Raw genomic sequence first — 57,671 nt, forward strand, 5'->3', positions numbered from 1 at the left:
ACATTTTCTGATATATTTCAACTAAATAAGAGTCAAAATTACGGAAATTCAAGTTATTTTTGACTTTATTAGTGCGTTAAGCGTAACAAACTTTTATTTCATAATACTTATATAATAAATCTAACAGATTAAAAAGTATTAAAACTATGGAAAATCTTAATTACACTTGTCCTAAATGCAAAAACCACACATATAAAATTGGGCAAATGAGAGCTACTGGTGGTACATTATCTAAAATATTTGATGTTCAAAATCAAAAATTCACCTCAGTAACTTGCGAGCGTTGCTCTTACACCGAATTTTATAAAACCAAAACAAGTGGTTTAAGTAATGTTTTTGATTTTTTTACAAATTAATGGGAATAATAAAAGTTGAAAATATTAGGGTTTATGCCTACCATGGCTGTTTAAAAGAAGAAACTAAAATTGGTAGCGATTATAGTGTTGATATTGAAGTAAAAGCCAATTTAAAAACCTCATCTGGTTCAGATAAATTAAGCGATACCGTTGATTACGTTTTTCTAAACAAAGTAATTAAAGAAGAAATGGCTGTGGCTTCTCGTTTACTAGAAACCGTTGCAAAAAGAATATTAAATCGCGTTTTTAGTGAAGATAATATGGTTGAAAAAGCTACTGTTTGGGTTAGCAAATTAAACCCTCCAATTGGTGGCGACGTTGATCGAGTTACAATAAAAATGACCGAAAAGCGTAAAAAGTAAGTTTATGTAAAGAAAAGTCTCAATTTTTTTTACATTTGCAGCAGATTTTCAATGCAAGTTAAGGTACAATTTTAAAAGGTTTCTAATTAGCCTTGAATTTCTATAATATTTAAGGCGTCATGGCCGAGTGGCTAGGCAGAGGTCTGCAAAACCTTCTACAGCGGTTCGAATCCGCTTGACGCCTCAAAAAAAAAGAGATACTTTAAAAAGTATCTCTTTTTTTTATTTATTGTTATCGTAAAAATTTAGTTGTGATTTGGTTTGGTAGTCTTGCCTTATAAAAATACTCCAAACACCTTGAAGTTTTACTATTTTAAAGGGCTAATTTTTTCTAACCTATCTTTAATGAGTTCCTTTTCTTTTGGGAAAAACCCTTGAACTAAAAGCAACACACCAAAGCCTAAAATAACTAAGGCTATTATTTTCTTTGTTTTAAAAATAAGCCGTGGAGTTAATTTATTTTTTAGCTTTTTAGCTATGGCTATTTTAATTAAATCGACCAAAAAATAGACAATTAATATTGTAGAAAGAAAAACAACAACACCATCTTCAGATTCTGTTAAAGAGTTTGCTAGTACTATAAAAGCAACCCAACCAAGCAAGACTCCTATATTTATGAAATTCAATAAAAACCCTTTTAAAAATAGTTTTCCGTAGCCTTTTTTAATTTCAATTTTATGATATTCTCTTACAATCTCTCTAAAAGATTTTGAGGTTTTTACAAATGAAATAATGCCATATGTAACTAATAAAACACCTCCAAAAATTAAAAAATTAGGATCATCCTTAATTTTCTCTAACAACTTGTTTGTACTGAAAAAAGCTACCAAAATAAAGAAGATATCGGCTAGCATAACGCCACTATCAAAAATTAAAGCGCTTTTAACGCCTTTAGTAGCACTTGTTTCTAACAGCACAAAAAATACTGGACCAATAGTGAAGGCTAGTATAATACCAAAAGGAATGGCTGTTAAAATATCATCAAACATAAAAATAAGAAGCTTTACACAAAGAAAAGAAATATTTTGTTGGTATTAAACCCCTTAAAAAAAGAAAACCCGCGATTGTAGTCACGAGTTTTTTTAAATACTTTATAATAATTTTAATCTTCCATACGCTTTACTCTACCTCCTAAAACTTTACTTTCGTTTACAGTTTCTGGATTACCATAAATAAACACATCACCACCTGCTCTAATTTTAATATCTACTAAGCTAGAAGCCCTTACATAAGCCTCACCAGCTGCTTTAACTGCTACTTCTGTTTTTTCTGTTTTTAGAGATTCGCCTTTGTAAATCCCGCCTGTTAACAAAGATATGTTTTGACTTTTAGAAGTTCCTGAGGTTTTAACAGAACCACCCGTTACCGCTTTAACATTTGTGTATGTAACATTAAGTGGAACATCAATAATTCCGCCTTCTTGTGCTTTTAAATCGATTTCAAATTGTTTGATTATATCTTCCGAGTGTACTTTAGCCCCTTCGTTAACATCAATAACATCAACAGACTTATAATGAAGCTTAATTTTAATATTATTTCCGTCAAAGATTTCCTCTAAACTCATCTTTATTTTTAGAGTTCCATTTTTGTTATTTACAATAACATCATTTGCGTTTATTCCTGTTATGGTAACCTTATTTTTATCGGATTTTACAAGTTCTACATTTATTAAATCGTAAACTTTTAAAGTAGTAAACTCACCTATTTCTTTTTCTATTGTGTTTTGTGCAAATAGAGTTGTTGTGATAAAAAGTGCAAATATTTTCGCTAGTGTTTTCATAAATAATTTGTGTTTTTTGATTTGATATTAATTGATATAACGCAAAACTATCAATAATTATTCCTTTCTAAATTTACTTTATGAAAAATTTATATATGTTAAACTACTTTTACTGCTGTTCCTGTAATTGAAACAAAGAAATAAGACGTTGAAGAAGCCTCAATATCTATCGATATTCCAACCACAGCATTAGCTTTTAGTTTAATAGCATTTTCTTTTAAACTTTGAAAAGCTTCTTCTTTTGCTTGGTTTACAAAATCTTGATATAGTTTTTTATTCTTTTCGGTTTTAAAAGAAAAAGATGTTTTAATGTTTATAGATACACCTGTAACAATACCTAAATAATCTTGTATTACGTGTCCTTCTATTGTATTCGTTGTAGTTAAAATCATGTGTTTAATTTAAAATGTTAGTTGTAAAATACACTAAATTGTTACACGTATTAAAAAAAAAGACAAAATATCCCTTAGCTTGACTTTTTTAAAGAATTAAATTATCTTCGTTAGGATTCCTTGTAAGTCATTAAAAATAAAAACATTATGGATAATTATAAACGAAGAGGTTTTATCAAATTAAGTGCTTTAGGTTTTGCTAGTATTGCATTACAGCTTAACTCTGCAACCTCATATGCGCAAATGGCTAATGCTAACCTTGGGAAATGGCATAAGAATACAAATATCAATTGGGATGCTTTTTTAGAACGACTTACACAATTAGCAAAGGGCCAACACCAATTACCTTGGAACCAAAAAGTTTATACAGAACAGGTAAAACAATTACTTCTTCAATGTAATTTTCCAGAATTTGAAAACATTAAAAAAGAAATTGAAGCTTATGAAAATAAAAATCCTAATTGGTTTGAAGCAGTAAGTTTACATAATGAAGTAGATTTTCAGGTATCACTATTCCAATTCGAAAAGGGTGAATATATTCCACACCATGATCACCCAGAAATGACAGGAGTGATTAATGTTGTTTCAGGTAGCGCTCTGGCTAAAAATTACAATGTAGAAGAGCAATTATCTACTAATAGAAAAGTTATAAAAGATGGAAGAAGTGAGGTTATGCAAAAATGTGTTATTAAAAAAATTGGAGATGAAATAATTCAAAAAGGTGATGTAAGTATACTAACAGCTCACCAGGGAAATATACATTCTATCATGCCTAATGAATACACACAACTAGTTGACGTGTTTACACCAGCTTATAAACGAGATACAAAATCTATTTGGTACACAGTAAACGAAGATGGATTTTATAATGGACAGGAAAATTTATTTGAAGCGGAATACGTAAATGAGGAATTTTCAGAAATAAAAACCATAAATCTCAGTAGAGAAAAATTAAATAAGTACAAAGGAGTATATAAGATTTCTAATAACAGCTTTATGAAAGTGTTTATAGAAAATGAACAGTTAATGTTAGAGCGAACTAAAGCTTTAGATACTCCTGGAATGAAAATGAAATTATTACCTTATGAGGAAAACAAGTATTGGATAGAGGGCCAAAATATAAGATGTACTTTTAACATCAACAGCAAAAATGAGCTAGAAAGCATGACTATTCACATTTCTGAAACCAATATTACTGCCAATAAAATAGAATAATTAGTTTTCTGCTTTTCCGACTAAATTAAAATCAAGATGTTTTTTTACTAGGTCTGTATTTTTAACTTTTACAATAACTTCATCACCAAGTTGATATATCAAACCGTTACTTCTACCAACCATAGCATATAAATCATGATCGAAAGCATAATGGTCGTCTTTCATATCGCGAACGCTTACCATACCTTCACACTTGTTGGAAATTATTTCTACATAAATTCCCCAATCAGTAACACCAGAAATTACACCAACAAATTCCTGATCTTTATGGTCCTCCATAAAACGAATTTGCATGTATTTTATAGAATCACGTTCAGCCTTAGTAGCTAGATTTTCCATGTTGCTAGAATGGTTACATTTTTCTTCATAAAGGTCTTCATTAGCTGATTTTCCGCCATCTAAATAATGTTGTAACAAACGGTGAGCCATAACATCTGGATATCGACGAATAGGTGAAGTGAAATGACTGTAATAATCAAAAGCTAAACCATAATGCCCAATATTATGAGTGGTATATTCAGCTTTACTCATACTTCTAATGGTAAGTGTATCGACTAAATTTTGCTCTTTTTTGCCATTTACTTCCTTAAGTAAATTGTTTAAAGAAGCTGTAGTGCTCTTTCTATCTTTAAAATTAAGTTTGTACCCAAAACGACCTACTACATTTTGCAATGCGGCTAGTTTACTATCATCTGGCTCGTCATGTACACGATATACGAAGGTTTTCTTCGGACTTTGTTTTCCAACAAATTCAGATACCTTTCTATTGGCTAACAACATAAACTCTTCAATAAGTTTATTAGCATCTTTACTAGTTTTAAAGAATACACCTGCTGGATTATTATCTTCATCTAAATTGAATTTTACCTCAACTTTATCAAAAGAAATAGCGCCGTCGCGCATACGTCTGCCTCTCATAATTTTAGCGAGTTCATCCATTTTTAAAATAGCATCTGCTAATTTCTGATCAGTTTGATAGGTTTTTCCTGTTAAAGATACTTGTGCAGGAATTGTATTTGTTTTTGATTCTATAACGGCTTGTGCTTCTTCATAGGCATAACGCGCATCGCTATAGGTTACTGTTCTTCCAAACCATTGGTTTTTAATTTCTGCTTTATCATTGATTTTGAATACGGCAGAAAATGTATATTTTTCCTCATGCGGACGTAAAGAACAAGCGTTATTTGATAATACTTCAGGAAGCATGGGTACAACACGATCTACTAAATAAACTGATGTTGCACGTTCGTAAGCTTCATCATCTAAAACAGTACCTTCCTGTAAATAATGCGATACATCTGCTATATGAATTCCTATTTCGTACAAGCCATTATCTAACACTTCAAAAGATAAGGCATCATCAAAATCTTTTGCATCTTTTGGGTCTATGGTAAAGGTTAAATCTTTACGCATATCGCGTCTATTAGCTATTTCTTTTTCTGTAATTGAAGTATCTAACTCATTTGCAAAAGCTTCAACTTCGTGAGGAAATTCGTGTGGTAAACCGTATTCTGCTAAAATCGCATGAATTTCTGTATTATGTTCTCCTGGTTTACCGAGTACTTGAATAACTTTACCGTATGGTGAATCGGCTTTTTCTGGCCAATCTTCAAGAGACACAAGTACTTTATCTCCATCTTCAGCTTTGTTTATTTTATTAATAGGTACAAAAATATCTTTGTACATTTTATTACTATCTGGTACTACAAAAGCATAATTATTATTCTTTTGTATTTGAATAACACCTACATAGTCAGACTTTGCACGTTTTATAACAGCAGTAATTTCTCCTTCTATTTTACCACGTTTTCTGCGTTTGTATGCATAGAATTCTACTTCATCGCCGTTTAAAGCTTTATTAATGTTGTTAGATGCAATAAATACATCATCTTCAAAATCATCACATATTATATAACCGTTTCCTTTTGCCGCTAAATCTAGTATACCTGTATGGTATTCGGTATTTAATATAGCTTTAAACTTGCCCCGATCTACTTCTTGTATCTCTTGCTTTACAGCCAGTTTTGCTAAGGTTTTTATAATTTGATTGCGGCTACTAGCATCATTAACGCCTATTTTTGCCGCTATTTGTTTGTAGTTAAAACTCTGATTTCTGTCTTTTTTTATTATACTTAAGATTGTATTTGTTAAGTTGGAAATCCCTTTTTTTCTGGATTTTCCTTTTCTTTTTTTACTCATTTAATTATTGTAATCATTTTTATCCTAAAAGTGTTAGGAATTCATTCTTATAAACTTAATATAAAGCGAAGTGAAGATATTAAGTTTTGTGCAAAGCTACGATTAAATTATTAAATCATATTTTGTTTGTGTTAAATTGAAGTTATTCACATTATATATTATATAATTAATTTTCTTTTAAAATTTAAAAAAATAAATGATGGTTATTATAGCTTGTGAATAGCGGTATAACTTTTTTAAGCTTTATTTTGATATATATTTTATTGAATATTGTTGATAGGTAATTAACAACTTTTAAAAGGCTAACGTATTTAATTTGAACCTATTTATTATTTCTATTAACAATTGTTTGTAACCCTTATTAACAGCTATTTTTAATAAGTATTTCTTAAAATAGAACTTACAACTATACCTTTTAGTGCTTATAACTTAACCAAAAATTTACATTAACTTATTTGCATGTTAATTAAATGTTATGGATTGAAAAAATAATTGAATTCTCCTAATTTTTGTTTTAGAAAACAATAAACAGTTATTAACAAGTAATTAATATAACCATCCACAACTTCTTTATTTATTACCTTTGTTAAATATTAAAATACAAAAATAATTATGACTATTTCTATAGGTAACGATCACGCAGGAACAGATTATAAATTTGCTATAAAACAATTATTAGAAGATAAGGGTTATACTGTTAATAACTATGGAACTGATTCAAATGATAGTGTAGATTATCCAGATTTTGTTCACCCAGTAGCTAAAGATATAGCAGATAATAAAGTAGATTTTGGTATTTTAATTTGTGGCAGTGCAAATGGTGTAGCTATGACGGCTAATAAACACCAAAATGTTCGAGCTGGTATTTGTTGGACTAAAGAAATAACAGAATTAACAAGACAACATAATAATGCTAATATATGTTGTATTCCTGCACGATTTACAGCAGTACAACAAGCTATACAAATAGTAGAAACGTTTTTAAATACAAATTTTGAAGGTGGACGTCATCAAAACCGTGTTGATAAAATACCTTTATCTTGTTAAAATAAATGGGGCACCATCATGTTAATAATAATACCCATGACCATAACGACTTAAAAGGTCGTAATCTTATTATATCTATTTTATTAAATATTTTAATAACAGCTGCTCAAGTTGTTGGTGGATTAATATCTGGTAGTTTAGCGCTTTTAAGTGATGCATTACATAATTTTAGTGATGTTATTTCGCTTGTAATAAGTTACATAGCTAATAATTTAACCAAAAAAAAAGCATCTTTTCAAAAAACATTTGGTTACAAACGAGCTGAAATTTTAGCTGCTTTTATTAATGCAGCTACTTTAATGATAATTGCCGTTTTATTAATTATTGAAGCTGTAGAGCGTTTTCAAAATCCGCAGAAAATAGAATCTAATTTAGTAATATGGCTTTCATTTATAGCTATTTTAGGTAATGGTTTTAGTGTATTGTTACTTAAAAAAGACTCTGAAGCCAATATGAATATGAAAAGTGCTTATCTACATTTATTAACAGATATGATGGCAAGTGTGGCGGTTTTATTTGGTGGTTTATTGATGAAATATTATGAGTTTTATTGGGTAGATAGTGTTTTAACATTTGCAATAGCTTTATATTTAATTTGGATGGGTTTTGATTTACTTAAAAACTCAACTAAAGTATTGATGCTTTTTACACCAGACGAAATTCCTGTTAAAAAGATTGTAGAAGAAATTAATAGGTTTAAATCTATTAAAAATGTACATCACGTTCATGTATGGCAATTAAATGAAGATGAAATTCATTTAGAAGCCCACATAGATTTTAATAAAGATATTACCTTATCTCAGTTTAATACTATTTTACAAGACATTGAAGAATTAGTATTTATTAAATACGATATTAATCATGTAAATATTCAACCAGAATTTGGAAAAGATGATGCTAAAGATGTAATTGTACAAGATTAAATTATGTTAGAAATTAAAGTTAAATATTTTGAAGAACTCACTAATAATGAGTTATACAGCCTACTACAATTACGTAGCGAAATATTTGTAGTAGAGCAGGATTGTGTATATCAAGATCTTGATGGTAAAGATGAAAAAGCTATACATGTTTTAGGTTTGAAAAATGAAAAAATAGTGGCTTATACACGTGTTTTTAAACCTGGTGATTATTTTAAAGAAGCTAGCATTGGTAGGGTAGTAGTAGCTAAAAATGAAAGACAACATAAATATGGTTATGTTATTATGGAAGCTTCAATTGAAGTTATTAAAAACTTATTTAATGAAACATTAATAAAAATTTCTGCACAAGTATATCTTAAAAAATTCTATACTAATTTGGGTTTTAAAAAAGTAGGTGAAGATTATTTAGAAGATGGTATACCACACACCGCTATGATAAAAGAATAATTTATCTTTTTAAAGCAAAATGACCCGTTACAACTTCTCCTGACGAAAAATTTATTAAATACCAATAATCATCTGTTTGCATTAATTGGCCATTAAACATACCATTCCAACCCTCAGAATCTGGGGATAATGATTTTAAAAGCTTCCCATATTTATCAAAAATAGAAATATTTACCATGTTACTATTACTTTCAAAAACTTTCCAATAATCATTTGTGCCATCATTGTTTGGGGTAAAGTATTTAGGTATATAATAATCACGGTCTGTTATTAATATGGTAAAACTAGATTCGTTGCTACCACAAGTAGTTTGGTTATAAATATATATGGTTTGTGAGGTTGAAATAACATCTCCTGAATTTAAGGTAGTTCCGTTTCCAGCAGATTCGGTAAAATAACTTCCATTATTAATAACTGGTAGAGTAAAAGTTACACCTACAAAATTATTTAAAGAATCTACAGGTATAAAATTACTACAATCATCAATGCTATCAACATAATTAGAAAATGAAGCAGGTAGCCAAACATCGCGATTTCCATTTATATTATCGACAACAACACAGTTTAAATTTGTATTAAATTCAAAATTTAAAGATGTAATATTATTGTTATTTCCGTTGCTTAAATCTAAACTACAAAGGTTATTACTACTGCAGTCAAGATTCCTTAAACTTGAATTTTGAGAGAGGTCTAAATCTGTTAATTGATTACCGTAGCAAAAAATAGAACTTAATAAAGAGTTTGAATTCAGGTTTAGGTTTATTAATTGATTTTCTTCACAAGACAAATTAGACAAGTTTAAATTGTTGCTTAAATCTAAAGTAGAAAGTAAATTGTTACCACATTCAAATCTACTCAACCCAATATTATCCGAAACATCTATATCTAAAATTAAATTATCGTTACAAACTAAAACATTTAATGCCACATTGTTAGTTGTATTTAAATCTGTCAAATTATTATTATTACAAACTAGGGATATTAATTTCAAATTACGCGATACATCAATGCTATTTAAGTCATTTTCAAAACACCAAAGTATAAGTAAATCTGAAAGCGTTGATACATTTAATGTTGCTATTTGATTGTTTTGAACAAATAACTGTGTTAGGCTTGTATTTGAAGAAATATTTACGGTTGTTAAAAGATTATCAGAACAATCTAAAATACTTAAAGCCGTAAAATCTTCAATACCAGTTAAATCAGAAATATCTAATGATGGTATAATTAATTCATTTACAGAAGAAATATTTGCTGTAGGAACAAAATCATCTAAAGGCCCGCCGTCAAAGCCTAAGTCTATTAAAGCTTGCTCAAAATTGTCATCAGGAATAAAAGTGTTTTGTGATACTCCAATACAAGGCATTAAAACTAACCAAAAATGATATAAGAGAACTTTAAAACGCAATTATAATAATTTTAAAAGCTAACTAAGCTTAGTTATTACTAGCTACTACATATGTTATTAAAATTTCAACACGTCGGTCAAACTTAGGGTCACCACCTAGTGGAAATTTTCTTCGCATTCCTAAATGACGCATTCTTTTTTTGTTAACGCCTTTTTTTGCAAAATAATCATATACATATTTTGCTCTGGCTTCAGATAAATTACGTTTTTTTGTTTTTCTATCTACTGCATCTCTGCTAAATTGAGTACAACACACATGACCTTGAATAGTAAAATATATATCATCACGCTCAACAAGAATTTTTGCAATAGATTCAAGGGTTTTTCTTGATGAAGGTGTTACCGTACTGTAACCTGTTTTAAATAAAATATTGTCGAATATAATTTTATCTCCAGCTTTAAGGCTGCCTTTTAATTTTTCCTCTACCGTTTTCTTTTCAGCTTTTACAATAGCTTCTACCTTTTTTTCTTCTTTAGTTTTAGGTGGTTTTGGGTTTACTATAATTTCAACTTTTCTATTCAAACCTCTTATTTTTAAAAGGTTTTTTTCGTTAACAATTTTTAGTAAAATTTCACCTTTTCCGTCAACATTGGTAATTAAATCTTCACTTATTTCGTTGTTAGCAAAAATAGCTTTTATAGCGTTTGCTCTTTGCTGAGACAGTTTCAAGTTATAAGAGTCTGCGCCTACATCATCACAGAACCCATAAATAGAAATGGACTCGATATCAACATCTGTAATTGTAGAAATAAACAACAGTAGTCTATTTTCTTCGGTTGACGGAACTATGTATTTATCTGTATCAAAATAAACCTCGTGTGTTAACTTGTTTTGAGAAAAAACAACACCCAAGTTTAACAGAAAAAATATAGATAAAATGAGTTTATTCATAGTTCGGGGTATGTAGAATAAGTTTATAAATATACTATTTTTAATAAATTAGAATAAAAATGATCGTTTTTTGGGTTTAATTACATTTATAACAGGTTGAAAAACTTATAGTTACCTTAAATAATCAAAATAAACCGATGAATCGCTTAGTATTTCTGTGGCTTTTTTTATTCTAGAATCATGAATTTTATAATAGTCGTACAGCCCTTCTCTATAGGCATATTGTTTAACAATTTCCTCTGTTAACAATTCTAATATATAGTCTTTATTTTCATCAATAACATTAGATTTTGAACTTTTTAAATTTAAAATTAAAGTATTAAAATCGTTTTCAATATTGTCATTTAATTCTTCTTTTTGTGATGTTTCAAAAGCTTTATAAAGTGCTTTTTCTGTTTCGGTTTCAAACGAAAAATTATTACTGTTCAGGTACTTTTTAAAGTCTTTAAAATCAGAATCGGTTAACTTAAAATCATTTATATCCTCTATATTATGAGCGTAATAATAGTTTGTTGCAAAGTTAAAAACATGGTCATTATTAGCAATAGAATTTGCTATTGCAGACTTTTTATAAGGCCCTAAAATAACGTCTGGAAAAACACCACCACCATCAAAAACCTTACGCCCGTTTTTAGTTTTAAACTCGTTATAATTTTCCTGTTTTACACGAACAGCCTCACCTTTATCATTTCTATTCCAATAATCTAATGCCTGAATGCATCTACCAGAAGGTGTATAATACCTAGAAATTGTAATTTTTACCTGTGTTCCGTAAGTAAGTTGTTTGGGGCGCTGCACCAATCCTTTTCCAAAACTTCTAGAACCCACAACAACAGCGCGGTCTAAATCTTGTAAAGCGCCAGAAACAATTTCGCTCGCAGAAGCGCTATTACCATCAATTAAAACAACTAATGGGATTTCTGTATCTATAGCGTCGCTTTGGGTGTAATAGGTTTTATTATATTTTTTTACTTTAGATTTTGTGGTAACCACAAGTTGTCCCTTAGGCACAAATAGATTAACAATTTTAATAGCCTCGTTAAGTAAACCGCCGGGGTTGCCGCGTAAATCTAAAATAATACGTTCGGCACCTTGGGCTTTTAAATCACGCAATGCATAATTAGTTTCAGCGTGTGCTTTTTCATTAAATTGGCTTAAAACTATATAGCCTGTTTTATCATTAACTAGAGAAAAATGTGGAACAGCATTAATTTCTACTTCGGCACGTTTTATAGTGGCCGTTTGCGTTTTTCCTTGGCGTTTAAATGTAACTTCTAAAGATGAATCTGGAGCGCCTTTAAGCAAGTCGCCTGCGTTATCTTTATAGGTTTCTACAGCTATATCTCCTACTTTTATTATTTGGTCGCCCGCTTTTAAGCCTGCTTTATCTGCAGGGTAATCTTTGTAAGGCTCTATAATAACCAGTTTGTCTTTAAATGTTTTTACCCTAGCTCCAATACCAGTGTAATCACCTGTGTTATTTATACGAGCAGCTTCCACATCTTGTTCGTTCATAAAGTTGGTGTAAGGATCTAAATCTGCCAACATACTTTTTATGGCGGTATCCATTAAATCACCCGGGTTTGTTTCATCAACATAATTCATGTTGAGTTCTTTAAACAAGGTTGTAAAAATTTCAATTTGTTTCGCTATTTCGAAGAAATCATTTTTAAATGCCGTTCCAGAAAAAAAGATAGCAAAAGCAAATATTGGTATTAGAATTCTTCTTTTAAGTGTATTCTTCATTTTTAGGGATTATTTTAAATATCAGAAACCTTTTTTAAAAATTTTTCGAATAAGAGATTCATTTTTGTTTCAACTTGGGCTAATGTAGGTTTGTCTTTGCCAATGTACAAAATCATAAACGCATATTGTGTTGTAATGTTGTTAAAATAAGAGGTTTTATTAAGTCTATAAGATTCTCTTAATAAACGTTTTATACGGTTTCTATCAACAGCATTTTTAAAGTTACGTTTACTAACAGAAACACCTGTTTTAGCAACCATATTTTCATCAAAAATAGTAGGTAAATATACTAAGCGCAATGGAAAAGCAGTTACAGACTGGCCTTCATTAAACAGTTGGTCTATGAGTTTTTTACTTTTTAATTTTTCTTTTTTGTTGTAGCTGAACTTCAAGGAACTTTATTTAAAGAAATCAAAGGTAGTAAAATAATAAATCTGGTATTGCTTTAAGTTGGTTTTCGGCCTAATGTAATTCAATTTACATTAAATGAAAAGGATGTGTTTTTAACCAAAACAACTCTAAAATTCAACATGATAAAAATCATATTAAAAGCAAGTAAAACGCAGTAAATTAACCATTTAAATCTTTATTAAAATTTAAGGCTATGGGCGATTTAAAGGTTACAAAATTAAAAACCAAAAAGGACAGAGCTAACTACATTAACCATTTGCTTAACGATATTAAGGCACTTGATTTAATGATTGAGAAAGGAATGATAGAAGAGGAGCCATTACGCATTGGTGCAGAGCAGGAGTTTTGCTTAGTCAATAAACAGTTTTTTCCTGAAAGCAAATCTTTAGAAATTCTTGAAGATATTAACGACAACCATTTTACTACCGAAATAGGTAATCATAATTTAGAAATAAACTTAGATGCTTTAAAACTGGGTAAAGATTGTTTTTCAAAATTACACAAGCAATTAGATGATTTGTTAGAAAAAGCTAAAAATGCAACGGCAAAAAAGGATTGCAAAATTATATTAACGGGAATTTTACCTTCACTTTCTGTTGATTATGTAGATGAAGAAAACATGACAGATGTGGAGCGATACTCGGTTTTAAACGATGCCATAAAGCAAAGTAGAAGCCAAAGTTTTGATATTCATATAAAAGGTGTAGATGAAATTAATTTACGTCACGATTCGGTTATGCTAGAGGGTTGCAACACAAGTTTTCAAATGCATTTGCAACTAAACCCCAATACGTTTGTTGATGATTATAATTGGGCTCAAGCCATTGCTGGTCCTATTTTGAGTGTGTGTACAAATTCGCCATTATTATTTGGAAAAGAGCTTTGGAGTGAAACTCGAATTGCATTGTTCACACAAAGTGTTGACACCAGAGCCAACTCCTTTTTATTAAATGAAAAACAATCACGAGTTAGTTTTGGAAGTAAATGGCAAACAGGCTCTATAGCAGATATTTTTAAGGATAATATCTCACGATTCCGAAGCTTTTTAACAACAGATTTTATACACAACAGTACAGATTTACTTGAAAATAACAAAACCCCTAAACTTAGGGCTTTACAGTTACATAATGGTACTGTTTACCCTTGGAACAGGGTTTGTTATGGTGTTTTAGAAGACAAACCTAATCTAAGAATTGAGAACAGATACATTCCTTCAGGGCCTACAACAAAAGATGAAATTGCAAACATGGTATTCTGGGTTGGGGTTATGAAAGGAAAGCCTAAAGGCTACAATAATATACACGAGAAATGGGACTTTGAAGATGTAAAAACAAACTTTTTTAACGCTGCACGATACGGAATGGCAACACAGTTTTATTGGGATGGAGGTTATATTTCTAGCCACGACCTCATTTTAAACGAATTATTGCCTATGGCTTTCAAAGGGTTATATCGCGTTGGTGTTTCACCAAAAGACGCAGAATATTATTTAAAAATTATTAGAAATAGAGTACAAAGTCATAATGGGTCCGAGTGGATGGTTAGAAACTACAGACGTCTTTTAAAAAATCATAAACGTTACGAAGCTATGCAGTTGCTAACAGCCAAACTTTACGAAAAACAAGAAAAAGGCTATCCTGTTTCTACTTGGGGAAAGTTACACCATATAGACCAATCGCCGTTTAAAGACAATCGTATTGTAAAACATATTATGCAATCTGATATATTTTCAGTTTCAAAAAAGGATAGTGTCGAGTTAGTTGTAAATATTATGAAATGGAAAAACATTCATCACATGCCTGTTATTGATAAAGACAGAGAGTTAGTGGGTTTAATTACTTGGACTGACATTACTGGGTATTTAGACCAACCAAAACAACAAAATGACAGTGTTAGCAAATTAATGAAAACTGATATAGTTACCATAGATGAATATACTACGATAGAAAAAGCCAAGGAAGTAATGAGTTTAAATAAAATTGGAAGTTTACCAGTTTTAAAAAACAATAAATTAATCGGCTTAGTTACTTTAAATGATTTTGAATAAATGATAGATGTTTACAGTAATGCGCGAGATGAAAAAATAAAAGTTAACAGGGTACTTTCTAAAATTAACGGAAAGAATCCCGGGCCCACAGTTGTTTTTTTTGGAGGGATTCATGGCAATGAAAACTCAGGTGTTTTAGCTATAAAAGATGCTTTAAAAGACTTAAAAGAAAGTCAAGTTTTTGGAACAATTTATGGTATATCTGGCAATTTAAAAGCTTTAGAGTTGAAACAAAGATTTGTTGATGAAGATTTAAATAGACTTTGGAGTAAGCCAAGAATTGCATCTATAAAAAAGAAAACAATTTTAAACACTGAGGAAGCAGAGCTTTTAGAGTTGTTAAAAATTTTAGAAACTATTTTAAAAACAAACAAACCACCGTTTTACTTTGTAGACCTGCATACAACATCAAGTAAAACATTACCATTTATTACCATTAATGACGCCTTAATAAACCGAAAGTTTTCAAAGCAATTTCCTGTACCTATCGTTTTAGGAATTGAAGAATATTTAAACGGCCCTCTATTAAGTTACATCAACGAGCTTGGGTTTGTGTCTTTAGGTTTTGAGTCTGGTCAACACGATGATTTAAGGTCTATAACAAATAGTGTTGCTTTTATTTATTTAACACTTAAGTTTTCTGGTGTTTTAACTAATGAAAGCTCAATAGATTTTACTGAATATTATAATCAATTAAAAACCCAAGCTGTAAATCTATCAGATGTTTTTGAAGTAGTATATCTTCATAAAATAAATTCAAACGATACTTTTAAAATGCACAATGGTTTTAAAAGTTTTCAAAACATAAAAAAGGGAATAAAACTAGCTGTTAGTAATACGGTTGAAATAAAGTCGCCTTATGAAGGTAGAATTTTTATGCCTTTATACCAGAAAAAAGGGGCAGAGGGTTTTTTTATTATAAAATCTATTAACCCATTCTTTTTAAAATTATCAAAAATTTTAAGGCAAGCCAAAATTGATGCAGTACTGGCTCTTTTACCAGGAGTTAATTGGGTTAACAAAAAAGAAGGTATTTTGCAAGTAAATATAAAAGTGGCTAAATTTTTCGCCAAATCCATTTTTCATTTATTAGGATATAGAAATAAGCAGATTACAGATACACATTTAAGACTCAATAATAGAGAACGTGTTGCTAAAACAAGACTATATAAAAACGAACCTTGGGCTTAATTTTTTATCGTTTTTTTGACAAGGTTAAGATAGTTTAAAACAAAAAACCACTCTTTATTATGAAGAGTGGTTTGTTTAATTGAAAGTAATCTAGCTACTTTTTGTTATTTGTTTTATCTATATCTGCCATATAACCACTTGGGTCTATTTCTATAGTTTTAACTGATTTTGAGGCTTTAAAAGTATACGTTGGGTATGCCCAAGCCCAGTCTTTAATAATGGTTGCTGAGGTTGGTTTTTCGCCTCGCATCATTTGTAAAGGAATGTAAAAATCTTCACTAGTACCATCAGTGTAGTTTACTGTAACGTCCAACGGCATTGGCATTACACCTATACGTTCTAATGTTATTGTATTGTCATCAACTTCTTTTACTCCATAATCAATAGTGTTTGTTGTTTGAGCAAAATCTATTAAATACCAATCTAATTCTAAACCAGACACCTTTTCTGCGGTTCTAACAATATCCAATGGTTTCGGGTGTTTAAAAGAGAAATCTGTGAAATATTTTTTAATGGTTTTTTTAAGATTATCTTCTCCAATAACATACCCTAATTGTGCTAAAAATACTGCCCCTTTACTGTAAGCCGAAATACTATATGCTTGATTGTATTCATATCTATCTGCATGTGTTGTTAAGGGTTGCTCTTTGCCAGATTTAGCTAGATAAATGTAGTTTCTGTAAGCTCCAGAAACAGGATTTGCTTTGCCTTCATTCATAATATCATTCATCGCCAAATCACTTATATAACTTGTAAAACCCTCGTCCATCCATTCGTGTTTTGCCTCATTTGAAGCTAATAAGAACTGAAACCAAGTATGGGCCATTTCATGAGCAGTTACTCCAACTAAACTTCCGTAACTTCTGTTTCCTGTTATTAAAGTACACATAGCGTATTCCATTCCGCCATCACCGCCTTGAATTACAGAGTATTGCTTATATGGATATTTACCAACATGCTCGCTAAAGTATTGCATTAATTCAACCGTTTTAGGTTGCATTTTCTTCCAATTTTCAAGTTTATCTTTATCTAAAGTACGCTTATAGTAAAAATTTAAAAGCGGCCCGTTAGGAACTTGTGCTGTATCGTGAATATAATCTGGATCTGCAGCCCAAGTAAAATCATGAACATTAGGAGCTTTATAGTGTAGTGTTTTTTTATTTCCACCACTTTTAGTTTCATTTTGAAGGTAACCCGTTCCTCCAACAACATAATTTTTATCAATGGTTAGCTTAACATCAAAATCGCCCCAAACACCATGAAATTCTCTGGCTATATATGGGTCGGCATGCCAACCTTCAAAGTCATATTCTGCTAATTTAGGATACCACTGCGTCATAGATAAAGCAACTCCTTCATTATTATTTCTTCCAGAACGACGAATTTGAACCGGTACTTGCGCATCAAAAGTCATATCAAAAGTTACGCTTTCTCCCGGTTGAATAGGTTTTGCTAAATCAACCTCTAAAACCGTTCCTACAGTTTCATGATTTATAGTAACGCCATTTTGCTTTAAAGAGCTTACATTAATATAACCAATTTCATTAGGTTTTAATTTACTAATTCTGTCTTTAACCCTTCTATCGGGATCTGCAATAGTTCTAGAACGAACATCCATTTCACTGCCAGGTTGAAAAGCGTTAAAATATAAATGATAGTAAACCCGGTTTAACACATCAGGAGAATTATTAGTATAAACTAGAGTTTGTTTTCCTTTGTATTGATAGGTGTTTACGTCCATATCAATTTCCATTTTATAATCTACATGTTGCTGCCAATATGAAGGTGCAGATTTTGAAATTTGTGGTACTGGAACAGAAGGTGTTACAGGTTGATTGGAAGCAACATCTTTAGAGCTTGAACAAGACCAAAACGCTGCAATACAGAGCACTGGAATAAAAAAGTTTTTCATAGAAATTATAATTAAAAAAAGAGGTGATTATCACCTCTTTTATTTTATTAGAAAATTTTAGTTCATTTTAGAAGCCATAATTAAAGCATTGTAGGCATTAACCATTTTTGATGATTTTACTAAATCAGCAAATGGTTTTATATTATCTGTGTCTCCACCAACAACAACTTTAGTTTTTACGGCTAAGCCGGAATCCATAATAATTTGTTTTACTTGAGCCGCTGAAAGCTTAGGATAGTATGAACGAATTAGAGCAGCAACACCGGCAACAGCAGGGGCTGCCATGGATGTACCACCTTTAGTATCATATTCGTTTTCTGGAGTGGTAGAGTATACTTGAGCACCAGGTGCAAAAACATCAACGTTTGCTTTACCATAGTTTGAAAAACCAGCAATCATACTCGACCCGTATTTTGGCGCTAAAGCTCCAACTCGTATATAAGTATTTGATACTTCTTGCCCGTTTATATTATCATCGGGGAAATTAGGTTCATTATCAACGTTTTTGCTGTCGTTTCCTGCAGCGTGAACAAAAATAACATCATTTTCACTAGCGTAAGCTATAGCATCACGAACCCAATCGCTATGAGGGGAGAAGCTTTTACCAAAACTTCCGTTTATTATACTAGCACCGTTATCTACTGCGTAACGTATCGCTAAAGCAACATCTTTATCATATTCATCGCCATTAGGTACGGCTCTAATACTCATAATTTCAACGTTATTAGCAACACCATTTGCACCTTTACCATTGTTACGTTCTGCAGCAATAATTCCAGCTACGTGAGTTCCATGACTTTCACTTTTTTTAACAGGTTTTACATTTCCGTTTCCGTAAAATTTGTTAGACATATCATCTGGGTTATCACCTGTTTTTCTGCCTTTAAAATCTTTGTTTAAGTTGTAATTTAATCGGTCGTTAATGCTTTCTAGTCCGTTATTAATTTCTTTCATTGCATCAGCCATTGAATCTAAACCATTACTAAACATATAATTTGCTATTTGTTGTGCTTGAGCCAAGGCTTCATTTTCAGTTTTAATAGCTTTTACCTCTTCTTTAGTGTAGTCTTTTTTTCCAAAATGCTTTGTTAAAGCATCATCCGCAGTTTTAATTTGTTGATATATTTGATCGTATTGTGTTTTGCGTCCTAACCAAGTTTGATACTCAGATTCATAAAGCGTTTTGGCTGCTGCATAATCTGGATTACTTGTATTTCCGCTTGCTAAAATTCTAACATACTCTAGTTGTTCATTATAACCATCGCCTAAAAAGTTCCAACCATGAACATCATCAATATAACCGTTTTTGTCGTCGTCTTTCCCGTTATTAGGAATCTCTCCTTTATTGGTCCATATAACGTCATCTAAATCTTCATGATCAATGTCAATTCCAGAATCTATAACCGCAACAATAACTTTATTACCTTTTTTGTTTTTTATAATTTCAGCATAGGCTTTATCTACGCTCATTCCTGGAATGGTGTCTTTCAACAAATCTAAATGCCCCCAATTTTCTTTTTCGGCTTTTGTTAAATCTGACACTTTTAGTGGTGTATTGTCAATATTTTCAACTGGTGTAGATAAAATATCTGCGGTACCACCACAGCCAGAAATTAGTATTGCAGCAAAAGCTGATAGCGTTAATTTTTTAATAGAATTCATGTTTAATATTTAATAAATTAGTCATTTTATTTGAATATGTCTTCGGTAGTATAAGTATTTTTGAGTCGTACTCCTTTTTCTGTGTGTTTAACTGTAATAATCTCGTTGTGAGCATCGTGCTCTAAAAATAAGTAATAATTGTTATCTGCTGCTCTATTTAGAAATATTTCTTTTTCATTTAATGTTAGTAATGGCCTTGTATCATAACCCATTACAAAAGGTAAAGGTAAATGTCCAACAGTTGGTAATAAATCTGCCATAAAAGCAATGGTTTTGCCTTTGTATTTAATGAGCGGAATCATCTGTTTATCGGTATGTCCGTTAGCAAAAAAAATATCGAAACCAAGTTTAGAGTTTTCAAGGGTATCTAATTCAGGAATGTCAGTAAATTTTAACTGCCCACTTTCTTCCATAGGCATAATATTTTCTTTTAAAAAAGATGCTTTTTCTCTTCTATTGGGTTGAGTGGCCCATTTCCAGTGGTCTTTATTACTCCAAAAATTAGCATTTTTAAATGCAGGTTCAAAACCAGTATTGTCTTTATTCCTTTTAATGCTTCCACCACAATGGTCGAAATGCAAATGTGTCATAAAAACATCTGTAATATCATCTTCATGAAACCCATAGGATTTAAGAGAGCTACTTAAAGAATAATCTCCCCAAGGATGATAATAACCATAGAATTTATCCGACTGTTTGTTGCCCATACCATTATCTATTAAAATAAGACGATTACCTTCTTCTATTAGTAAACATCGAGCCGTTAAATCAATCATATTATTGGCATCAGCAGGATTGGTGCGTTGCCATAAAGATTTTGGGACAACACCAAACATAGCGCCACCATCTAATTTAAAATTACCAGCATTTATTGGGTATAAATTCATAGGAGCGTAAAATTAACAAATCTGACGGTAATGCTTTAAAGCGTTAAGAATATATTAAGAAATGGATTAATCAAAAACTCTTGTTTGATTATTAGCCTGTAGAGTATTCCATTCCAATACCAGTACTTTTGTAAGGTTTTAGAGAAAATAATTCGTTTTTTATTAAAAGTATAATATACATTTTTTAAAAACATTAAATCATCTGTTTTACTTAAATTAGTGTTTTTAAAATTATATTAAACATATGTTAGAACTAGCGGGAATCATTATTTTAGGCATTTTAGCACAATGGGTTGCTTGGAAATTTAAAATTCCTGCCATTTTACCTTTAATCTTAATTGGTTTATTGGTTGGTCCTATTGCGGCTGAGTTTTTATCTGAAGATGGGACGAAATGGATTGAACCTATTTGGAATGGTGAAAAAGGTTTGTTTCCTGGTGAAGGTTTGTACTATTTTGTGTCATTAGCCATTAGCATTATTCTTTTTGAAGGCGGTTTAACCTTAAAACGTTCTGAAATTAAAACAGTAGGGCCAGTCATAACAAAATTAATTACTTTAGGTTCTGCGATTACTTTTTTTGGAGCAGGTATTGTAGCACACTTAGTTTTCGGTTTAAATTGGGAACTTTCGTTTTTATTCGCGGGACTTATCATCGTAACTGGACCTACAGTAATTACGCCTATTTTAAGAAATATTCCACTTAAAAAAGACATCTCAACGGTTTTAAAATGGGAAGGTATTTTAATAGACCCCATTGGTGCATTAGTAGCCGTTTTGGTTTTTGAGTTTATTAGTGTTGAAGGCGATAGCGGTTTTACAAAAACGGCACTTATAGAGTTTGGTAAAATTATCCTTTTTGGTACAACTTTCGGGTTTACATTTGCTCATGCACTCGCGTTTGCAATTAATAAAAAATTGATACCGCATTATTTATTAAACGTAGTTTCGCTATCAACAGTGTTATTGGTTTTTGTTGAGTCTGAGGTGTTCGCACACGAATCAGGTTTACTTGCAGTTGTGGTAATGGGAATGGTTTTAGGAAACGGAAAATTAGAAAACATAAAGGAATTACTCTATTTTAAAGAGTCGTTGAGTGTACTACTTATTTCCATTTTATTTATTCTTCTGGCAGCCAATATAAATATTGAGGATATGATGTTGCTTTACACTTGGAAAACAGCAGTTCTTTTTGCTATAGTAGTCTTTTTAATTAGGCCAATAGCTGTTTTTATAAGTACATATGGTTCTAAATTAAAGTTCAACGAAAAGTTATTTATCAGTTGGGTGGGCCCAAGAGGTATTGTGGCAGCAGGTATTGCCTCGTTATTTGGAAGCAAACTCATAAAACAAGGTGTAGAAGGTGCAGAATATATAACACCGCTAGTTTTTATGATTGTTTTAGGCACTGTTTTGCTAAACGCTACTACGGCACGTTTGTTTGCTAAAATTGTTGGTGTATTCCTTAACAAATCTGAAGGTATTTTAATAGTAGGAGCTGCAAAAATATCCAGATTACTTGGTCATTATCTTGAAACTAACGGCAGGCACGTGGTGCTTATTGATAGTAATTTAAAGAATATAGAAAAAGCAAAAGATTTAGGTTTAGAAGCCATAAGCACCAATATTTATTCAGATAATTTGATGGATAATATAGAGTTGAACGATGTTGGTTATGTTATGGCACTTACCGGAAATTCCGATATTAATAAATATGCCATAAACAAGTTTGGAGCTCAATTTGGAGAAAACGGGTCGTTTAGGCTGGTAACTACTCAAGAAATGTTAGATGATTCGAACAACCCAACAGAAGGTTTGTTTTCTCATAAAGATGATTATAATCGCTTGACCGAACTTACACGAAAGCACCCTTCAATACAAGAAATTAATTTAGAAGACACTGAGCATTACGAAAAACTAATCAAAATCTCGAATGACGATTTAGACATAATACCATTGTTTATAAAAGATAATGAAGGTGAACTTCATATTATATCATCTTACAACCTAGAGTTTGAAAATATTAAGAAAGGCTATCAGCTTGTTTACTTAGGAAAACCTTTTGATGTTGATGAGGTGCCTGTTGCTGAGAATATTGATGACTCAGATGAATAGAAATATTCTTTTTTAGATAGCTAAAAGAAAATAAAACTCCGATTAAAAGAACATTATTTATTGTTCTAACGAATTTAGAAGTTTTTTTTAAAAGTCAATGTTTATAAGGAACTAATCAGATAAAAAAAGCCTCTCTTTTTAAAAGAGAGGCTTTTAGTTTTTATTAAATAATTGGTTTTTAACCTTTAATATGAAGCTCGGTAAACTCTTTATTAATTACCAATGTATTATCTCCATTTAACTTAATATCCTTAAATAAGATTTCTTCATTATCAACTTGAACTTTTGAAATTTTAAACGGTAAACCATGTAAATTCAGTTTAAACGTTTTATAGGTTGTAATAAACTTACCTGTTTTATGCTGTTGAATAATTAACTCCTTTTTCTTACCTAATAATCTAAAGTTTCTTAAGCTATACCTGCCTTTTATGTAGTCGTAACCATCAGTAGCATCTTCGTAAACCATAGACTCTTCTTTACCTTCAGTATAATAAACATCTAATAAAAGTTCGTCAATAGTTTTTTCACCAACATATTGTTGAATAGGGTATTTAGGAATGATTGCGCCTTCTTTTACAAAAATAGGCATGCTATCTAAATCTGCATCTACCCATACTTCTTGACCACCTGTTATAACCTCGTCAGTCCAGAAATTATACCATTTACCTCTAGGAATATATAAACGTCTTCCTGTTTGGTTTGGCCCTGTTACAGGACAAGCCAATATTTTTTCACCAAAAACAAACTCATCATTTCTGTAATGCGTTTGCGGGTCTTCTTGATCGTAAAGTACTAGCGATTTTAATATTGGAATACCTTCCTCAGCATATCTCCAGAATGCAGTATATAGGTAAGGAAGTAATTGATATCTAAGTTCAATAAACTTTCTTACTACATCTGTAATGGTTTTTCCGAAAGCCCAAGGCTCTTGGTCACCATGGTCTCCAGAAGAGTGGGTTCTACAAAATGGATGGAAAATACCCAATTGAATCCAACGAGCGTACAATTCGCCATTTGGTTGTTCGGCAAAGCCACCAATATCAGATCCTATAAACGAGAATCCAGACATACACATACGTTGTGCTTGTAGGTTTGCAATGGTTAAATGATCCCAAGTTGCAATATTATCTCCCGTCCAACTTGAAGTGTAGCGTTGTGTACCCGAATAAGCAGCTCTTGTTATTACAAAAGGCCTTTTTGGATAAGAAAACTTTTTTAATCCTTGATACGTAGCACGTGCCATTTGCATCCCGTATACATTGTGGGCCTTTCTATGACTACATTGGTTTCCATCATAATCGTGTCTAACATCGTCAGGGAATGTTTTTCCTGGAACGTCCATAACTGCTGGTTCGTTCATATCATTCCAAACACCTTTAACTCCAATATCTTCTACAAGTTCTTTAAATAAATTGGACCACCAATCTCTTACTTCTGGGTTTGTGAAATCCGGGAAATAACATTCACCAGGCCACACTTTACCTTTCATGTAAGGACCATCGGCACGTTTACAGAAATAATCTTTATCTAATCCTTCTTTAAACACAGAATAGTCCATGTCTATTTTAATACCTGGGTCAATAATTACTATGGTTTTAAAGCCATCATCTGCTAATTCCTTGACCATGCGTTTTGGATCTGGGAAATATTCTTTACTCCAAGTAAAACATCTAAACCCTTCCATGTAATCAATATCTAAGTAAATAGCATCACATGGAATTTTTAACTCTCTAAATTTAGCAGTGATTTCTTTTACATTAGACTCCGGATAATAACTCCACTTACATTGGTGGTAACCAAGTGTCCACAGCGCAGGCATTTCATGAGGTTTACCTGTTAAATCTGTGTAATTCGCAACAACTTCAGACATTTCTGGGCCATAAATAAAATAGTAATTCATTTCGCCACCATGAGCCCAAAAACTGGTAATATTTCTACGTTCATTACAGAAATCAAAAAATGATCTAAATGTATTATCGAAAAAAATACCGTAAGATTTTTTATTGTGTAAGCCGGTGTAAAAAGGAATGGCTTTGTAAATTGGATCTGTGTCTCTGCCATAAGCATAAGAGTCTGTTACCCAGTTTTCAAAACGTTTTCCTTTAAGATTGTTGTCTACAGGTTTGTCTCCTAAACCATAATAGCTCTCACCTGGTTGTGCTGTTTTAGACATTTTAACAACATCGCCTCCATGCTCGTAACTTTCTTCCCAATGAAACCCTAATTCATCTTCACAAATTAAAGTTTTGTCTTTGGCATCAAAAATAGAAGTTCTCAAATCTAATTTTGAAATATGGCAAATCAGTTTTGATGTTGTAATGATATAATTTTCTTTGTTTTCGGTAACTTCAAGATGATTATAACCTCTACTTGCATATTTTGTTATGGCATATGAAAAATCGTTTTCATAAATACCGGTGGTTGTAAACCTGAAGCGAAGTATACTATCACGACGTACAGTAACTTCTAGTATAACACCATTTTCTGTGGTGAAAGAAAGTACGTTAAGATTTTTTTCGTATGATATTATTTTGGAAGGAAATAAGTTTCCTTTATATTCTAATTCAGTATTTAAAATCATAAATCGGTTGATTTAATTAATCAACGAAATTAATAAATTAAAAGCACCTCAAGCGTTTCTTTTTGCTAAAAAAAAGAGTGAAATTTTGTATAAAACTCAAACTATAAGGTATATAATTATAGAAAGTTTAAGAATCCATAAATCAATTGATTTTCAATTACTTTTAGCAACCAAAAAATTAAATTAACATTCAAATTTTCGTTAAAATGCATAAATAGTCACCATTTGTATAATTGAATTTTCAATTACTAACAAAAGTTTGTAACAATGCCTTTTTGTGGTTAAGCTTTAAATTGGAAAATACTAACTGATAATGGTGCCAAAGTAATTTCTGCCGAAAACGCCTTACCATTCCATGGCTTCTTTTTAATGGTAATTTGCTTACTATTTGAAACTCCACTGCCACCAAATGCTTTAGCGTCACTATTAAATACCTCCTTAAGTTTGCCTTTTACAGGAACACCAATACAATAATTTTCTCTAATTGTTGGTGTTAAATTACAAACTACAGCAACATTGTTTTTTTGGTCTTTGCCTTTTCTAATATAAGATATTACACAATTTTCATGGTCGTCGTAACTAATCCATTCGAAACCTTCGCTAGAGAACCCTTTTTCAAACAGAGCTGGTGTTGATTTATAAAATGTGTTTAGTGCTTTGTAGTAATTTTGAAAGTTCTTATGAGGCTCAAATTCAAGTAAATTCCAATCTAAACTTTCTTGGAAATTCCATTCGTTATATTGTCCGAATTCTGTTCCCATAAAAGCAAGGTTAGTTCCCGGGTGTGTAAACATATAACCGAATAATAAACGAAGATTTGCAAAACGTTGCCATTCATCACCAGGCATTCTTCCTAAAATAGAGTTTTTCCCATAAACAACCTCATCATGCGAAAGCGGTAGCATAAAGTTTTCGGTAAAGGCATAAGCCAAACTAAAGGTAATATCGTTTTGATGGTATTTTCTATAAACAGGATCTTTACCAAAATACTCTAGGGTATCGTGCATCCAACCCATCATCCATTTCATGCCAAAGCCTAAACCTCCTAAAAATACGGGTTTTGAAACACCTGGAAACGCAGTAGATTCTTCTGCAATGGTTTGTACATCTGGAAAAGAAGCATATACTTCTTGGTTTAATTCTTTTAGAAATGCAATAGCGTCTAAATTTTCTCTTCCGCCAAATTCGTTTGGTTCCCATTCACCATCTTCTCGAGAATAGTCTAAAAACAACATGGATGCAACAGCATCAACCCTTAAGCCATCTGCATGGTATTGGTCCATCCAAAAAATAGCATTACTAATTAAAAATGATTTTACTTCGTTTCTACCATAGTTAAAAATTAAACTTTTCCAATCTTGATGGTAGCCTTTTCTTGGGTCTGGATGTTCGTATAAGTTAGAGCCGTCAAAAAAGCCTAACCCGTGAGCATCTTCAGGGAAATGAGACGGTACCCAGTCTAAAATAATTCCAACATCAGCTTGATGTAATTTATCAACGAGGTATTTAAATTCTTCTGGATACCCAAAACGTGATGTTGGTGCAAAATAACCTGTTACCTGATAACCCCAAGATGGGTCGTAAGGGAACTCCATAATGGGCATTAATTCAACGTGAGTAAAATTCATGTCACTTACATATTTCACCAATTCATCAGCGAGTTCGAAATAGGATAAGAAACGGTTTTCTTCAATTTGTTTTTTCCACGATCCTAAATGAACTTCATAAACAGAGTATGGAGCATCTAAAGCATTGTGTTTTTTACGTTTTTTCATCCAAGCAGCGTCTTTCCACTTATAGGTATCATCCCAAACAATAGATGCTGTTTTAGGGTTGTGCTCGTAGCGCCTAGCGTAAGGGTCTGCTTTCTCTGTTTTTATATCGTTATTGTTGCTTAGAATTTTATATTTATAAGTTGCACCTTTTTCAACAAGCGGAATAAAACCTTCCCAAATACCACTAGAGTCCCAACGAACATTTAGTTGATGTTCTCCTTCTATCCAGTAATTAAAATCGCCTATTACAGAAACCTGTTTTGCTGTAGGTGCCCAAACTGCAAAATAAACGCCATCAATACCATCAACGGTAACTAAATGCGACCCAAACTTTTCGTAAAGTCTGTAATGTTTTCCGGCTTTGAAAAGATTGATATCGAAGTCTGTAAATAAACTATAAGGTTTTACTTGTGCCATAAATTAATGATTTATTATGTTAGAAATTCCTTTTAAAGGAATAACAGCCCATTGCGGGCGGGAGTTAAGCTCGTAACCTAACTCATAAACTGCTTTTTCTAATAAGCAGTATTTTAATATAAATATGCGTTCTTGGTTGTAGCCTAAATTTAAATTTGCGTTTTGTGTTTCGGTTACGTAGGTTCCTAAAAACAAACCTGTAATGTAACGGTATAAAGTTTCTCCTGCTTTAAATAAGTTGTCTTGAACTGAAGTATAACTGTCTTTATTGTTGAAAATATTTGCATAAATAGCATAGTGAAAAGACCTAAACAAACCTGCTACATCTTTTAAGGGCGGTTGTTTTACTTTTCTATCTCTAATAGTGCTTTCTGGCTCACCTTCAAAATCTAGAATATAAAAATCGTTTTCTTTTACTAAGACTTGTCCAAGATGGAAATCACCATGAATTCGAATTCGTTCCCCTTTAAGTTTAGTCCAATCAAAATTCACAAAACGTTTTCTGATACTATTTTTTTTGTCAAGAAATTCGTTTGCTAATTTTAAGGCTAAGCCATCTAGTTTGTGAATATTATTCTCGATAGTATTTAGTCTATTTTGAAACTGATAGAGCATTTTGTTTTTTAACCAAACTTCGTAATCACCATTGTAATGGGCAGGAGTGAAGGCAGTTTCTTCAAATTCAGAGCCTAAAGCAATATGCATTTCTGCAGTTCGCTTCGCTAAAGTTTGTACCTGTACAAAAAGATTTAAACCAGCCCAATCAATAATTTGTGCAGGGATATCTTGAATGTTTAAACGCTGATATAATTCAGTATTTGGTAAGGTATCAATATCAATTTTTTTATACTCGATATTGCAGAATACTTTATGGAATTCTTTAAGCATATAATCCCAAGCGTCTCCATCATTCGGAATCATTTCCTGCATCAATCCGATGGTAATATTAATGTTATCAGAATCTACTAAATTGATGCTTCCAAAGTACGCAGGCGTATTTTTAAATTCTTTTTTTTCTGATAAAAACCTACTCATTTCGTAGTCTGGGTTTTTATCACCAAAAATGCGCCTAAAAAATTTTAAAACAGAATTATCATTATAAATTAGAGATGTATTGCTTTGCTCTAACCCCATAAATCTGGACGATTTATAATCACGATTATAAAAAAGGATGCTTTTATGATATTGTACTTTTGTAGTATCCTTAACACTTGCTGATGCAATGCGCTCAAAAACTAGTTTTCTAAAAGCTTCAAGGTTTATAGCATCAATAATAAAACCATCTTGGTTGTTTATCGATATGGGAAGTATTCTGTCTTTTTTTGCAAAATTTTCATCAGTAACAAAGGCAATTGGCAAAAAGTAATGCTGGTAAAAAGCTTCAACAAAATTAACTTCTAAAATTAAGCCATAATAGACTTCTCCTTTTTGTTGTATTTTAAAAAATTCAGCTAACTCAATGTATTTAAGCTTACTTGCTTTTCCACCATACCAACGTTGCTTTAGTATGTATTCTTCTAAAACATCTGATAAAAAGACTTTTACAAAGTCATCATTATCAAGCAACTCTTCCCAGGTTTTATTAAACTGAAAAGTAGTGTTTGAAGTTGCTATAGATGTTTGTTTAGACATACTATTTGTTTATCTTAAAGATATGGAAAGGCAGTGATGGATGAAGCTCAACAAAATTCCATTCGCCATTCCAATTATAACTGTTGTTTGTTATTAAATCTTGCACTTCAACATGATGACCAGCTGAAACTCCTAATTCGTGAAGAGGTAATTGCACCATACCTTGCTGAGAATTATAAGAATCAAGACTTATAACCACTAATAGGTTATTAGTTTTAGAATTGTTCCATTTGTAAAAGGCAATTAAATTTTCGTTTTCAACATAACAAAACTTAATATTGTTTGTTTGTTGCAAAGCCTCGTTGTTGTGCCTTATGTAATTTATTTTTGCAATTATGGTAGTTAACTTATTTTCTATACTCCAATCGTAATGTGTTATTTGAAACTTTTCCGAGTTTAAGTATTCCTCTTTACCAAGAAGCGAATCTGATAACATGTATTCAAAAACAGGACCGTAAATTCCAATACAAGAACTTAAAGTGCCTGCTAAAGCATAACGTTGCATATGTTTAGCATCACTAGCACCCTGTAAATGGTATGGGTTAATATCTGGTGTATTGGGCCAAAAATTAGGCTGCATGTATTCTTTTAGTTCAGATTTTGTAAGCTCTTCAATGTATTTTATAAGGTCATGTTTATTATTTCGCCAAGTAAAATAAGTGTAAGATTGTGTGTAACCTTGTTTAGCTAATTGCTGCATTACTTTTGGAGCTGTAAAGGCTTCTGCTAAAAATATTACATCTGGATGTTTTGCTTTTACTTTTGAAATAATCCAATTCCAAAAATAAAATGGTTTAGTGTGCGGATTATCAACTCTAAAGATATTAATACCACAATCTATCCAATACATTAAAATATCTAAACACTCCTTCCAAAGGTTTTTATAATCCTCGCTTTCCCAATAAATTGGTAAAATATCTTGATACTTTTTTGGTGGATTTTCTGCATATTGTACTGTGCCGTCTGGTCGCCATTTAAACCATTTTGGGTGGTCTTTTACCCAAGGATGATCTGGAGCAGCTTGCAATGCATAATCCATGGCAATTTCAAGGTCTAAATCTTTGGCTTTATTAATTAACGTTTTAAAATCGTTAATATCTCCTAATTCTGGATGAATATCTTTATGCCCGCCATATTGAGAACCAACACCCCAGGTAGACCCCACGTCTCCATCTTTAGCTTCTGTGGTGTTATTTTTACCTTTTCTGTTTACTTCTCCAATAGGATGAATAGGAGGTAAGTAGACGACATCAAACCCCATATTCTTTACACGCGGTAACAAACGTTCGCAGTCTTTAAAAGTACCATGAACGCCTTCTTTTTCTGAAGCTGAACGCGGAAAAAATTCGTACCATGTACTAAAGCGCGCCTTTTTTCTATCTACATAAACTTGATACTCTGTAGAAGTGTTTTCAAGCGTTTTAGTTGGGTTGTTGTAAAAAAGCTGATACAACCTATCAGAAGTCGCTTCGTTTAAAGCTTCACCATATGAATTTTCATCTTTAAAGAGTTTATTTAGATAAAGTAAATAATTTTTATCCTCATCTGAAGATACATTTTTAGCTATGGCTTCTACATATTCGGCACCTTCTAGCAATTCTGAAAAAACATATTGATTATCATCAATTTTTCGTTTTAAACCATACCTCCAGTTTAATGCATAATCTACCCATGCTTGTACTTTATAGTTATAAAAGCCTTGTTTTTCGACCGAGAATGCGGCATTCCATTCATCATTTACAACAAGTTGCATGCGAGTTTCTCTCCATTTTTTTTCTTTTTCGTGCTTGTATAATACAGAAGCCCCAAGCACATCATGGCCATCGGCGAGAATGTAAGCTTCAACATTTACAATTTCATTTACAACACGTTTAATATAGAACTGACCACAATTAACACTAGGTGAGACATAATCAATTACAACTCTTCTTTGATTTTGCATTTTAAAGATAGTATTTGAGAAAAATAAGTTTAATAATATGGTTTATTGGATAACGAAACCTTTAGGAATTGTTGCTCCTTTTTTTATTACCACAATGCCTTGTTTAACCATATAGGTGTCTGTTTCTATTTCTTCTAAATGACTACCTCCATTTATTCTTACATCGTCACCGATGCGACAATTTTTATCTAATATGGCATTTTTTATAAAACAACGCTCTCCTATTCCCATAAGTATTGGAATTTGTTTTCTATTCATGTCGTCTAATGATTCATAATAATCGCTACCCATCATGTAAGTATTAATGACTGTAGATTCATTTCCTATTCTTGACCGAATGCCAATGACAGATTTTTCAATTTTTGCTGCACTTACTAAACATCCTTCAGCAATTACGGTTTTGTTAAGCGTAGTACCAGATATTTTTGTAGTTGGTAGCATTCTAGCTCTGGTATAAATACGTTTTTTCTTGTCGTATAAATCAAATTTTGGGATGTCATCAGTTAAACCAAGGTTGGCCTCAAAGAAAGAGTCTATATTTCCAATATCCGTCCAGTAACCTTCATATTGGTAGCTAACAGTTTTGTGCTTATCAATAGCTTGAGGTATAATTTCTTTACCAAAATCATTGGTATCTGGGTTTTTCATTAACTCTTCTAAAAGCTCCCTATTAAAGACATAAATACCCATTGAGGCTAAATAGTGTCTTCCTTCTTTCTTCATGTCTTCACTTACATCAGAAGTCCAATCTGGAAGTAAACTAGAATCTGGTTTTTCTATAAAAGACGTGATAACATTTTTATCATCTGATTTTAAAATACCAAATTCTGTAGCATCTTTTGCATTAACTGGAATTGTAGCTATAGATATTTTTGCTTTACTTTTTTCATGCTCGTTAATAAGATGCTCATAATCCATTTGATACAATTGGTCGCCAGATAGGATTAAGAAATACTTAAAATCGTGTCTTAAAAAGTGGTGCATGCTTTGGCGTACAGCATCAGCAGTACCTTGAAACCATGTTTTGTTATTTGGTGTTTGTTCTGCAGCTAGAACATCAACAAATGCTGAGCTAAAAAAACTAAAATGATATGTGTCTTTGATATGACGATTTAACGAGGCAGAATTAAATTGTGTTAACACGAACATACGCTTTATATCTGCGTTAATACAGTTTGAAATAGGGATATCTACTAATCTGTATTTTCCAGCAATTGGAACCGCTGGTTTTGAGCGTTCTTGAGTAAGAGGATAAAGTCTTGATCCTTGTCCACCCCCTAATATTATTGCTAATGCCTTGCTATTTATCATGTCTAGGTTGTTTTAGTTAGTTTTTTGATTATATTAATGATTTATATAGTTCTTCAACTTGTTTTGCGATAGCAATCCAATCGAAATAGTCTTCAACACGTTTTCTACCATTTTTAGCCATTGTGTCTCTTAATGTTTTATCGCCAATTACTTTATTTACACCACTGGCCAAATCTCTTGCAAATCTATCAGGGTCAATAGGCTCAAAAGGGGCTTCAGTTTGTTGTTCCAACGGAATTAAAATACCTGTCTCACCATCAACTACTACTTCTTTTATACCACCAACAGCACTAGCAACTACTGCTGTGTTGCAGGCCATGGCCTCAATATTTATAATGCCAAAAGGCTCATAAATTGAAGGGCAGCAGAAAACATCTGCATGAGAATATAATTGGATTATTTCTTCTTTGGTAACCATCTTATCAATCCAAATAACGTTATCGCGCGTTTTTTTAACTTCGTTAACAGCATCTTCCATTTCTTTACCGATTTCCTTGGTATCTGGAGCACCTGCACAAAGCACTATTTGAGTGTCTGGATCTATATATTTTATGGCATTTACTAAATGAATAATACCTTTTTGGCGTGTAATTCTGCCAACAAAAAGCACATAAGGTTTTGTTTTATCAACACCATATTCGTCAAGCGTTGAGGTATTTGTAGTCATTTTATATTGCTGAAGGTTGATGCCGTTATATATAACATGAATTTTATTTTCGTCAACATTAAAATGCTTTATAACATCTTCTTTTGTTTCTTCAGACACAGCAATGAGTGCATCAGCCATTTCAATAGCTGTTTTTTCAACCCATGAAGATGCATCATAACCCCTGCCTAATTGTTCTCTTTTCCATGGCCTTAAAGGTTCAAGTGAATGTGTCGTTATTACTAAAGGCACGCCATAACATAATTTCGCAATAATACCAGCAAAATGAGCATACCAAGTATGGCAATGTACAACATCGGCATCTATTGGTTCAGCATTCATATGCAGACTCGTACTTAAGGTTTTAAAAACGGATTTTAATTTATCATCAGAATTTTCAAAAACACCATCTTCAAATGGAAAGCCTTTAACGGTTAAGTTTTCAGTTGTTTCATTTTGATCTCCAAAGCACCTAACGTCCATCTTTATTAATTTAGCAAGTTCTTCAGCTAAATATTCAACATGTACTCCTGCGCCACCATATACATATGGCGGGAATTCTCTAGTATAAAAAAGTGCTTTCATATAGTATTATTGTCAAAAAAACATTAAAATATCGCATAAAAAAAAGAAATTTAATAGGTAAAACTTCTTTTTGATGAGATTAATTTAAAAAATTATCAATACTGTGATTCGCTTAGTCTTTCATTATAAAATTAAGTAAATCTACGTTTAGAAATTATAAAATTGTTAATAACATTTATCCATTACAAAGCCGAAATTAACCATAACATAAAATTGCTCAATTATAGTATTTAAGAGGTCTGCGTTAAATTAACTTCTGTGGAATAGTTAATGCTAGCTAAACTTACGAAAATAATTATTAACAATTTAGGCTTGTTTTATTTTTGAAGAAAAAAAGGTGTTTAGCAAAAAACAAGAAATTATCAATAAAAAAACATGAGAAAAACACATTTTTGGTTTCAATCATTCATAGAATTTAACAAGAACTACTAGTGGGTAGTGATGGGTTTTGATAAAATAAATTGTAATTATTTAATCGTTTAGCTTTAAAACTGCCATAAAAGCCTGTTGCGGTATCTCTACATTACCAACTTGTCGCATACGCTTTTTACCTTTTTTCTGTTTTTCCAGAAGTTTACGTTTACGAGAAATATCACCACCATAACATTTTGCAGTTACGTCTTTACGGAGTGCTTTAACAGTTTCTCTAGAAATAATTTTGGCACCAATAGCTGCTTGAATTGGAATATCAAATTGCTGACGCGGTATAAGCTCTTTAAGCTTTTCACACATTTTCTTACCAATATTATGCGCATTATCGGCATGTATTAAGGCAGAAAGCGCATCAACGGGTTGTGAATTTAGTAAGACATCTAAACGCACTAATTTTGATGTTTTCATGCCAATTGGATGATAATCAAAAGACGCATAACCTTTTGAAACTGTTTTTAATCTGTCGTAAAAATCGAAAACAATTTCAGCCAATGGCATTTCAAAAATTAACTCAACACGTTCTGGTGTTAAATACGTTTGGTTAATAATCATACCTCGTTTTTCAATGCAAAGCGACATGACGTTACCAACAAAGTCAGATTTTGTAATTATGGTAGCTTTAATATATGGCTCTTCAACTCGATTCACAGAAGAAGGTTCTGGTAAATCTGAAGGGTTATTTACTATGAAGGCTTCGTCTGGGTTTTTATTAGTGTAAGCATGATAAGAAACGTTAGGAACTGTTGTAATCACAGTCATATCAAACTCGCGCTCTAAACGTTCTTGAATAATTTCCATGTGAAGCATCCCTAAGAAGCCACAACGGAAACCAAAACCTAATGCCGCAGAACTTTCTGGAGCAAATACTAAGGAGGCGTCGTTTAATTGTAGTTTCTCCATAGAATTACGAAGTTCCTCGTAATCTTCAGTATCTACAGGATAAATACCTGCAAAAACCATCGGTTTTACATCTTCAAAACCTTCTACAATATTGGTTGTTGGTTTTGCAAAATCGGTAATGGTGTCACCAACTTTTACTTCTTTGGCCGTTTTTATACCAGTTATTAGGTAACCAACATCACCAGTTTTTACGCTCTGTTTTGCAACTTGATTAAGTTTTAAGGTACCAACTTCATCTGCGTAATAATCTTTATCTGTAGCAACAAATTTTATGTGTTGCCCTTTTTTAATTTCACCATTAAATACTCTAAAATAGGTTTCAATACCTCTAAAAGTATTGTAAACTGAATCAAAAATTAAAGCTTGAAGTGGTGCGTCCGGATCGCCTTCTGGAGCAGGAACACGGTCTATAATAGCTTCTAAAATCTTATCTACACCAAAGCCTGTTTTTCCACTGGCGTGAATCACTTCTTCAGGGTCGCAACCTAATAAATCAACAATATCATCAGTTACTTCTTCTGGATTTGCACTTGGTAAATCAACCTTGTTTAAAACTGGGATAATTTCTAAGTCGTTTTCTAAAGCCAGATATAAATTTGAAATGGTTTGTGCTTGAATACTCTGAGCTGCGTCAACAATTAATAAGGCACCTTCACATGCTGCGATAGATCGAGATACTTCGTATGAGAAGTCGACATGACCAGGGGTATCAATTAAATTTAGAATATACTTTTCTCCATTAAGTTCATAGTCCATTTGAATGGCGTGAGATTTTATGGTAATACCACGCTCGCGCTCTAAATCCATACTATCGAGAAGTTGAGCTTGTTGTTCTCTGGCGGTAACAGAACCTGTAAAATCTAATAAACGATCTGCAAGTGTGCTTTTACCGTGGTCTATATGTGCAATAATGCAAAAATTTCTAATGTTCTTCATAGTCAACAATCTTCAAAAAAGATTTGGCAAAGATAGGTTAATTATTGGGCTTAATATATTTTAAATTAGTCTTGCCATTCAGCAATAAACAAATTAGTATCGCGTCCGCCACCATTATTTCTGTTTGATGAAAACGCTAAATATTTCCCGTCATTTGAAAATACTGGAAATGCATCAAACGTTTCGCTGTGGGTAACGCGCTCTAAGTTTTTACCATCAATATCAATCAAGTATAAATTAAATGGAAAGCCTCGTTCTGCCTCAAAATTTGAAGAAAATAATATTTTTTCTCCTGAAGGATGAAAAAACGGACTCCAATTGGCATTCCCTAAATCGGTTAATTGGCGTAAATCGCTTCCGTCTGCATTACAAATGTAAAGTTCCATATCTGTAGGTTCAACCAAACCTTCTGCTAATAAATCTTTATACTCTTTAATTTCTTTTTCAGTTTTTGGGCGTGAAGAACGGAAGATTATTTTTGTGCCATCAGGCGAAAAGAAAGCGCCGCCGTCATACCCTAATTCATCTGTAATTTGTTTTACGTCACTACCATCAAGGTTCATAGTATATAATTCTAAATCGCCACTTCTTGTTGAAGTAAATACAATTTTATCACCCTTTGGAGATACAGTTGGTTCAGCATCATAACCTTTTTCATTAGTTAGTTGCTTAACAATATTTCCTTCTAAATCTGCAACAAAAATGTCGAATGTATCATATACAGGCCAAATGTATTTTCCGTTTTTACGTAACGGGGTGTCTGGACATTTTTCATCCCCTAAATGGGTAGAAGCGTAAATAATGTGTTTGTTGTCTGGTAAAAAATAAGAGCAGGTTGTACGACCTTTTCCAGTGGAAATCATAGGTGGTATTTTATCTTTAAAAGTTTCACCAATATTCATTAAAAACATTTGATCACAGTTAACATTCCAATTTTTATTATTCGATTGGAATACAATTTGTTTATCATCAAAACTCCAATATGCTTCTGCGTTATCGCCCCCAAAAGTAATTTGTTTTATGGATTTAAAATGATTTTCTCCACTAAAAATAAGTGAGTCTTTTATAACAACAGCACCGTTATCTTTTTCGGGTGTAATTTGTTTTTTGGTATCGTTTTTACAACTAAAAACTAAAATAATTAAAGCGAGAAGAGATAAGTATTTGGTCATAATAATTGGCTAAATTTGTGTAAAATTAATATTTATGAAAATGAATTACGGTATAGTTTTCCTTTTTTTATTGTTTTTAGCTGGTTGTAAACCAGAAGTCGATAAGCCTGTTTCCATAAAAGAAGATGTAGTTTTCCTTTCGGATGATACTTTAGAAGGACGGCAAACAGGAACTGATGGTGAAAAAGCTGCTGCAGAATATATAGCAGAACGTTTTAAAAATTTAGGATTAGAGGGAAAAGGAACCAATAATTACCTTCAACCGTTTACGTTTAAACCTAAAACAAACCCACACCAAAAAGTAAATTATAATGTTGTAAAAGGAGACAGCACAATCACTGGAATAAACGTGTTAGGGTATTTAAATAATAATGCCAAAACTACTATTGTAATTGGCGCGCATTATGATCATTTGGGTTATGGTGCTGAAGGTTCTTTACATAGAGGCGAAAAGGCAATTCATAATGGTGCTGATGATAATGCTAGCGGTGTTGCAGTAATGTTAAATTTAGCTGAAAAATTAAAAGAAAAAAACACGAATAACAATTATTTATTTATGGCATTTTCTGGGGAGGAAATGGGTCTCTTGGGCTCTAATTATTTTGTTAAAAACCCAACTACAGACATCAAAAAAATAAACTATATGATTAATATGGATATGGTTGGACGACTAAAAGCCGATAGTACATTAGCTGTTTACGGTGTTGGTACATCACCAATTTTAAAACAAACGCTTAGAGCACATAACGATAGTTTTAAATTGATTCAAAAAGAATCTGGCATCGGCCCTAGTGATCATACATCGTTTTACAATGCAGATATTCCAGTATTACATTTTTTTACTGGTCAGCATGAAGACTATCACAAACCAAGTGATGATTTTGAGAAACTGAATTATCAAGGCATGAATACCATATCTAATTATATTTTTGAAGTTATTTCTGATTTAGACAACAATGGAAAATTACCTTTTAGAAAAACAAAAAATGAAAGTGAGGATGTGCCTCGATTTAAAGTGGGTTTAGGCGTTATTCCAGATTATTTATTTGATGGCAAAGGCATGAGAATTGATGGTATTAGTGAAGAAAAACCGGCACAAAAGGCAGGATTACAAAAAGGTGATATTGTGGTTAAGTTAGGAGATACTGCTGTGGTTGATATGATGAGCTATATGAAGGTTTTAGCAACTTTTGAAAAAGGAGATACCACTAAAGTAATTGTGGATAGAAACGGCGAATTGGTTGAAGCCAAAATTGAATTTTAACATGAATTAATGATAAAAACTAAACAAGATTTTATCAGTAAAATACACTTAATCATTTCTATTATAGTGGTTATTCCAACGTCTTTTATCTATGGTTTTAATCCAGATTCAAAATGTAATATTTATTTAAATACCACAGACGAACACAATGCTTTTAAAGCTATAATGGGTTTGTATTTGGGTTTTTCAATATTATGGACTTTAGGAATATTAAAAGTAAAATATTTAAAAATTGCCTTAATATCTAATATTATTTTTATGTTGGGTTTAGGCTTCGGAAGGCTATTAAGTTTTTTAATAGATGGCATACCATCAGCTCCTTTTATGTACGGTGCTTTTGGAGAATTGGTAATTGGTTTCTATGGGCTTTGGGTTTTAAAAACACACTATGGTTTAACCAGTAATTAATTTATTATAATGCAATTGTTTTTTTAATCCTTAAATTTATAATTACAAATAAAATAGAACTATGAAAGTAATTATTTCAATTTTGGTTTTTATTCTTGGAATATTTACTGCAACATCGCAAATAAGTTCTATTGCAGAAGAGTTTGCTTTACCTGCTTCTTTAAGCGAGTCTTCTGGCATAATATACTTTAATGATAAACTTATCACCCATAATGACTCTGGCGGAAACAACGAATTATACGAAGTAGATTTAGTTACAGGCTTGGTTAAGAGAACTGTTACAATAACTAATGCTACAAATACAGATTGGGAGGATTTAGCTCAAGATGAAACACATATTTATATTGGAGATATTGGAAACAATTTTAGCGGAAACAGAACTGATTTAAAGATTTATAAAATTAGTAAAAGCGATTATTTAAATGCTGATAACGTAACCGCTGAAACAATTTTATTTAATTATTCAGACCAAACAGATTTTACCGCCTTAAGTCCAAACACAACAGAATGGGATGCTGAAGCACTGGTTTCATTTGATGCAGATAATTTAATTTTATTTACCAAAAACTGGGTTGATGGAACTACTAAAGGATACTTAATTCCAAAATCACCTGGGGCTTATGGCTTGTCGCCTTTGCAAACAACTTTAAATGCTGGAGGTTTAATATCTGGAGCAACATATAATATATTAAGCGGAAAACTATTTTTAGTAGGCTATACCGCCCCTGTATTACCATCGCCATTACAACCTTTTGTCTGGAAATGTGAGAATTTTTCAGGTAATGATATACTATCAGGTATAAATACGCTAGCAAATCTTTCTACCACGTTTGGTTTCGAACAAACTGAGGCAATAACGTATCGTGATGAAAGTAGTTATTATGTGACTTCAGAAGCGTTTTCAGTTTCCATAATTTCAGATTATGCAAAACTAATTTCTTTTTCAAGTTCAGATATGGCTTTATCAACCGCCACTACTCAAAAAGAAAATGATATTGTTTTATATCCTAATCCAGTTTCAGATGTTTTACAAATGAATACTGAAAGGTTAAACTCAGTTGAAATTTATGACACTAAATTAACTCAACTTTACAGAGGGTTTAGTAACAATATTGATATGAGTTCTTTTAGTAATGGTATTTACATTGTTAGAGTTAACTTGAATAACAATACCTATATTATTAAAAAGGTTGTTAAGAAATGAAAACTACTTTAATTATTAAGATATCCACTTATTTATCAAGTAATTTATTTTTAGTTAAAAAACCTTAATTTTGCCAAAAAAATAACCCCTTGGTAAAAATTGATAACATAGAACTTCCGGATTTCCCATTGCTTCTAGCACCTATGGAAGATGTTAGCGACCCTCCTTTTCGAGCACTTTGTAAAGAGCAAGGCGCAGATGTAGTATATACTGAATTTGTATCAAGTGAAGGGCTTATCAGAAATGCTGCAAAAAGCGTTATGAAACTGGATATTTATGAAAAAGAACGACCAGTAGGGATTCAAATTTTTGGAGCCAATTTAGATAGTATGCTACAAACTATTGACATAGTAGCAGAATCTAAACCTGATATTATCGATATTAATTTTGGTTGCCCAGTTAAAAAAGTAGTAAGTAAAGGTGCCGGTGCCGGTATTTTAAAAGACATCTGTTTGATGGAAAAACTTACTGCCGAAATGGTTAAACGCACCAACTTACCAATAACCGTAAAAACCCGCTTGGGTTGGGATCATGATTCTATAAAAATAGTTGATGTAGCAGAACGTTTACAAGACGTGGGCTGTAAAGCGATTGCTATTCATGGGCGTACACGTGCACAAATGTATAAAGGTGAGGCCGATTGGAAACCAATTGCAGCAGTAAAAAATAATCCAAGAATGCATATTCCTGTATTTGGAAATGGCGACGTAGATTCGCCTGAAAAAGCAGCTTTAATGCGTGATGAATTCGGGTTAGATGGCGCTATGATTGGTCGCGCTAGTATTGGAAACCCTTGGTTTTTTAAACAAGTAAAACACTTTTTTGAAACAGGCGAACATATAGCACCTATTTCTTTAGAAGAGCGTGTTGAAGCAGCACGCAGACACTTACAAATGGCTATAGATTGGAAAGGTGAAATTTTAGGTGTTTTTGAAACCCGTCGTCATTACACCAATTACTTTAAAGGGATTCCACATTTTAAGGAATACCGCATGAAAATGGTAACTTCAGACCATTCCGAAGATGTATTTGCAGCTTTTGATGAGGTATTAGAAAAGTTTTCTGATTATCAGTTTACACATTAAAAGCTTTGTAATTTAATACGTTTGCACTAACGATTTGGTAATTCGTGCCGATGCAATTTTTGATGCAATTATTCCTAAAACAGAAATCGTAAAAAATACTATAAAGAAGTTTTCTAATTTTATTGTTATTGGGTAAGCGAGTGACGGTGTTATCATAACCAAACTAAAAGCTTTTTGAAGTATAACTATTATTAAAGCAACTAACAGCCCAATTACACCTCCAATAATGCTCATTAAACTACCTTGAAAAAAGAAAATTTTACGAATATCTTTTACCGTTGCTCCAATATTAAAAAGTGTGTTCAAGCTTTTCTTTTTGTCTAACATCATCATTATCAAAGAGCCAATAATGTTAAAAAAAGCAATAATAAGAACTAAAGTAAAAATTAAATAAACTGCTAAATTTTCTGTGTTAAGCATTTTGTAAAGCGCATCATTTAATTGTGCTCTATTTTTAACAACAACATTGTTTCCTAATATATTTTGAATTTTTTCTTTAACAATGGCCTCGTCGCTACCTGTTTTTAATTTAAATTCTATGGCGCTTATTTGGTCTTTATTATAGTTTAATAAACGTTGGGCCAAATCTATCGATGTAAAAACATAGGAATCATTAAGCTTTTCGTTAATAGAAAATATACCAACATTTAATGTTCTAACAGAGTTAAATGCATTTTTTGTTGAGGTTATTTGCCCTTTTCCAGGTTTTGGCACATAGATATTAACGGTTTTAGAATAATCTAAAACTCCCATTGATAAATTGTTGGCAATACCCCAGCCTACAACAATTTGATTCGATTTTTGGTCTAACCAGCTTCCATAATCTATTACCGAATCAATAGCCACTACATTTTTAAAGTTGGCGTCAACCCCTTTAATATTTGCTAGATAATTTTTATCATCAAAAGCTAAAATAACTCGTTCTTCGATTATTTTGGAGTAAAGTAATACTTCATCAATGTTACTGAGCTCTAATAATTGTTTTTTAGTTACGTTAAATGATTTTCCAATAGATGCCTCAGCTTTTAAATCAGGGTCAACAACGCTAGAAAATTTTAATGTGAAATCTTTTAATCCGGCAAATCCAGAAAGGACTATAAATAAAGAAGCTGCGCCAAGAATAACGCCAGTTATTGCAATATAAGTTATAAAATTAATAGCGTTGTTGGAGCTTTTAGAGCGTAAGTAACGTTTAGCAATATGTAATGGAAAATTCAATTACGATTTTTTTCGTTTGTCTAGCAAATCTGGGTTTTCAAGCGGATTATCTTTCCCTTTTAAAGATTTTTCTATTTGGTCAATATACTCTAATGAGTCATCAATAAAAAATTCTAGATTAGGCATTCTTCGTAACTGGTGTTTTGTTCGTTGTGCTAACTCATGTCGAATTAGTGGTGTGTTAGATTTAATCCCTTCTAAAAGCTTAGGGCCTTTATCGTTAGGAAAAATACTTAAATATACCTTAGCAACACCCAAATCTACAGTAACTTTTACTTTTGATACTGATATTAAAACACCTCGCATACCACCTTGTGTTGCAGCTGTTTGTAAAACCTCAACTAAGTCTTGTTGTAAAACTGTACCAATTTTTTTTTGCCTTTGACTTTCCTCCAAACTATTAACTTTTATTTTAAGTAACCATAATAAATTTATGGTGATGCAAAAATAACGGATATTTAAAGATTATCTTACTTTTGATTTACAAATTTTGTATCTTACTTTTAAAGCATACGACCGAATTAGATGTTATGATAAAAAACCGCATGATGAATAAAATAGAACATATTGGAATTGCTGTTAAAAATATAGACGAATCTAATAGCCTGTTTACCAAACTTTTTGGAGAACCTCATTACAAAACTGAAACCGTAGAAAGCGAAGGTGTTAAAACCTCTTTTTTTAAAGTAGGAGATAATAAAATTGAGTTACTTGAAGCCACAAAGGCAGACAGCCCAATTGCAAAATTTATTGACAAAAAAGGGGAAGGAATTCATCATATTGCTTTTGATGTTGACGATATTGAATTAGAAGCAAAACGATTAAAAGAAGAAGGCTTTATCGTTTTAAATGAAATCCCTAAAAAAGGGGCTGATAATAAGCTGATTGTTTTTTTACATCCAAAAACAACTAACGGCGTTCTTATAGAGCTATGCCAAGAAATTATTTAAACAAATAATTTTCTTGTGGAGTTTTAAAATTAATATTAGATTTGCAGCCAATTTTGGTCCCATAGCTCAGTTGGTTAGAGCACCTGACTCATAATCAGGTGGTCCTTGGTTCGAGCCCAAGTGGGACCACTTTTATACGTCTTAAAACCTTGTAAACGTTCTGTTTATGAGGTTTTTTTTGTAACAGGGGACTAATCAGGGGGCGAATTATTATATGATTTTGAAGATTTATACTAAATATAAGACGTTAATTAATTAAGTTAGCAAGAATAGTTATTAAAATGTAAACTACTATTAATTGATGACACCACAGGAAATAAATAAATTAGAACAACAATACTTTAATTTTTTAATAAAATTATTTGAAGAAAAAGGAACTACATTTACTAAAAACTTACTCTCTCAATACGCAATAAGGGATAAATGGAATAATTATCAAGGTGATATGTCATTTATTCAAAGAGGTTTAGAAAATGTTATCCAAGGCATACTTTTTGAAAACGTAGATTGGGAAATTTGCTCTACTCCTGAAGGAGCTGATAGTGTTTTTCAGACATCCAGAGCCGTAATACATATTGATGCAAAGGCATATAAGCATGATGATGGTGACGCCTTAGGAAATAAAATAACGGTACAAGGGAATCAGACATCGTATTTTACTGATGCACCACTCATTTATTCAGGGTTTCCTTTTAAATCAAACTTACCAATATCATATAAGCATAAAGTTTACGGAGAAGTACCAAGTTTAACGTATTTCCTAAAATTAACATATGACCTAAGCAATGAACTGGATTCTTTTAGAAAATTCAAATTATTTTTATACTGCATACCTAATGGAACACATAAAGCACATTTGGGTATTAAATTCTTTCAAGCGGGAAGAGGCTTTAATTCGCGAAGAGAAAGAACATCGATTAGACCAAACTTCAATAAACTAGTGGTTGATTTAAATGATGAGTTTAAGTGGAAACGATATCACGAATTGGATATGATTTAAATTAATTATTTTGATTATTATAAATATCCTGATAGAAACGTAGTGAGTGTTTAAAATTATCATTCATGTTTTCATCAAAGTAAATAACTTTTATTCTTGATTTATAGTTGTCTAGAAGCTCAAAATAAGGTGTTTCTGTAAATCTAAACCTCGTTTTATCAGGGTTTTTGCCTGCTTGTAGTACTCGGTTGCCATAGTGACTTTCTAGTTCACCGTTAGGCATGCATAATAAATTAATATTTAGAATGTTAAGATTAGTGTCTTCATACACTATAGTCACAAAAAAAGAGAGACAAATTTTTTGATTGACAGTTCCTTTATTGTAAAAAGTAGGAAGCGCTGGTTCATATTCTCTTTCAATTAACCCTTCCTTAGATCTAACGGTCATTGTTCCTTTGTAACTATTTTGATTTCTACCAACAAAAATACTTCTGGTAATGTCTCCAATGTTTCTTGTTTGGACAGTCTTGAGGTCAATGTGGATATAGGCATCATCAACTTCAAAAAACATATCAGCTCCAACTGGGCACGAATTAGGTTGACCTATCCCTTTACCATTGAAAAGAGCATAGACTATTCTTTCAGCTCCTACTGCAAAGTTTGATATTTTAGAATCATATTTGCCAAACCAGTCATTTTTTATTTTTTCTTTTGTTTGAAAACCAAGCATCATTTCATCTTCAGCAAACTTTAAGAAATGATAAAATTTATTTAAGTACTTCGATTCTAGTTTTTCTATTTGCTTGTTGGTCATGTAGTTGTAGTTCTTTTTTAATTTCTTCAGCAATTTTATGAGCCATTAGAACAGGAACGGCATTTCCAATTTGTTTGTATTGGTTACCTAAACTCCCAATAAATTCAAAATCCATTGGAAAAGTTTGAAGTAATGCACATTCTCTTACCGACATTCTTCTTTCTCTGTTTGGATGAATTTCTGGACCTGTAGCTGTTATGGTATCGCTAGGTGTAGACCAATTATTTATTCTTAGAGATTGTTCAAATGTTATTGGTTTTAATTCTAATTCAGTTACTTGTTGGTCATATTTATCATCAAAACCTAATATCTTTTTTAACTCCCACCAATCACTTGGATTTGGAATGCTTCCAGAGTTATTATCCTTTCTAAACCAATGACCAGCTGTATGCGCATATCCGAAATGTTCATCAACTCGTTTAGTACTCCAACCGCTTTTAGCTCTCCAGTATTTCAAATAATCACAAATATCATGTTGATTAACTTGGTGTTTTCTACCCCAAAATTTATCATGAACATTGGTTCTAGCTTTATGGTTAAAAATTCTTTGTCCATTTAAAATAAAACTCTTGTCTCTAATTCTTGCTTTAGATAAAAAACCAACAGCTTCTTTGGTACTTACAAAAGGTAATAACTCTTCGTCATTTCCATGGGATTTTTTCGGAAATGGGTTTTTTAACCCCAATCTGTTACCAATAATTACAACTCTCTCTCTATGCTGAGGGACTCCATAATCAGAGGCTTTTAAAAGACGATAATCTACGTCATATCCGAGAGACTGAAAATCATTAATAATCATTTCTATGACTTTCCCTTTTTGCATGGATAATAACCCCTTCACATTTTCGGCTAAGAAGTATTTCGGTCTTTTATCCTTAATGATCCTAAGCATTTCTTTATAAAGGAAGTTGCGTTCGTCTTTCATTGAGCGTTTAATATTCGCAATTGAAAATCCTTGACAAGGAAACCCGCCTAGGAGTATGTCAAAATGATCTGGAATTTCATTACTTGGTATTTTTGTAATGTCACCAAGAATTATATGGTCACCAATATTTTGTTTATATGTTTCAACAGCCTCACGGAAAAAATCATTAGCCCAAACTACTTCGAAACTGGATTGAATAAAGCCCAAATCTAAACCGCCACAGCCAGAAAACAAACTAGCCACTTTAAATTTTTTGTTGTCCATAAATAATTAGTAGGTAAAATGTTTAATTAAAGAATTTCCTTAAACTTAAGCAAAAATAAATTATTGCCCTAATCATAAATCTAATTCAATTAACTTTTTTACATTTTTTATTAACGAAGTTGAATTTCAAGAATTGTTTTATATTAATCATTATTCTTGTTGTAGGAATTCATATAAATGATGTAAAGTATTTCTATTAAATCTTTATGTTTTTTTAATCCTAAAAAGGTATTATTGCAAATCTAAATTTTAAGATAATAATGAATAATAAAGTACAATTTCTTTCTAAGTTTATAAATGAATTTTTAGATAAGGGAGTGAAGAGAAGGAATTCTAAAACTATAATTGGAGGCATCGAATTTCAGATAAATAAAATTTCAAGAAATAAGTTTGATAAAAGGCTAAGTTTTACTGAAGAAGAAATAATTGAAGCCTTTGAATTAAATGATTTTACCATAATGAATAATTTTGGTAGAGAAATGGATTGGGAAAAATTTAAAAATGGAACTTTACTACCTGAATCTTATTTTATTAATGTTAAGTCAGCTCAATTAAAGAGGTTAATTTGTACGAATGTTAAAGTTCCAAAAGAAAATTGGAAACCTGAAACCACTTTGGAAGTAGAGAATTTAAAAGTTTTGCTTGCTAAATTTTGGGATTCTAACAAGTATATTTTAAGCTAATTGTGGTATTTTAATAGTTCATTATTTTTATCATCCAGCCTCTTATAGAGAGGTAAAGTATTTCTATTTAAGTTTATCATTTTTACTTTTAAAAAGGTTCTATTACAATGGTCTTTAACTTCCATTTCTTTCAATACAGCACCCATTCGTTTAAACTGGTCTGTGTATTCTTCAGTCGTATAAAAGTCAGTGTAAAGCTCTGAAACTCGTTTTGAGCAATTCCATACTTGGCACTTAAACTTTGCATTGTTTTTAGTTACATACTTAGTAACGTAAGAAGCGATTGACCTAATATTTTTAGAATTTAATTGCTTAACATCAAAAGCAGATGAGGGTTTGTAATCTTCATCACGTGGCTTAATACCGTTTTTTAACTGTAAGTCAATCCAGTAATTCCACCATTTTTCTATTTTCCAATACTTGTTTGTAATCATATGAAAATGAACATTACCTTCAAATACATCGTTTTTAGTTTGTCGTTCTGCAACCCAAACATATTGAAAATCTTCACTACGTTTTTTAGCATTATCAACAAACTTCCTAAGTAAGTTAATCGCTTGTTCATCACTCACTTTATTTAAAAAAGTAAGCGTAACAAAACTTAGTCTCTTATAGCACCTGGCAAAACAAGTAATCTTTTTTCGAATCTTTTGTTTCGAACGGGGAGACAAGGAACGCTCCTTTCGTTCCTTGTCTTTACTTTCCTTTTTTTTTGCATTTAGTTTTGTAATTGGCTCTTGCTTTTTTCTATCTAAAGCTGACCCAGTGAACTCTCTCTTTGGAATAACACCGTATTGTTTTGTTGAAAATGCGACACTTATGCCGTATGTATTTTTAACTATCATAATCTGAATCGTTGCACATTAATTAAAACCATTTAAAGGTTATTTATTAAAGGTTTTTATTTAAAGGTTTTACTCTTATGAATATTAAAGGTTAATAGTTTTAAAGGTTAAAAAAAAAGAAAAAGGCTAAAGTCTTTCTGGTATGAATGAGCCTTTTACTAAACGCTTCATGAAGGTTCCTTCACGCCTGTTATAAACATTCATATATGCCCAAGTCGGGTGCTTTTTAGTTAGGAACATTGAAAAGCCATTAAGCTTATGAACATACTCCCACTTTTTAGGTCTACTTTCGTTTTCAAAAAATACTATAACGGAGTAATCATTTTTCTTTTTTAACATGATTTAGCCCCTCTCTTTAAATCAAAGTTTGTCTTTTTGAGAGCGTTTAAAATATCTTCTTCTTTGTAAAGAACACGCCCGCCAATTCTGTAAGAATTAAGAATACCCTCTTTAGTCCATTCGTGTAAAGTTGGTAATGAAACACAAAGGATATCCGCAGTATTTTCTCTAGAAAATAATTTAGGTTTAGATGTTTTTACAGGGTTAATTTGTTCTTTTACTGCTTGATAAACAGCTTCGTGAATAAGTGGTTTTAATAATTGTTCTAAGTCATCAATTTTGAAATTGTTAATTTGGATGCTTTCCATTATTTAATTCTATTTTATGATTAATAATGGTGCAAACAAAATGTATAAAAACAGGTGGGTAGCTCTTGGGGTAACCCCAAAGTATTATTTAAGCATGTCTATATCTTTTTGAATAGTATTCGATAACCCCAAAAAGCCAAATTTTTCGAATAATAATTTAACTTTTGTTAAGTTTTTTTCTGTTCTTACTTCGTTTTTACCGTTAGCTACGTAAGACAAGTATTTTCGCGTGTTATCTTCGTTTAACTCTAATAAATGAAATAGTAATTTAGACATTGAAGTTTTATCATGTTCTAAAATATCTAAACCCAAATAATAGAGTATTAACATTTTCTGTTTGTGAGAGAGTTCGCTTGTATTTCGTTTAATTAATTCACTTTTGTTTTCACCTTTTTTTAGCCATAAAACATATTTGGCAAATTCGCTTCCTTGTTTATGGTATTTTATATGCCTCTCGTTGAAACTATCTAATTGTTCTTGAGTAATGTCTTTATCTTTTTTAAAAGGAATGAAATCATTTTCTTTCTCATTGAAGAAGTATTGTTCGTATGAGCTTGTAAAAGTATCCCAACCATATTTAATGGTAGAAAATATCTTGGCTAAAATATCTATTTTTGGTGTGTAGCTGTTGGTTGATTCCCCAATGAAACTTGTTTTAACATCGTATAAGTTATGATTTAAAAGAGTATCAATTTGACTTAATTCGTTTTGAATATATAATTTTTTATTCATTAATTCCTTTGAACGAGAATTAAAGTCTTTCTGTAGGTCTTCGAAGTATATTATCATTAGTTAAAAAATGGGTGTGTTAATAATTTGTCAGCGTTTTCTTTTTGTGAAACTCTTATGTATTGTAAAAATGAGCGTTCAGTTTTATGTCCTGTAATTTTCATTATTGAAATACTTGGTACTTCAGCTAAATATAGGTTTGTTGCAAAGCTTCGTCTAGCGGTGTGAGTAGAAACAAGCTTGTATTTTGGAAGTACACTTTTTTCAATTTTACCGCCTTTTGTGATTGTTGTTTCTACTAATTCTTTTATTCCTGCTAAACTTATAACCTCCTTTAAATAAGCATTCATTGTTTGATTTGAGTAAGCTTTAGGCAATCTGTTTTTATATTTTTTTAAAATGGTTCGTACGGTTTTATGTAATGGAATAGAAACTCTTTGCCCTGTTTTTTTTGTTCTTACTTTGATGACAGTATTGTTTGAAACAATATTTTCAGGTTGTATTTGTGTAAAATCTGAAAACCTTAAACCCGTATAACAACCAACCAAAAACAAGTCTCTTACTTTTTCTAATCTTGGACTTGCTTTTAAATCTATTTTTTCAATTTTATTTAATTCCTCAATACTCAAATAAACAGTGTCAGCTTCTTCTCTTAAAGTCTTAAATTTTTTGTTTCTAAACTCTAAATTATTGTTCAAACCTCTTTCGGTTGCTTCATTCAAAAAAGACTTGATAGTTTTTATATGTTTTCCAACCGTATTGTTAGATAGATTATGTTCTAATTTTAAAAACCCTAAATAGTGATTGTAAAATTCAAGACTTATAGTTTCAAAATCTATTGGTTTATATCTATTCTTATATTCTTTTAAGTACTTAAATGTTGTATTATATACTTTGATTGTACCATTAGTTTTATTCAATTTACTTTCTTCAATATAATCTTCGATAAATTCAAAAAAAGTAGTCTTTTTAGCTTTAACTAGATTATCTGAAAGTTCGTTTTCTAATTCTTCTTTTAATAATTTGTTATTTGGTTGGATTCCATCATTAAGCAACTTTCTAAAAGCATTGTTTATACCATTTTCAATTTTGTCTAAGCGTGAATTAAATTCTGGATATTCTGGAAATTGTTTGGAAGCTTTTACTCTTTGAGAACTTTTATTCCAAAATTTGGGATTTATTCTTTCTCCTGTAGAATATTTAAATCGTTTATACTGATAATTGTATACTAAGTAAATTAAAGTATCTATTTTTGTGTTAGGTTCTTTGAGTATGAATTTTGCTTTTGCCATAGATATGACAAATATATATTAAAAAGTAATCCTAGGGGACGAATGAGGGGACGAATAATTTTAATTTCGTTTAATTCCACTTAATTTCGCCTAACTGCAAAGCTCAGTAAAAACAAGAGTTAATGCTCTTAAATACAGTTAAATAGAATAAGATAACAGTAGGTTTATAGTGGACCAAGTGGGACCACATAAAACCTTAAATAACGTTTGTTATTTGGGGTTTTTTTATTTTAAAACTTAAAGTTTTCAAAAAATCTAAACTATATTTATACAAACAAACATTTTTGTGAGTATTCTTAAATCCATAAGAGAACAAGAAGGTTATACTCAGGCCGATTTATCTAGCAAAACAGGCCTGTCTTTACGTACTATTCAGCGTTTAGAAAATACAAATAAAGTCCCCAAAGGTTATACCTTAAATGCTCTGGCGGAAGAATTCAATATAGAGCCATCAACCTTGCAGGCTAAATATATAAATAATAAACGTTCAAGGGATTCTGAGATTATAACAATTAAGATGATAAACTTATCGGTTTTATCTTTTCTCGGAATTCCATTCGGAAATCTAATTATCCCTATCATTATCTGGAGGAATAATCGAGATTCGCAACTCGTAGATGAGGTAGGTCGACGGATTGTTAATTTTCAAATTATTTTTACGCTGACTCTGTCTGTGGTGCTCATCTTATTACCATTTACACTAGGAAAACTATTGCCCGGTATTCCAATAGTATTGATAATAGCGCTTTGTGCCTACCTTTTTAATATCGTTGTGATCATCCGTACCGCCACAAAGATTCAATATCAGGATTTTGATTTTTTAAACTTTCCTTTTCGTCTTATTTAGACCTAAAACTAAAATTGTCGTAAAATTGGCGGCATGAAAACCTATGATATTACTAAGATTCCTTATTTCTTTGATTCATGAAATTATAATTAGTGTTTATTCAAAATTTTAACTTATCATGAAAAAAATTATCGGTTACAGTGTATTAGGACTTTTAAGTCTTGTATTAATTCTTGGTATTTTTGGAATTAGAAAATTCAATAACAAGTATTTTAAAGAACGCCCCGCGTATTTAGAACTCATTCATGAATCTCAACCCATGGATTTTAAATGGACCCATAAAAAGGTGGATGAAGGACACATTGAATATCAGTCAGGTCTTTTAATACCTGTTCAAATCGGTAGCCTTCAACATAATCTTAATATGCAATTTGATACCGGGGCACCGGATTCCTTCTTCTATGAAAAAGATCTTATTTCATTGAGAAATTTGGGTTATGATATTGAGGAAGTTCAGAAGGATGGATTCCGATTTGTGAAAGCCATTAAACTAAATTTGGGGGGTAAGCCTGTTACCTTAACAATGGTAAAAATCTACCCGAACTATGGGAATAGCTTTTCGGCTGAATTTAATTCAAAAACCAACATTATTGTAGGCACTATTGGTAGTGATATTCTTGTAGACCGGATTACGTCAATTGATTTTAAGAATAAGACCATACAGTTTTTTGAAGAGCGCCCTGAATGGATGCAGGATCTTAATGGATTTAAAACTTTTGATTTTCCAGGACGCCGTGTCATGCTACCCGCTACCGTTGATGGAAAGCAATATGAATTTTTGTACGATTCCGGATGCTCAGCCTTTGGTCTAATCACTACAAAACAACGTTTTGAAAAATATACAGATATATCTACTCCAGTAGAAAGTTTTGGAGCTAAAAGTTGGGAGGATAAAATCTACATTAACAGTAAAGCAAGTGATTATCCGCTTACCCTTGGAGGTGTTCAATTACGCATGAATCGCGTTTCGTGTGTAGACATGTACAGCTTTCTTCAGCCTTTAGTAACCCCATTTACTAGGATAGGTGGTTGGATGGGTAATCAAGCTATTAATGAGAGTCACCTCATTCTTGACACAAAAACTAAGGAATTTTTAATCACAATTTAGATGATTAATTTGATTGTAACCGATCCAGATGCCTGAACCCTTCATAGCTTGCTATGAACCTGAGGTATCTGGTTACCGGTTAAGGATATGTCTTCATTCCAATTTTAGGTAATTCTGTTTAATTTAGAAAAACAAATAAGCTTTTCGAGACATTGAAATGCTTATTTGTTTCATTCTTTTTAAGAATATCCATAACCTATTGATTCAATTAATTTTGTAAAAAAAATTAGATAATTTCTTTTTACTATTTATTTGTATATATTTGTTTAACATATGTTAAAAAATGAGGGATTATTTTTTATTCTTTTAAAGAAATTTTTAATTAAATCAGAGTTTTTTTAATTTATTAGAAAAAGTCCTAAATGTGTATTTCAACGGTTATATTTAGCGTTTCATGGATATTTTTTCTTGAAAAAGCTTACAATAATTTTGTTGACTCACTTTTTTTTATACTTTTGTGACCCCATGACAATGCAAAATAAAAGAAAATTAGCCTCAATCTTATTTGTATTAATAAGTTTTGTATGTTTTGCTCAAGTTGAACCACCGGTTCCGGGGCCTCCGCCTCCAGTAGGTTTTCCTATAGATGGTGGAATTATTGCAGGAGTTTGTTTTGCAATTTTTTATGGTGCTAAAAAGTTACTTTTCTCTAGAAAGCAATAGTTAATTTCTCAATTCTAGAAGTCTACTTACATATTTCCCCAAAACATCAAATTCTAAATTTACAACTGTTCCCTTTTTAAAGGTTTTAAAGTTTGTATGCTCGTAAGTGTAGGGTATAATAGCCACACTAAAAGTATCTTTTTTAGAATTTACAACAGTTAAACTTGTTCCGTTAACAGTTACAGAGCCTTTTTCAATAGTTATATTATTAAGTGAAGAATCATAACTAAAACTAAATATCCAACTTCCATTAGCTTCTTCAACATTTGTGCAAACAGCAGTTTGGTCTACATGGCCTTGTACAATGTGGCCATCTAGCCTATCACCAAGTTTCATGGCGCGCTCTAGATTTACTTCATCATTAATTTTTAATGAACCAATACTAGTTTTGTCTAGAGTTTCTTTTATAGCGGTAACCGTATATTGGTCATCATTTATGTTTACTACAGTTAAACAAACACCGTTATGAGCAACACTTTGATCTATTTTTAACTCGTTCGTAATAGCACTCTTAATAGTTATGTGAAGGTTATCAAATTCTTGTTTTAAATTTGAAACGAGGCCAATATCTTCAATAATTCCAGTAAACATAGTATTATCTGTTTATTTAGTTAAATTTGCAATGCAAAAACGAATATCAAAATTACGAACAAAAGTTGTCATTTTTAATGAAGGAAGCAGAAAATATAATTGTTGGAATATCTATCGGAGATTTAAATGGTGTTGGTAGCGAAATTGTTTTAAAAACATTTGAAGATGAAAGAATATTAGATTTTTGTACACCAGTAATTTTCGCATCTATTAAGGTAATGAGTTTCTTGAAAAACCATTTTAAATCTAATATTAACTTTAATAGTATTAATAGCCTAAGTCAAGTAGCAACAAACAAAGTCAATGTTTTTAATGTTTGGAAAGAGCCTGTTAAAATTGATTTTGGAAAAGAGGATGCTAAAATAGGAGAATACGCTATAAAATCTTTAACATCAGCTACAAAAGCTCTAAAAAATGATGATATTAATGTTCTGGTAACAGCACCTATTAATAAGCATAATATACAATCTGAAGACTTTAATTTCCCTGGACACACCGATTATTTAGCACAGGAACTAGAAGGAGAAAGCTTAATGTTTATGGTAACTGATACTTTAAGAGTAGGCTTGTTAACAGATCATGTTCCAGTAAAAGACATTGCTGAACATATAACGCCAGATTTAATTGAAAAAAAAATAAACACAGTTTACAACGCCTTGCGTGAAGATTTTAAAATAGTAAAACCTAAAATAGCTGTTTTGGGCATTAATCCTCACACAGGTGATAATGGTGTTATTGGTACTGAGGATGATGCAGTTTTGCGACCAACACTGCAAAAAATTAAAGAAACAGGAAAATTGGTATATGGCCCTTATGCTGCCGATAGTTTTTTTGGCTCTAACAATTACAAAAATTTTGATGCTATAATTGCTTCTTATCACGATCAAGGTTTAATTCCTTTTAAAACCTTGTCTTTTGGTCAAGGGGTAAATTATACGGCTGGTTTAAACAAAGTTAGAACCTCACCAGACCATGGAACAGCCTATGAAATTGCAGGAAAAGGAGAGGCAGACGAAAACTCATTTAAAGAAGCACTCTTTACAGCCATTCATATTTATAAGAATAGAGTTGACTATAAAGAAATCACATCAAATCCGTTAAAAAAATCACCAAAAACAAACAGGCGTTAAACCTTTGGTTGTTAGTAAATAAACAGGAAAACGATATAAACAAAAAAATGTTTATAAGTCATGCCGTGTAAATAAAAAATTTATATATTTGCAGGCTCAAAATAGATGTGATAATGAAACCATTAAAAGAGTTTACAATTCCATTTGTAGGTTTAAAAACGGGAAAGCATCATTTTGAGTATGATATTAAACAAGCGTTCTTTGAATATTTTGAGTATGAAGATTTTAATGATGTTAATGTTAAGCTAAATCTTGTTTTAGAAAAAAAGACAACTTTACTAGAATTACATTTTAAAATCTCAGGATTTGTAAACATTAATTGCGACCTAACAAACGAGCTTTATAATCAAGACATTGAAAATGAATTTGATTTAGTAGTTAAGTTTGGAGATGAGTATAACGATGAGAATATAGACATTCTTATTTTACCACACGGAAGCTACGAGGTTAATATACAGCAATACATTTATGAATTAATTATATTAGCTGTACCAATTAAAAGAGTTCACCCTGGTGTTGAAGACGGTACGTTAGATTCTGAAATACTTAAAAAATTAGAAGATTTAAGCCCAAATAAGCTTAAAGAAGAAAAAGATAAGGACATAGATCCTCGTTGGAATACATTAAAAAAACTATTAACGGATAAATAAATATAAAAAATGGCACATCCTAAAAGAAAAATCTCTAAAACAAGAAGAGATAAGAGAAGAACTCATTACAAAGCAACTGCGCCACAGATTGCTACATGCCCAACAACAGGTGAAGCTCACTTATACCACAGAGCTCACTGGCATGAAGGAAAATTATACTACAGAGGTCAAGTATTAATTGACAACTCTGAAGAAGTTGAAAACTTAGCATAATTAGTATGCACGCATATTATAAAACGCTCACTAGTTGAGCGTTTTTTTTATGAAATATATTTTAAGAAGACAAAAGCGCTAAATTTGTGTGTTATTAAACCAAAATTTAGTAGATTTCAACAAAATTTGAACATTTTTGTTCAATTTTAATGATTTTTTAGTCAATTTAACTACAAGTTATGAGTAAAATTTCTGCGGCAATTACAGCTGTAGGCGCATATGTGCCAGAATATGTATTAACCAATCAAATTCTTGAAACAATGGTTGATACTAACGACGAGTGGATTACTACAAGAACAGGTATTAAGGAACGCCGTATTCTTAAAGATGAAGGCAAAGGGACATCTTATCTAGCCATTAAAGCAGCTCAAAACCTTATTGATAAAAAAGGAATTAATCCAAAAGACATAGAACTTATTATTGTTGCTACAGCAACACCCGATATGAAAGCTGCCTCAACTGCAGCTTTTACTGCATCTGGTATTGGTGCAACAAATGCGTTTTCTTTTGATTTAGATGCAGCTTGTTCTAGTTTTTTATTTGGTATGTCTGTTGCTGCAAAATATATTGAATCTGGAAGTTATAAAAATGTATTATTAATTGGAGCAGATAAAATGTCTTCTCTAATAAATTATAAAGACAGAGCCACCTGCATTATTTTTGGAGATGGAGCAGGAGCAGTTTTTTTCGAGCCTACAACAGAAGATTTAGGTTTAAAAGATGAATACTTAAGAAGCGATGGAACAGGACGTGAATTTTTACAAGCCACTTATGGCGGTTCTTCTCATGCGTTAACACCGGAAGTTTTAGAAAAAGGCGGCCACTATGCTTTTCAAGAAGGGCGAACTGTGTTTAAAAATGCTGTATTCAATATGGCAGATGCTGCGGTTAAAATATTAGATAGAAATAATCTAACAAAGGATTCTGTAGATTGGTTGGTAGCACATCAAGCAAACAAACGTATTATTGATGCTACTGCAAATAGAATAGAGTTAGAAGAAGATAAAGTTATGATGAATATTCATAAGTATGGTAATACAACATCAGCAACTTTACCTTTACTTTTAAATGATTACGAATCACAACTTAAAAAAGGAGATAACTTAATTTTTGCTGCTTTTGGCGGCGGATTTAATTGGGGATCCATTTATCTTAAATGGGCATATAATTCAAAAAACTAACCACTAACTAATTAGTAATATTATGGATATAAAAGAAATTCAAAATCTAATCAAATTTGTTGCAAAGTCTGGAGCAAGCGAGGTTAAATTGGAGATGGACGATATCAAAATCACCATTAGAACAGGATCTGATTCATCAGATACTACAATCGTGCATCAAGTTCCAGCAGCTCAACCTATACAACAAATTGCACCGGTTGCTGCTCAACCAGCTGCAACAGAGGCAGTAGCACCTGCTAAACAAGAATCAACTTCTGATAGTGATGATTCTAAATATATTACAATAAAGTCTCCAATAATAGGAACATTTTATAGAAAGCCTTCTCCAGATAAACCTTTATTTGTTGAAGTAGGACAAAGCATTGCTGAAGGCGATGTACTATGTATTATTGAAGCAATGAAACTCTTTAACGAAATAGAATCAGAAGTTTCAGGTAAAGTTGTTAAGATATTAGTTGATGATTCTTCTCCTGTAGAATTTGATCAACCACTATTTTTAGTAGATCCATCATAACCTATTAAAAATTCCAATACACAAATCCCTAAATCCAGTACTTGGAATTTGGCGATTGGAATTTGTAATTTTTAATTCACGACGTTATGTTTAAAAAAATATTAATAGCAAATAGAGGTGAAATAGCACTACGTGTTATTAGAACCTGTAAAGAAATGGGCATTAAAACAGTTGCAGTTTACTCTAC

Annotated in this window: 55 protein-coding genes and 2 tRNA genes (2 of these 57 running past the window's edge); 27 read left to right on the forward strand and 30 right to left on the reverse strand. The window is 31.6% G+C overall.

Features of this window, described 5'->3' with window-relative positions; genetic code table 11:
* Nucleotides 1-4 carry the 5' portion of a glutamine--tRNA ligase/YqeY domain fusion protein gene (locus ABD939_RS08375; protein WP_345166943.1) on the reverse strand. Its footprint begins 1,994 nt before the window's first position, so 4 of the gene's 1,998 nt are visible here — the first part of the coding sequence; the start codon lies at nt 2-4; its stop codon lies off the left edge, out of view.
* A 142-nt stretch (nt 5-146) separates the two neighbouring features.
* On the opposite strand from ABD939_RS08375, the gene ABD939_RS08380 reads away from it, so the two are divergent.
* From ABD939_RS08380 to ABD939_RS08390, 3 genes are all read left to right on the forward strand, one after another.
* A complete protein-coding gene (locus ABD939_RS08380) occupies nt 147-356 on the forward strand; it encodes a zinc ribbon domain-containing protein (RefSeq protein ID WP_345166946.1) in 210 nt (69 codons plus the stop codon).
* Entirely contained in the window at nt 356-718 is a 363-nt protein-coding gene (gene folB, locus ABD939_RS08385) for a dihydroneopterin aldolase (protein ID WP_345166949.1), read from the forward strand. Before ABD939_RS08380 ends, folB begins: the two co-directional genes overlap by 1 nt.
* A 113-nt stretch (nt 719-831) precedes the next feature.
* Nucleotides 832-902, forward strand: a tRNA-Cys gene (locus tag ABD939_RS08390).
* Between the two features lie 124 nt (nt 903-1,026).
* On the opposite strand, the gene ABD939_RS08395 is transcribed toward ABD939_RS08390, so the two are convergent.
* From ABD939_RS08395 to ABD939_RS08405, 3 genes are all read right to left on the reverse strand, one after another.
* Complete coding sequence (locus ABD939_RS08395) at nt 1,027-1,707, reverse strand: LysE family translocator (RefSeq protein ID WP_345166952.1); 681 nt, start codon at nt 1,705-1,707, stop codon at nt 1,027-1,029.
* 113 nt (nt 1,708-1,820) lie between these two features.
* Nucleotides 1,821-2,498: a head GIN domain-containing protein gene (locus ABD939_RS08400; protein WP_345166955.1), complete on the reverse strand. Its 678-nt coding sequence runs from the start codon at nt 2,496-2,498 to the stop codon at nt 1,821-1,823.
* A gap of 98 nt (nt 2,499-2,596) precedes the next feature.
* Nucleotides 2,597-2,890 (reverse strand): YbjQ family protein, encoded by a 294-nt coding sequence (locus tag ABD939_RS08405; RefSeq protein WP_345166958.1) that lies wholly within the window; start codon nt 2,888-2,890, stop codon nt 2,597-2,599.
* Nucleotides 2,891-3,037: 147 nt separating this feature from the next.
* Here ABD939_RS08405 and ABD939_RS08410 point away from each other — a divergent pair, with 147 nt between their 5' ends.
* Nucleotides 3,038-4,105 carry a cupin domain-containing protein gene (locus ABD939_RS08410; protein WP_345166960.1) on the forward strand — a complete coding sequence of 356 codons (1,068 nt, stop codon included), beginning with the start codon at nt 3,038-3,040 and terminating at the stop codon, nt 4,103-4,105.
* Here ABD939_RS08410 and rnr read toward each other — a convergent pair whose 3' ends face one another.
* The gene (gene rnr / locus ABD939_RS08415; RefSeq protein ID WP_345166963.1) at nt 4,106-6,304 is read right to left on the reverse strand and encodes a ribonuclease R; all 2,199 of its coding nucleotides are present in this window, start codon (nt 6,302-6,304) and stop codon (nt 4,106-4,108) included. It abuts the gene before it with no gap.
* Between the two features lie 612 nt (nt 6,305-6,916).
* On the opposite strand from rnr, the gene rpiB reads away from it, so the two are divergent.
* The 3 genes from rpiB to ABD939_RS08430 are packed head-to-tail and all read left to right on the forward strand — an operon-like array spanning nt 6,917 to nt 8,721.
* The gene (rpiB, locus tag ABD939_RS08420) at nt 6,917-7,351 is read left to right on the forward strand and encodes a ribose 5-phosphate isomerase B (protein WP_345166965.1); all 435 of its coding nucleotides are present in this window, start codon (nt 6,917-6,919) and stop codon (nt 7,349-7,351) included.
* 5 nt (nt 7,352-7,356) lie between these two features.
* On the forward strand, nt 7,357-8,274 hold the full coding sequence (locus tag ABD939_RS08425; RefSeq protein ID WP_345166967.1) for a cation diffusion facilitator family transporter: 918 nt from the start codon (nt 7,357-7,359) through the stop codon (nt 8,272-8,274).
* A 3-nt stretch (nt 8,275-8,277) separates the two neighbouring features.
* A complete protein-coding gene (locus tag ABD939_RS08430) occupies nt 8,278-8,721 on the forward strand; it encodes a GNAT family N-acetyltransferase (RefSeq protein ID WP_345166970.1) in 444 nt (147 codons plus the stop codon).
* A 1-nt stretch (nt 8,722) separates the two neighbouring features.
* On the opposite strand, the gene ABD939_RS08435 is transcribed toward ABD939_RS08430, so the two are convergent.
* From ABD939_RS08435 to rnpA, 4 genes are all read right to left on the reverse strand, one after another.
* Nucleotides 8,723-10,129 carry a T9SS type B sorting domain-containing protein gene (locus ABD939_RS08435; RefSeq protein ID WP_345166973.1) on the reverse strand — a complete coding sequence of 469 codons (1,407 nt, stop codon included), beginning with the start codon at nt 10,127-10,129 and terminating at the stop codon, nt 8,723-8,725.
* A 28-nt stretch (nt 10,130-10,157) separates the two neighbouring features.
* Nucleotides 10,158-11,021 (reverse strand): OmpA family protein, encoded by an 864-nt coding sequence (locus ABD939_RS08440; protein WP_345166976.1) that lies wholly within the window; start codon nt 11,019-11,021, stop codon nt 10,158-10,160.
* A 111-nt stretch (nt 11,022-11,132) separates the two neighbouring features.
* Complete coding sequence (locus ABD939_RS08445) at nt 11,133-12,767, reverse strand: S41 family peptidase (protein WP_345166979.1); 1,635 nt, start codon at nt 12,765-12,767, stop codon at nt 11,133-11,135.
* Between the two features lie 14 nt (nt 12,768-12,781).
* A complete protein-coding gene (gene rnpA, locus ABD939_RS08450) occupies nt 12,782-13,159 on the reverse strand; it encodes a ribonuclease P protein component (RefSeq protein ID WP_345166981.1) in 378 nt (125 codons plus the stop codon).
* Between the two features lie 212 nt (nt 13,160-13,371).
* Between rnpA and ABD939_RS08455 the strand changes: the two genes are divergently transcribed.
* Both ABD939_RS08455 and ABD939_RS08460 read left to right on the forward strand, forming a co-directional pair.
* Nucleotides 13,372-15,225: a CBS domain-containing protein gene (locus ABD939_RS08455; RefSeq protein WP_345166983.1), complete on the forward strand. Its 1,854-nt coding sequence runs from the start codon at nt 13,372-13,374 to the stop codon at nt 15,223-15,225.
* Complete coding sequence (locus ABD939_RS08460) at nt 15,226-16,416, forward strand: succinylglutamate desuccinylase/aspartoacylase family protein (protein WP_345166985.1); 1,191 nt, start codon at nt 15,226-15,228, stop codon at nt 16,414-16,416.
* 94 nt (nt 16,417-16,510) lie between these two features.
* Here ABD939_RS08460 and ABD939_RS08465 read toward each other — a convergent pair whose 3' ends face one another.
* From ABD939_RS08465 to ABD939_RS08475, 3 genes are read right to left on the reverse strand one after another with little or no spacing between them, the layout of a single operon-like run.
* Entirely contained in the window at nt 16,511-18,328 is a 1,818-nt protein-coding gene (locus tag ABD939_RS08465) for a M1 family metallopeptidase (RefSeq protein WP_345166988.1), read from the reverse strand.
* Between the two features lie 57 nt (nt 18,329-18,385).
* Nucleotides 18,386-19,990 carry a S8 family peptidase gene (locus ABD939_RS08470; protein WP_345166990.1) on the reverse strand — a complete coding sequence of 535 codons (1,605 nt, stop codon included), beginning with the start codon at nt 19,988-19,990 and terminating at the stop codon, nt 18,386-18,388.
* Nucleotides 19,991-20,016: 26 nt separating this feature from the next.
* Complete coding sequence (locus tag ABD939_RS08475; protein ID WP_345166992.1) at nt 20,017-20,877, reverse strand: MBL fold metallo-hydrolase; 861 nt, start codon at nt 20,875-20,877, stop codon at nt 20,017-20,019.
* A 244-nt stretch (nt 20,878-21,121) separates the two neighbouring features.
* On the opposite strand from ABD939_RS08475, the gene ABD939_RS08480 reads away from it, so the two are divergent.
* Nucleotides 21,122-22,990, forward strand: a complete 1,869-nt coding sequence (locus ABD939_RS08480; RefSeq protein WP_345166995.1) for a cation:proton antiporter — start codon at nt 21,122-21,124, stop codon at nt 22,988-22,990.
* Between the two features lie 178 nt (nt 22,991-23,168).
* Here ABD939_RS08480 and ABD939_RS08485 read toward each other — a convergent pair whose 3' ends face one another.
* The 8 genes from ABD939_RS08485 to ABD939_RS08520 all read right to left on the reverse strand — a co-directional run bounded on the left by ABD939_RS08485 (nt 23,169) and on the right by ABD939_RS08520 (nt 37,319).
* The gene (locus ABD939_RS08485; protein WP_345166998.1) at nt 23,169-25,571 is read right to left on the reverse strand and encodes a glycoside hydrolase family 31 protein; all 2,403 of its coding nucleotides are present in this window, start codon (nt 25,569-25,571) and stop codon (nt 23,169-23,171) included.
* Nucleotides 25,572-25,852: 281 nt separating this feature from the next.
* Nucleotides 25,853-27,763 carry a 1,4-alpha-glucan branching protein GlgB gene (glgB, locus tag ABD939_RS08490; RefSeq protein WP_345167001.1) on the reverse strand — a complete coding sequence of 637 codons (1,911 nt, stop codon included), beginning with the start codon at nt 27,761-27,763 and terminating at the stop codon, nt 25,853-25,855.
* A gap of 3 nt (nt 27,764-27,766) precedes the next feature.
* Nucleotides 27,767-29,395: a trehalose synthase gene (locus ABD939_RS08495; protein WP_345167003.1), complete on the reverse strand. Its 1,629-nt coding sequence runs from the start codon at nt 29,393-29,395 to the stop codon at nt 27,767-27,769.
* A gap of 1 nt (nt 29,396) precedes the next feature.
* Entirely contained in the window at nt 29,397-31,337 is a 1,941-nt protein-coding gene (locus tag ABD939_RS08500; RefSeq protein WP_345167005.1) for an alpha-1,4-glucan--maltose-1-phosphate maltosyltransferase, read from the reverse strand.
* Between the two features lie 42 nt (nt 31,338-31,379).
* A complete protein-coding gene (locus tag ABD939_RS08505) occupies nt 31,380-32,648 on the reverse strand; it encodes a glucose-1-phosphate adenylyltransferase (RefSeq protein WP_345167008.1) in 1,269 nt (422 codons plus the stop codon).
* A 28-nt stretch (nt 32,649-32,676) separates the two neighbouring features.
* The gene (glgA, locus tag ABD939_RS08510; RefSeq protein WP_345167010.1) at nt 32,677-33,879 is read right to left on the reverse strand and encodes a glycogen synthase; all 1,203 of its coding nucleotides are present in this window, start codon (nt 33,877-33,879) and stop codon (nt 32,677-32,679) included.
* A 471-nt stretch (nt 33,880-34,350) separates the two neighbouring features.
* Nucleotides 34,351-36,147 (reverse strand): translation elongation factor 4, encoded by a 1,797-nt coding sequence (lepA, locus tag ABD939_RS08515; protein WP_345167013.1) that lies wholly within the window; start codon nt 36,145-36,147, stop codon nt 34,351-34,353.
* Nucleotides 36,148-36,212: 65 nt separating this feature from the next.
* Complete coding sequence (locus ABD939_RS08520; protein WP_345167015.1) at nt 36,213-37,319, reverse strand: TolB family protein; 1,107 nt, start codon at nt 37,317-37,319, stop codon at nt 36,213-36,215.
* Between the two features lie 40 nt (nt 37,320-37,359).
* Here ABD939_RS08520 and ABD939_RS08525 point away from each other — a divergent pair, with 40 nt between their 5' ends.
* From ABD939_RS08525 to dusB, 4 genes are all read left to right on the forward strand, one after another.
* The gene (locus ABD939_RS08525) at nt 37,360-38,583 is read left to right on the forward strand and encodes a M20/M25/M40 family metallo-hydrolase (RefSeq protein ID WP_425550284.1); all 1,224 of its coding nucleotides are present in this window, start codon (nt 37,360-37,362) and stop codon (nt 38,581-38,583) included.
* A gap of 9 nt (nt 38,584-38,592) precedes the next feature.
* Complete coding sequence (locus ABD939_RS08530) at nt 38,593-38,991, forward strand: DUF4345 domain-containing protein (protein WP_345167021.1); 399 nt, start codon at nt 38,593-38,595, stop codon at nt 38,989-38,991.
* A 61-nt stretch (nt 38,992-39,052) separates the two neighbouring features.
* Entirely contained in the window at nt 39,053-40,195 is a 1,143-nt protein-coding gene (locus ABD939_RS08535) for a T9SS type A sorting domain-containing protein (protein ID WP_345167024.1), read from the forward strand.
* Nucleotides 40,196-40,284: 89 nt separating this feature from the next.
* Nucleotides 40,285-41,280: a tRNA dihydrouridine synthase DusB gene (dusB, locus tag ABD939_RS08540; protein ID WP_345167027.1), complete on the forward strand. Its 996-nt coding sequence runs from the start codon at nt 40,285-40,287 to the stop codon at nt 41,278-41,280.
* A 12-nt stretch (nt 41,281-41,292) separates the two neighbouring features.
* On the opposite strand, the gene ABD939_RS08545 is transcribed toward dusB, so the two are convergent.
* Nucleotides 41,293-42,498 (reverse strand): ABC transporter permease, encoded by a 1,206-nt coding sequence (locus ABD939_RS08545; protein WP_345167030.1) that lies wholly within the window; start codon nt 42,496-42,498, stop codon nt 41,293-41,295.
* Nucleotides 42,499-42,894 (reverse strand): 30S ribosome-binding factor RbfA, encoded by a 396-nt coding sequence (gene rbfA, locus ABD939_RS08550; RefSeq protein WP_345167033.1) that lies wholly within the window; start codon nt 42,892-42,894, stop codon nt 42,499-42,501.
* 152 nt (nt 42,895-43,046) lie between these two features.
* Between rbfA and mce the strand changes: the two genes are divergently transcribed.
* From mce to ABD939_RS08565, 3 genes are all read left to right on the forward strand, one after another.
* Nucleotides 43,047-43,448 (forward strand): methylmalonyl-CoA epimerase, encoded by a 402-nt coding sequence (mce, locus tag ABD939_RS08555; protein WP_345167361.1) that lies wholly within the window; start codon nt 43,047-43,049, stop codon nt 43,446-43,448.
* Nucleotides 43,449-43,503: 55 nt separating this feature from the next.
* Nucleotides 43,504-43,577: transfer RNA gene (locus ABD939_RS08560), tRNA-Ile, on the forward strand.
* Between the two features lie 169 nt (nt 43,578-43,746).
* The gene (locus tag ABD939_RS08565; protein WP_345167036.1) at nt 43,747-44,448 is read left to right on the forward strand and encodes a hypothetical protein; all 702 of its coding nucleotides are present in this window, start codon (nt 43,747-43,749) and stop codon (nt 44,446-44,448) included.
* A 1-nt stretch (nt 44,449) separates the two neighbouring features.
* Here the strand turns inward: ABD939_RS08565 and ABD939_RS08570 are convergent, their stop codons facing one another.
* Nucleotides 44,450-45,202 carry a PDDEXK family nuclease gene (locus tag ABD939_RS08570; protein ID WP_345167039.1) on the reverse strand — a complete coding sequence of 251 codons (753 nt, stop codon included), beginning with the start codon at nt 45,200-45,202 and terminating at the stop codon, nt 44,450-44,452.
* The gene (locus ABD939_RS08575) at nt 45,156-46,391 is read right to left on the reverse strand and encodes a DNA cytosine methyltransferase (RefSeq protein WP_345167042.1); all 1,236 of its coding nucleotides are present in this window, start codon (nt 46,389-46,391) and stop codon (nt 45,156-45,158) included. The genes ABD939_RS08570 and ABD939_RS08575 overlap by 47 nt, the downstream gene beginning before the upstream one ends.
* A gap of 260 nt (nt 46,392-46,651) precedes the next feature.
* On the opposite strand from ABD939_RS08575, the gene ABD939_RS08580 reads away from it, so the two are divergent.
* A complete protein-coding gene (locus ABD939_RS08580) occupies nt 46,652-47,074 on the forward strand; it encodes a hypothetical protein (RefSeq protein WP_345167044.1) in 423 nt (140 codons plus the stop codon).
* On the opposite strand, the gene ABD939_RS08585 is transcribed toward ABD939_RS08580, so the two are convergent.
* The 5 genes from ABD939_RS08585 to ABD939_RS08605 form a co-directional block, all read right to left on the reverse strand.
* Nucleotides 47,071-47,919, reverse strand: coding sequence for a rolling circle replication-associated protein (locus ABD939_RS08585; protein WP_345167047.1), 849 nt, complete (start codon nt 47,917-47,919; stop codon nt 47,071-47,073). The genes ABD939_RS08580 and ABD939_RS08585 overlap by 4 nt on opposite strands.
* A 126-nt stretch (nt 47,920-48,045) precedes the next feature.
* A complete protein-coding gene (locus tag ABD939_RS08590) occupies nt 48,046-48,258 on the reverse strand; it encodes a hypothetical protein (RefSeq protein ID WP_345167050.1) in 213 nt (70 codons plus the stop codon).
* On the reverse strand, nt 48,252-48,566 hold the full coding sequence (locus tag ABD939_RS08595) for a helix-turn-helix domain-containing protein (protein ID WP_345167052.1): 315 nt from the start codon (nt 48,564-48,566) through the stop codon (nt 48,252-48,254). Before ABD939_RS08595 ends, ABD939_RS08590 begins: the two co-directional genes overlap by 7 nt.
* 84 nt (nt 48,567-48,650) lie before the next feature.
* A complete protein-coding gene (locus tag ABD939_RS08600) occupies nt 48,651-49,298 on the reverse strand; it encodes a hypothetical protein (RefSeq protein ID WP_345167055.1) in 648 nt (215 codons plus the stop codon).
* A gap of 56 nt (nt 49,299-49,354) precedes the next feature.
* Nucleotides 49,355-50,587 carry a tyrosine-type recombinase/integrase gene (locus ABD939_RS08605; protein ID WP_345167058.1) on the reverse strand — a complete coding sequence of 411 codons (1,233 nt, stop codon included), beginning with the start codon at nt 50,585-50,587 and terminating at the stop codon, nt 49,355-49,357.
* A 286-nt stretch (nt 50,588-50,873) separates the two neighbouring features.
* On the opposite strand from ABD939_RS08605, the gene ABD939_RS08610 reads away from it, so the two are divergent.
* From ABD939_RS08610 to ABD939_RS08620, 3 genes are all read left to right on the forward strand, one after another.
* The gene (locus tag ABD939_RS08610; RefSeq protein WP_345167060.1) at nt 50,874-51,434 is read left to right on the forward strand and encodes a magnetosome magnetite crystal formation protein family; all 561 of its coding nucleotides are present in this window, start codon (nt 50,874-50,876) and stop codon (nt 51,432-51,434) included.
* A gap of 421 nt (nt 51,435-51,855) precedes the next feature.
* Nucleotides 51,856-52,542 (forward strand): hypothetical protein, encoded by a 687-nt coding sequence (locus ABD939_RS08615; RefSeq protein WP_345167062.1) that lies wholly within the window; start codon nt 51,856-51,858, stop codon nt 52,540-52,542.
* Nucleotides 52,543-53,013: 471 nt separating this feature from the next.
* Nucleotides 53,014-53,205: a hypothetical protein gene (locus tag ABD939_RS08620; RefSeq protein ID WP_345167064.1), complete on the forward strand. Its 192-nt coding sequence runs from the start codon at nt 53,014-53,016 to the stop codon at nt 53,203-53,205.
* Here the strand turns inward: ABD939_RS08620 and ABD939_RS08625 are convergent, their stop codons facing one another.
* Nucleotides 53,206-53,796 carry a riboflavin synthase gene (locus ABD939_RS08625; protein ID WP_345167067.1) on the reverse strand — a complete coding sequence of 197 codons (591 nt, stop codon included), beginning with the start codon at nt 53,794-53,796 and terminating at the stop codon, nt 53,206-53,208.
* A gap of 77 nt (nt 53,797-53,873) precedes the next feature.
* Here ABD939_RS08625 and pdxA point away from each other — a divergent pair, with 77 nt between their 5' ends.
* The 6 genes from pdxA to accC form a co-directional block, all read left to right on the forward strand.
* Entirely contained in the window at nt 53,874-54,926 is a 1,053-nt protein-coding gene (gene pdxA / locus ABD939_RS08630; RefSeq protein ID WP_345167069.1) for a 4-hydroxythreonine-4-phosphate dehydrogenase PdxA, read from the forward strand.
* Nucleotides 54,927-55,039: 113 nt separating this feature from the next.
* On the forward strand, nt 55,040-55,576 hold the full coding sequence (locus tag ABD939_RS08635; protein ID WP_345167071.1) for a YceD family protein: 537 nt from the start codon (nt 55,040-55,042) through the stop codon (nt 55,574-55,576).
* A gap of 9 nt (nt 55,577-55,585) precedes the next feature.
* The gene (gene rpmF / locus ABD939_RS08640) at nt 55,586-55,789 is read left to right on the forward strand and encodes a 50S ribosomal protein L32 (protein ID WP_103050696.1); all 204 of its coding nucleotides are present in this window, start codon (nt 55,586-55,588) and stop codon (nt 55,787-55,789) included.
* 179 nt (nt 55,790-55,968) lie between these two features.
* Nucleotides 55,969-56,970, forward strand: a complete 1,002-nt coding sequence (locus tag ABD939_RS08645; RefSeq protein ID WP_345167076.1) for a beta-ketoacyl-ACP synthase III — start codon at nt 55,969-55,971, stop codon at nt 56,968-56,970.
* A gap of 22 nt (nt 56,971-56,992) precedes the next feature.
* On the forward strand, nt 56,993-57,484 hold the full coding sequence (gene accB / locus ABD939_RS08650) for an acetyl-CoA carboxylase biotin carboxyl carrier protein (RefSeq protein WP_345167079.1): 492 nt from the start codon (nt 56,993-56,995) through the stop codon (nt 57,482-57,484).
* An 86-nt stretch (nt 57,485-57,570) separates the two neighbouring features.
* Nucleotides 57,571-57,671, forward strand: the 5' portion of a protein-coding gene (gene accC, locus ABD939_RS08655; RefSeq protein WP_345167082.1) for an acetyl-CoA carboxylase biotin carboxylase subunit. The gene runs 1,252 nt beyond the window's last position; only the first 101 of its 1,353 coding nucleotides appear in the window; its start codon is at nt 57,571-57,573; the stop codon falls past the right edge of the window.

It is taken from the genome of Algibacter aquimarinus (genome assembly GCF_039543265.1).
In the GTDB taxonomy this organism is placed as follows: domain Bacteria; phylum Bacteroidota; class Bacteroidia; order Flavobacteriales; family Flavobacteriaceae; genus Algibacter_B; species Algibacter_B aquimarinus.

Bases quoted from the DNA above. Each gene is read 5' to 3' on its own strand.
- ABD939_RS08380 (WP_345166946.1), top strand. From the start codon at position 147: ATGGAAAATCTTAATTACACTTGTCCTAAATGCAAAAACCACACATAT.
- folB (WP_345166949.1), top strand. From the start codon at position 356: ATGGGAATAATAAAAGTTGAAAATATTAGGGTTTATGCCTACCATGGC.
- ABD939_RS08395 (WP_345166952.1), bottom strand. From the start codon at position 1,707: ATGTTTGATGATATTTTAACAGCCATTCCTTTTGGTATTATACTAGCC.
- ABD939_RS08400 (WP_345166955.1), bottom strand. From the start codon at position 2,498: ATGAAAACACTAGCGAAAATATTTGCACTTTTTATCACAACAACTCTA.
- ABD939_RS08405 (WP_345166958.1), bottom strand. From the start codon at position 2,890: ATGATTTTAACTACAACGAATACAATAGAAGGACACGTAATACAAGAT.
- ABD939_RS08410 (WP_345166960.1), top strand. From the start codon at position 3,038: ATGGATAATTATAAACGAAGAGGTTTTATCAAATTAAGTGCTTTAGGT.
- rnr (WP_345166963.1), bottom strand. From the start codon at position 6,304: ATGAGTAAAAAAAGAAAAGGAAAATCCAGAAAAAAAGGGATTTCCAAC.
- rpiB (WP_345166965.1), top strand. From the start codon at position 6,917: ATGACTATTTCTATAGGTAACGATCACGCAGGAACAGATTATAAATTT.
- ABD939_RS08425 (WP_345166967.1), top strand. From the start codon at position 7,357: ATGGGGCACCATCATGTTAATAATAATACCCATGACCATAACGACTTA.
- ABD939_RS08430 (WP_345166970.1), top strand. From the start codon at position 8,278: ATGTTAGAAATTAAAGTTAAATATTTTGAAGAACTCACTAATAATGAG.
- ABD939_RS08440 (WP_345166976.1), bottom strand. From the start codon at position 11,021: ATGAATAAACTCATTTTATCTATATTTTTTCTGTTAAACTTGGGTGTT.
- ABD939_RS08445 (WP_345166979.1), bottom strand. From the start codon at position 12,767: ATGAAGAATACACTTAAAAGAAGAATTCTAATACCAATATTTGCTTTT.
- ABD939_RS08455 (WP_345166983.1), top strand. From the start codon at position 13,372: ATGGGCGATTTAAAGGTTACAAAATTAAAAACCAAAAAGGACAGAGCT.
- ABD939_RS08460 (WP_345166985.1), top strand. From the start codon at position 15,226: ATGATAGATGTTTACAGTAATGCGCGAGATGAAAAAATAAAAGTTAAC.
- ABD939_RS08465 (WP_345166988.1), bottom strand. From the start codon at position 18,328: ATGAAAAACTTTTTTATTCCAGTGCTCTGTATTGCAGCGTTTTGGTCT.
- ABD939_RS08470 (WP_345166990.1), bottom strand. From the start codon at position 19,990: ATGAATTCTATTAAAAAATTAACGCTATCAGCTTTTGCTGCAATACTA.
- ABD939_RS08475 (WP_345166992.1), bottom strand. From the start codon at position 20,877: ATGAATTTATACCCAATAAATGCTGGTAATTTTAAATTAGATGGTGGC.
- ABD939_RS08480 (WP_345166995.1), top strand. From the start codon at position 21,122: ATGTTAGAACTAGCGGGAATCATTATTTTAGGCATTTTAGCACAATGG.
- ABD939_RS08485 (WP_345166998.1), bottom strand. From the start codon at position 25,571: ATGATTTTAAATACTGAATTAGAATATAAAGGAAACTTATTTCCTTCC.
- glgB (WP_345167001.1), bottom strand. From the start codon at position 27,763: ATGGCACAAGTAAAACCTTATAGTTTATTTACAGACTTCGATATCAAT.
- ABD939_RS08495 (WP_345167003.1), bottom strand. From the start codon at position 29,395: ATGTCTAAACAAACATCTATAGCAACTTCAAACACTACTTTTCAGTTT.
- ABD939_RS08500 (WP_345167005.1), bottom strand. From the start codon at position 31,337: ATGCAAAATCAAAGAAGAGTTGTAATTGATTATGTCTCACCTAGTGTT.
- ABD939_RS08505 (WP_345167008.1), bottom strand. From the start codon at position 32,648: ATGATAAATAGCAAGGCATTAGCAATAATATTAGGGGGTGGACAAGGA.
- glgA (WP_345167010.1), bottom strand. From the start codon at position 33,879: ATGAAAGCACTTTTTTATACTAGAGAATTCCCGCCATATGTATATGGT.
- lepA (WP_345167013.1), bottom strand. From the start codon at position 36,147: ATGAAGAACATTAGAAATTTTTGCATTATTGCACATATAGACCACGGT.
- ABD939_RS08520 (WP_345167015.1), bottom strand. From the start codon at position 37,319: ATGACCAAATACTTATCTCTTCTCGCTTTAATTATTTTAGTTTTTAGT.
- ABD939_RS08525 (WP_425550284.1), top strand. From the start codon at position 37,360: ATGAATTACGGTATAGTTTTCCTTTTTTTATTGTTTTTAGCTGGTTGT.
- ABD939_RS08530 (WP_345167021.1), top strand. From the start codon at position 38,593: ATGATAAAAACTAAACAAGATTTTATCAGTAAAATACACTTAATCATT.
- ABD939_RS08535 (WP_345167024.1), top strand. From the start codon at position 39,053: ATGAAAGTAATTATTTCAATTTTGGTTTTTATTCTTGGAATATTTACT.
- mce (WP_345167361.1), top strand. From the start codon at position 43,047: ATGAATAAAATAGAACATATTGGAATTGCTGTTAAAAATATAGACGAA.
- ABD939_RS08570 (WP_345167039.1), bottom strand. From the start codon at position 45,202: ATGACCAACAAGCAAATAGAAAAACTAGAATCGAAGTACTTAAATAAA.
- ABD939_RS08575 (WP_345167042.1), bottom strand. From the start codon at position 46,391: ATGGACAACAAAAAATTTAAAGTGGCTAGTTTGTTTTCTGGCTGTGGC.
- ABD939_RS08580 (WP_345167044.1), top strand. From the start codon at position 46,652: ATGAATAATAAAGTACAATTTCTTTCTAAGTTTATAAATGAATTTTTA.
- ABD939_RS08585 (WP_345167047.1), bottom strand. From the start codon at position 47,919: ATGATAGTTAAAAATACATACGGCATAAGTGTCGCATTTTCAACAAAA.
- ABD939_RS08590 (WP_345167050.1), bottom strand. From the start codon at position 48,258: ATGTTAAAAAAGAAAAATGATTACTCCGTTATAGTATTTTTTGAAAAC.
- ABD939_RS08595 (WP_345167052.1), bottom strand. From the start codon at position 48,566: ATGGAAAGCATCCAAATTAACAATTTCAAAATTGATGACTTAGAACAA.
- ABD939_RS08600 (WP_345167055.1), bottom strand. From the start codon at position 49,298: ATGAATAAAAAATTATATATTCAAAACGAATTAAGTCAAATTGATACT.
- ABD939_RS08605 (WP_345167058.1), bottom strand. From the start codon at position 50,587: ATGGCAAAAGCAAAATTCATACTCAAAGAACCTAACACAAAAATAGAT.
- ABD939_RS08620 (WP_345167064.1), top strand. From the start codon at position 53,014: ATGCAAAATAAAAGAAAATTAGCCTCAATCTTATTTGTATTAATAAGT.
- ABD939_RS08625 (WP_345167067.1), bottom strand. From the start codon at position 53,796: ATGTTTACTGGAATTATTGAAGATATTGGCCTCGTTTCAAATTTAAAA.
- pdxA (WP_345167069.1), top strand. From the start codon at position 53,874: ATGAAGGAAGCAGAAAATATAATTGTTGGAATATCTATCGGAGATTTA.
- ABD939_RS08635 (WP_345167071.1), top strand. From the start codon at position 55,040: ATGAAACCATTAAAAGAGTTTACAATTCCATTTGTAGGTTTAAAAACG.
- rpmF (WP_103050696.1), top strand. From the start codon at position 55,586: ATGGCACATCCTAAAAGAAAAATCTCTAAAACAAGAAGAGATAAGAGA.
- ABD939_RS08645 (WP_345167076.1), top strand. From the start codon at position 55,969: ATGAGTAAAATTTCTGCGGCAATTACAGCTGTAGGCGCATATGTGCCA.
- accB (WP_345167079.1), top strand. From the start codon at position 56,993: ATGGATATAAAAGAAATTCAAAATCTAATCAAATTTGTTGCAAAGTCT.